Origin of the sequence: Mammaliicoccus stepanovicii, from assembly GCF_002902525.1 — a bacterium.
Classification (GTDB): Bacteria; Bacillota; Bacilli; order Staphylococcales; family Staphylococcaceae; genus Mammaliicoccus; species Mammaliicoccus stepanovicii.
The window spans coordinates 57,672-115,342 of record NZ_PPQZ01000015.1 but is presented as its reverse complement, the minus strand read 5'-3'; the positions used below and the strand labels follow the sequence as shown (position 1 = coordinate 115,342).

The 57,671-nt window shown below is 32.3% G+C and carries 55 protein-coding genes and 1 pseudogene (2 of these 56 cut by a window edge); 3 read left to right on the top strand and 53 right to left on the bottom strand.

Annotated elements, in window-relative coordinates; all coding sequences use genetic code 11:
* The 14 genes from pyrH to ylqF form a co-directional block, all read right to left on the bottom strand.
* Positions 1–90 carry the 5' end (the start) of a UMP kinase gene (pyrH, locus tag CD111_RS03165; RefSeq protein WP_095088336.1) on the bottom strand. 633 nt of this gene lie to the left of the window's left edge, so only the first 90 of its 723 coding nucleotides appear in the window; it begins with the start codon at positions 88–90; its stop codon lies off the left edge, out of view.
* A gap of 81 nt (positions 91–171) precedes the next feature.
* Complete coding sequence (gene tsf, locus CD111_RS03160) at positions 172–1,059, bottom strand: translation elongation factor Ts (protein ID WP_188350537.1); 888 nt, start codon at positions 1,057–1,059, stop codon at positions 172–174.
* A gap of 98 nt (positions 1,060–1,157) precedes the next feature.
* Positions 1,158–1,934, bottom strand: coding sequence for a 30S ribosomal protein S2 (gene rpsB / locus CD111_RS03155; RefSeq protein ID WP_095088341.1), 777 nt, complete (start codon positions 1,932–1,934; stop codon positions 1,158–1,160).
* Positions 1,935–2,093: 159 nt separating this feature from the next.
* Entirely contained in the window at positions 2,094–2,867 is a 774-nt protein-coding gene (gene codY, locus CD111_RS03150) for a GTP-sensing pleiotropic transcriptional regulator CodY (RefSeq protein ID WP_095088343.1), read from the bottom strand.
* Positions 2,868–2,885: 18 nt separating this feature from the next.
* Entirely contained in the window at positions 2,886–4,307 is a 1,422-nt protein-coding gene (hslU, locus tag CD111_RS03145; RefSeq protein WP_169711995.1) for an ATP-dependent protease ATPase subunit HslU, read from the bottom strand.
* Complete coding sequence (gene hslV / locus CD111_RS03140; protein WP_095088347.1) at positions 4,308–4,850, bottom strand: ATP-dependent protease subunit HslV; 543 nt, start codon at positions 4,848–4,850, stop codon at positions 4,308–4,310. It abuts the gene before it with no gap.
* Positions 4,851–4,862: 12 nt separating this feature from the next.
* Complete coding sequence (gene xerC, locus CD111_RS03135; RefSeq protein ID WP_095088349.1) at positions 4,863–5,741, bottom strand: tyrosine recombinase XerC; 879 nt, start codon at positions 5,739–5,741, stop codon at positions 4,863–4,865.
* Positions 5,742–5,804: 63 nt separating this feature from the next.
* Positions 5,805–7,106, bottom strand: a complete 1,302-nt coding sequence (trmFO, locus tag CD111_RS03130; protein WP_095088351.1) for an FADH(2)-oxidizing methylenetetrahydrofolate--tRNA-(uracil(54)-C(5))-methyltransferase TrmFO — start codon at positions 7,104–7,106, stop codon at positions 5,805–5,807.
* 181 nt (positions 7,107–7,287) lie between these two features.
* Positions 7,288–9,360 carry a type I DNA topoisomerase gene (topA, locus tag CD111_RS03125; RefSeq protein ID WP_095088353.1) on the bottom strand — a complete coding sequence of 691 codons (2,073 nt, stop codon included), beginning with the start codon at positions 9,358–9,360 and terminating at the stop codon, positions 7,288–7,290.
* Between the two features lie 98 nt (positions 9,361–9,458).
* On the bottom strand, positions 9,459–10,340 hold the full coding sequence (dprA, locus tag CD111_RS03120; RefSeq protein ID WP_231922781.1) for a DNA-processing protein DprA: 882 nt from the start codon (positions 10,338–10,340) through the stop codon (positions 9,459–9,461).
* A gap of 245 nt (positions 10,341–10,585) precedes the next feature.
* Positions 10,586–11,494 carry a succinate--CoA ligase subunit alpha gene (sucD, locus tag CD111_RS03115; protein WP_095088355.1) on the bottom strand — a complete coding sequence of 303 codons (909 nt, stop codon included), beginning with the start codon at positions 11,492–11,494 and terminating at the stop codon, positions 10,586–10,588.
* A gap of 17 nt (positions 11,495–11,511) precedes the next feature.
* Positions 11,512–12,678, bottom strand: coding sequence for an ADP-forming succinate--CoA ligase subunit beta (gene sucC / locus CD111_RS03110; RefSeq protein ID WP_095088356.1), 1,167 nt, complete (start codon positions 12,676–12,678; stop codon positions 11,512–11,514).
* A gap of 88 nt (positions 12,679–12,766) precedes the next feature.
* Complete coding sequence (locus tag CD111_RS03105) at positions 12,767–13,558, bottom strand: ribonuclease HII (RefSeq protein WP_095088358.1); 792 nt, start codon at positions 13,556–13,558, stop codon at positions 12,767–12,769.
* The gene (ylqF, locus tag CD111_RS03100; RefSeq protein WP_095088360.1) at positions 13,539–14,423 is read right to left on the bottom strand and encodes a ribosome biogenesis GTPase YlqF; all 885 of its coding nucleotides are present in this window, start codon (positions 14,421–14,423) and stop codon (positions 13,539–13,541) included. Before ylqF ends, CD111_RS03105 begins: the two co-directional genes overlap by 20 nt.
* Before the next feature lie 70 nt (positions 14,424–14,493).
* On the opposite strand from ylqF, the gene CD111_RS03095 reads away from it, so the two are divergent.
* Together CD111_RS03095 and CD111_RS03090 are read left to right on the top strand one after the other, a co-directional pair.
* The gene (locus tag CD111_RS03095) at positions 14,494–15,423 is read left to right on the top strand and encodes a glycosyltransferase family 2 protein (RefSeq protein ID WP_095088362.1); all 930 of its coding nucleotides are present in this window, start codon (positions 14,494–14,496) and stop codon (positions 15,421–15,423) included.
* 26 nt (positions 15,424–15,449) lie between these two features.
* Positions 15,450–18,044 (top strand): YfhO family protein, encoded by a 2,595-nt coding sequence (locus tag CD111_RS03090; RefSeq protein WP_095088365.1) that lies wholly within the window; start codon positions 15,450–15,452, stop codon positions 18,042–18,044.
* A gap of 104 nt (positions 18,045–18,148) precedes the next feature.
* On the opposite strand, the gene rplS is transcribed toward CD111_RS03090, so the two are convergent.
* The 24 genes and pseudogenes from rplS to CD111_RS02970 form a co-directional block, all read right to left on the bottom strand.
* On the bottom strand, positions 18,149–18,499 hold the full coding sequence (rplS, locus tag CD111_RS03085; RefSeq protein WP_095088367.1) for a 50S ribosomal protein L19: 351 nt from the start codon (positions 18,497–18,499) through the stop codon (positions 18,149–18,151).
* 131 nt (positions 18,500–18,630) lie between these two features.
* Positions 18,631–19,353: a tRNA (guanosine(37)-N1)-methyltransferase TrmD gene (gene trmD, locus CD111_RS03080; RefSeq protein ID WP_095088370.1), complete on the bottom strand. Its 723-nt coding sequence runs from the start codon at positions 19,351–19,353 to the stop codon at positions 18,631–18,633.
* On the bottom strand, positions 19,353–19,853 hold the full coding sequence (rimM, locus tag CD111_RS03075) for a ribosome maturation factor RimM (protein WP_095088372.1): 501 nt from the start codon (positions 19,851–19,853) through the stop codon (positions 19,353–19,355). The genes trmD and rimM overlap by 1 nt, the downstream gene beginning before the upstream one ends.
* A 63-nt stretch (positions 19,854–19,916) precedes the next feature.
* Positions 19,917–20,144, bottom strand: a complete 228-nt coding sequence (locus tag CD111_RS03070) for a KH domain-containing protein (protein WP_095088374.1) — start codon at positions 20,142–20,144, stop codon at positions 19,917–19,919.
* A 13-nt stretch (positions 20,145–20,157) separates the two neighbouring features.
* Positions 20,158–20,433, bottom strand: coding sequence for a 30S ribosomal protein S16 (gene rpsP, locus CD111_RS03065; protein ID WP_095088376.1), 276 nt, complete (start codon positions 20,431–20,433; stop codon positions 20,158–20,160).
* A 152-nt stretch (positions 20,434–20,585) separates the two neighbouring features.
* A complete protein-coding gene (gene ffh, locus CD111_RS03060) occupies positions 20,586–21,950 on the bottom strand; it encodes a signal recognition particle protein (protein WP_095088378.1) in 1,365 nt (454 codons plus the stop codon).
* 11 nt (positions 21,951–21,961) lie between these two features.
* Positions 21,962–22,297 (bottom strand): putative DNA-binding protein, encoded by a 336-nt coding sequence (locus CD111_RS03055; RefSeq protein ID WP_095088380.1) that lies wholly within the window; start codon positions 22,295–22,297, stop codon positions 21,962–21,964.
* Positions 22,284–23,456 (bottom strand): signal recognition particle-docking protein FtsY, encoded by a 1,173-nt coding sequence (gene ftsY / locus CD111_RS03050; RefSeq protein ID WP_095088382.1) that lies wholly within the window; start codon positions 23,454–23,456, stop codon positions 22,284–22,286. Before ftsY ends, CD111_RS03055 begins: the two co-directional genes overlap by 14 nt.
* Entirely contained in the window at positions 23,453–27,019 is a 3,567-nt protein-coding gene (gene smc / locus CD111_RS03045) for a chromosome segregation protein SMC (protein ID WP_095088384.1), read from the bottom strand. Before smc ends, ftsY begins: the two co-directional genes overlap by 4 nt.
* Before the next feature lie 10 nt (positions 27,020–27,029).
* Positions 27,030–27,749, bottom strand: coding sequence for a ribonuclease III (rnc, locus tag CD111_RS03040; RefSeq protein WP_095088386.1), 720 nt, complete (start codon positions 27,747–27,749; stop codon positions 27,030–27,032).
* Positions 27,750–28,195: 446 nt separating this feature from the next.
* Positions 28,196–28,624, bottom strand: a pseudogene (locus tag CD111_RS03035) (CHAP domain-containing protein); the annotation flags it as partial.
* 297 nt (positions 28,625–28,921) lie between these two features.
* Positions 28,922–29,509: a LysE family transporter gene (locus CD111_RS03030; RefSeq protein ID WP_095088390.1), complete on the bottom strand. Its 588-nt coding sequence runs from the start codon at positions 29,507–29,509 to the stop codon at positions 28,922–28,924.
* A gap of 246 nt (positions 29,510–29,755) precedes the next feature.
* Positions 29,756–31,108 carry a serine hydrolase domain-containing protein gene (locus tag CD111_RS03025; protein WP_095088392.1) on the bottom strand — a complete coding sequence of 451 codons (1,353 nt, stop codon included), beginning with the start codon at positions 31,106–31,108 and terminating at the stop codon, positions 29,756–29,758.
* A 288-nt stretch (positions 31,109–31,396) separates the two neighbouring features.
* Complete coding sequence (locus CD111_RS03020) at positions 31,397–31,630, bottom strand: acyl carrier protein (RefSeq protein ID WP_017000113.1); 234 nt, start codon at positions 31,628–31,630, stop codon at positions 31,397–31,399.
* A 75-nt stretch (positions 31,631–31,705) separates the two neighbouring features.
* A complete protein-coding gene (gene fabG, locus CD111_RS03015; RefSeq protein WP_095088394.1) occupies positions 31,706–32,443 on the bottom strand; it encodes a 3-oxoacyl-[acyl-carrier-protein] reductase in 738 nt (245 codons plus the stop codon).
* Positions 32,443–33,363 carry an ACP S-malonyltransferase gene (gene fabD, locus CD111_RS03010; RefSeq protein ID WP_095088396.1) on the bottom strand — a complete coding sequence of 307 codons (921 nt, stop codon included), beginning with the start codon at positions 33,361–33,363 and terminating at the stop codon, positions 32,443–32,445. The genes fabG and fabD overlap by 1 nt, the downstream gene beginning before the upstream one ends.
* Complete coding sequence (gene plsX / locus CD111_RS03005; protein WP_095088398.1) at positions 33,356–34,342, bottom strand: phosphate acyltransferase PlsX; 987 nt, start codon at positions 34,340–34,342, stop codon at positions 33,356–33,358. The genes fabD and plsX overlap by 8 nt, the downstream gene beginning before the upstream one ends.
* Complete coding sequence (gene fapR / locus CD111_RS03000; protein WP_095090135.1) at positions 34,335–34,904, bottom strand: transcription factor FapR; 570 nt, start codon at positions 34,902–34,904, stop codon at positions 34,335–34,337. Before fapR ends, plsX begins: the two co-directional genes overlap by 8 nt.
* 156 nt (positions 34,905–35,060) lie before the next feature.
* Positions 35,061–35,681, bottom strand: a complete 621-nt coding sequence (locus CD111_RS02995) for a class A sortase (protein WP_095088400.1) — start codon at positions 35,679–35,681, stop codon at positions 35,061–35,063.
* 58 nt (positions 35,682–35,739) lie between these two features.
* Positions 35,740–37,779, bottom strand: coding sequence for an ATP-dependent DNA helicase RecG (gene recG / locus CD111_RS02990; protein ID WP_095088402.1), 2,040 nt, complete (start codon positions 37,777–37,779; stop codon positions 35,740–35,742).
* 236 nt (positions 37,780–38,015) lie between these two features.
* On the bottom strand, positions 38,016–38,885 hold the full coding sequence (gene sdaAA / locus CD111_RS02985) for an L-serine ammonia-lyase, iron-sulfur-dependent, subunit alpha (protein WP_095088404.1): 870 nt from the start codon (positions 38,883–38,885) through the stop codon (positions 38,016–38,018).
* Positions 38,886–38,899: 14 nt separating this feature from the next.
* Entirely contained in the window at positions 38,900–39,565 is a 666-nt protein-coding gene (sdaAB, locus tag CD111_RS02980; protein WP_095088406.1) for an L-serine ammonia-lyase, iron-sulfur-dependent subunit beta, read from the bottom strand.
* Positions 39,566–39,694: 129 nt separating this feature from the next.
* Entirely contained in the window at positions 39,695–41,344 is a 1,650-nt protein-coding gene (gene fakA, locus CD111_RS02975) for a fatty acid kinase catalytic subunit FakA (RefSeq protein ID WP_095088408.1), read from the bottom strand.
* 15 nt (positions 41,345–41,359) lie between these two features.
* Positions 41,360–41,734 carry an Asp23/Gls24 family envelope stress response protein gene (locus tag CD111_RS02970; RefSeq protein WP_095088410.1) on the bottom strand — a complete coding sequence of 125 codons (375 nt, stop codon included), beginning with the start codon at positions 41,732–41,734 and terminating at the stop codon, positions 41,360–41,362.
* Between the two features lie 311 nt (positions 41,735–42,045).
* On the opposite strand from CD111_RS02970, the gene rpmB reads away from it, so the two are divergent.
* Positions 42,046–42,234, top strand: coding sequence for a 50S ribosomal protein L28 (gene rpmB / locus CD111_RS02965; RefSeq protein ID WP_078356111.1), 189 nt, complete (start codon positions 42,046–42,048; stop codon positions 42,232–42,234).
* Between the two features lie 55 nt (positions 42,235–42,289).
* Here rpmB and CD111_RS02960 read toward each other — a convergent pair whose 3' ends face one another.
* The 15 genes from CD111_RS02960 to CD111_RS02890 form a co-directional block, all read right to left on the bottom strand.
* The gene (locus CD111_RS02960; protein WP_229726504.1) at positions 42,290–42,934 is read right to left on the bottom strand and encodes a thiamine diphosphokinase; all 645 of its coding nucleotides are present in this window, start codon (positions 42,932–42,934) and stop codon (positions 42,290–42,292) included.
* Positions 42,934–43,581: a ribulose-phosphate 3-epimerase gene (rpe, locus tag CD111_RS02955; protein ID WP_095088412.1), complete on the bottom strand. Its 648-nt coding sequence runs from the start codon at positions 43,579–43,581 to the stop codon at positions 42,934–42,936. The genes CD111_RS02960 and rpe overlap by 1 nt, the downstream gene beginning before the upstream one ends.
* Positions 43,581–44,456 (bottom strand): ribosome small subunit-dependent GTPase A, encoded by an 876-nt coding sequence (gene rsgA / locus CD111_RS02950; RefSeq protein ID WP_095088414.1) that lies wholly within the window; start codon positions 44,454–44,456, stop codon positions 43,581–43,583. The genes rpe and rsgA overlap by 1 nt, the downstream gene beginning before the upstream one ends.
* 16 nt (positions 44,457–44,472) lie before the next feature.
* Entirely contained in the window at positions 44,473–45,858 is a 1,386-nt protein-coding gene (locus CD111_RS02945) for a sensor histidine kinase (protein ID WP_095088416.1), read from the bottom strand.
* Entirely contained in the window at positions 45,848–46,528 is a 681-nt protein-coding gene (locus CD111_RS02940) for a response regulator transcription factor (RefSeq protein WP_095088418.1), read from the bottom strand. The genes CD111_RS02945 and CD111_RS02940 overlap by 11 nt, the downstream gene beginning before the upstream one ends.
* Positions 46,529–46,740: 212 nt before the next feature.
* Positions 46,741–48,030, bottom strand: coding sequence for a cytochrome P450 (locus CD111_RS02935; RefSeq protein WP_095088420.1), 1,290 nt, complete (start codon positions 48,028–48,030; stop codon positions 46,741–46,743).
* Positions 48,031–48,107: 77 nt separating this feature from the next.
* Positions 48,108–49,304, bottom strand: coding sequence for a hypothetical protein (locus tag CD111_RS02930; protein ID WP_095088421.1), 1,197 nt, complete (start codon positions 49,302–49,304; stop codon positions 48,108–48,110).
* 140 nt (positions 49,305–49,444) lie between these two features.
* Positions 49,445–51,424 carry a Stk1 family PASTA domain-containing Ser/Thr kinase gene (gene pknB / locus CD111_RS02925; protein WP_095088423.1) on the bottom strand — a complete coding sequence of 660 codons (1,980 nt, stop codon included), beginning with the start codon at positions 51,422–51,424 and terminating at the stop codon, positions 49,445–49,447.
* Positions 51,421–52,164, bottom strand: coding sequence for a Stp1/IreP family PP2C-type Ser/Thr phosphatase (locus CD111_RS02920; RefSeq protein ID WP_095088425.1), 744 nt, complete (start codon positions 52,162–52,164; stop codon positions 51,421–51,423). Before CD111_RS02920 ends, pknB begins: the two co-directional genes overlap by 4 nt.
* Positions 52,165–52,169: 5 nt before the next feature.
* A complete protein-coding gene (gene rlmN / locus CD111_RS02915) occupies positions 52,170–53,261 on the bottom strand; it encodes a dual-specificity RNA methyltransferase RlmN (protein ID WP_095090144.1) in 1,092 nt (363 codons plus the stop codon).
* Between the two features lies 1 nt (position 53,262).
* A complete protein-coding gene (rsmB, locus tag CD111_RS02910; protein ID WP_095088427.1) occupies positions 53,263–54,573 on the bottom strand; it encodes a 16S rRNA (cytosine(967)-C(5))-methyltransferase RsmB in 1,311 nt (436 codons plus the stop codon).
* A complete protein-coding gene (gene fmt, locus CD111_RS02905; RefSeq protein WP_095088429.1) occupies positions 54,570–55,502 on the bottom strand; it encodes a methionyl-tRNA formyltransferase in 933 nt (310 codons plus the stop codon). Before fmt ends, rsmB begins: the two co-directional genes overlap by 4 nt.
* Complete coding sequence (gene def, locus CD111_RS02900) at positions 55,495–55,983, bottom strand: peptide deformylase (protein ID WP_095088431.1); 489 nt, start codon at positions 55,981–55,983, stop codon at positions 55,495–55,497. Before def ends, fmt begins: the two co-directional genes overlap by 8 nt.
* Positions 55,984–56,088: 105 nt before the next feature.
* Positions 56,089–57,000, bottom strand: coding sequence for an LPXTG cell wall anchor domain-containing protein (locus tag CD111_RS02895; RefSeq protein ID WP_095088433.1), 912 nt, complete (start codon positions 56,998–57,000; stop codon positions 56,089–56,091).
* 550 nt (positions 57,001–57,550) lie between these two features.
* Positions 57,551–57,671, bottom strand: the final stretch of a protein-coding gene (locus CD111_RS02890) for a hypothetical protein (protein ID WP_095088435.1). The gene runs 224 nt beyond the window's last position; 121 of the gene's 345 nt are visible here — the last part of the coding sequence; its start codon lies beyond the right edge, outside the window; its stop codon occupies positions 57,551–57,553.

The following is a 57,671-nucleotide window of genomic DNA, read 5'->3' as shown; positions in this document are numbered from 1 at the left end:
TACTGGGTTGATACCAAATCCTGAATCTCCTGCTAAAGCTTCACCACTTAGTTTTAGAACGACGCGTTTATATTTAGAATTTTTTGTCATCTTAATCCCTCTCTATGCTTATAATTAGGTCTTTATATAACGAAAGAAGACACGCTTGTGTCTTCTTTCTAAAAAGCAATCTTAGTTGCCTTTCATTTGTCCTTTTACTTCATCAGCAAAGTTATCAGAACGTTTTTCGATACCTTCACCAACTTCGTAACGAACGAAATCTACAAGCACGCCACCTTCTGTTTTTAAGAACTCAGCAACTGTTTGATCTGGGTTTTTAACAAATGCTTGGTCTACTGCACAGATTTCTTCTAAATATTTACGCATTCTACCTTCTACCATTTTTTCAACGATATTTTCAGGTTTACCTTCATTTAATGCTTGTTGTTTAAGAATTTCTTTTTCGTGAGCTAATTCTTCTGCAGAAACTTGGTCACGAGAAACGAATTTAGGGTTTAAAGCTGCAATATGCATAGCTACATCTTTAGCTGCATCTGCATTTGTAGAACCTTCAACAACAGCTAATACACCGATACGTCCGCCCATGTGTAAATACTCACCGAAAGCATCGTTATCTGTTTTAGTTTTTAAAGTAAAACGACGTAAAGTCAGTTTTTCTCCAATTGTTGAAATTGATTCGTTCATTTTTTCTTCTACTGTTTGACCATTTGATAATTTAGAAGCATTTAAAGCTTCAACATCAGCAGGTTTAACTTCTAAGATATGATCAGCCATTTCTTTAACTAAATTTTGGAAACCTTCGTTACGCGCAACGAAATCTGTTTCTGAATTTAATTCAAGGATTACTGCGTCATTTCCTTTAGAAGCTACATATGTTGTACCTTCAGCTGCGATACGGTCAGCTTTTTTAGCTGCTTTAGCAATACCTTTTTCACGTAGAAAGTCTACTGCTTTATCGATATCACCATCTGTTTCTGTTAAAGCTTTTTTACAGTCCATCATACCTGCGCCTGTTTTTTCACGCAATTCTTTGACAAGTTTAGCTGATATAGCCATAATCTAATTCCTCCATTGTTTAAGTGTTAACTTATGTTTTATTTTAGTTATTCTTTCTAAAAAAAGGTGATAAGTTATAGAACCTTATCACCTTTTTGAAATTATGCTTCAGTCGTTTTAGTTGCTTCTTCTTTAGGTGCTTGTTCAGTTTCATTTAAGTTGATGTTTTGTTCTTCAGCAACATCTTCGTTTGAAACGCCTTGTTGACCTTCTAAGATAGCATCTGCCATTTTACCAGTTAATAATTTAACGGCACGAATAGCATCATCGTTTGCAGGGATAACATAGTCGATTTCATCTGGATCACAGTTTGTATCAACAATACCAACGATTGGAATGTTTAATTTATGTGCTTCAGCAATCGCGTTACGCTCTTTACGAGGGTCAACTACGAATAATGCTTGAGGCATTGATTTCATATCACGAATACCGCCTAAGAATTTAATTAAACGGTCGTATTCTTTTTTAAGTTCTACAACTTCTTTTTTAGGTAGTACATCAAATGTACCGTCTTCTTCCATTTTTTCGATTTCAGAAATACGTTTTACACGTTTAGAAATTGTTTTGTAGTTAGTTAATATTCCACCTAACCATCTTTGGTTAATGTAGTAATGTCCAGCACGTTCAGCTTCTTCTTTAACTGACTCTTGTGCTTGTTTCTTAGTACCTACGAATAATACTTTACCGCCTTCTTCAGATACAGATTTAATAAAGTTGTATGCTTCGTCAACTTTTTTAACTGTTTTTTGTAAGTCGATAATATAGATACCGTTTCTTTCTGTGAAAATGTATTTCTTCATTTTTGGGTTCCAACGACGTGTCTGGTGACCGAAGTGAACACCTGCTTCAAGCAATTGTTTCATTGAGATAACTGCCATGATTAATTCCTCCTAATTGGTTTTATTCCGCCATAAACACTTTATATAGAAACAACATTACAATGTTGCACCAACTCCATATATTGCGTGTATATGTGTGAATTTGGCTTTATAGCCGTTTTTAAATATATCATAAATACTAATCTTCATCAAGTGTTTTTATTTATTTAAACCTAGTTCTTCTAAGAAACGTTCTTTCTTAATTCTAATGAATGTACCTTTCATTCCTAGTGATCTTGACTCAATCACACCAGCACTTTCTAGTTTTCTTAATGCATTAACAATTACAGAACGTGTAATACCAACTCTATCTGCAACTTTTGAAGCAACAAGTAACCCTTCTGGTGCACCTAGTTCTTCAAAGATATGTTCAATCGCTTCTCTTTCTGAATAAGAAAGTGAGTTAATTGCCATAGTAATTGCAGCTTTATCACGTGCTTCTTGCTCAATTTCATTGTGCTTTTCACGTAGTATTTCCATACCAATAACAGTTGCTGCATATTCACCTAAAACTAAGTCATTTTCATTGAAATCTTGTGTTACACGACCAACAACTAATGTTCCTAATCTTTCTCCACCGCCTAAAATAGGGAAGATTGTAGTTTGGCTATCGATAAATAAATCTTTACTCTCTGGTGGGAATACAGTTAAAACGTTGTCGATTCCAATATTTTCAGTTGTTTGCTCTACGTGCATTAATTGATCTGTATATTCTTTCGGAATATGTCTATCTTCTAACATCTTAATAATACGTTCATTGCTTAACAACTCATTTAAACTTGATCCTAAAATTTTACCTCTTCTTGAAATAATGAATACATTCGTAACAGTAACATTACTTATTGTTTTTGCCATATCTTTAAAATCTACTGCAATACCTTTGTGCTTTTGTAATAACGTGTTTAATTCTCTTGTTTTTGTTAATAAACTCATTTGACTTGCTCCTTTTATTTATAAAATAAATGCACTTAAATCTTTATTTGTCGCTATTGATTCTAATTTTTGATTAACATATTCTGGTGTGATATCAACCACAGCATGAGGCATATTTGAAGCCTCGAATGAAAGATCTTCTAGCATTTTTTCTAATATTGTATGAAGTCGTCTTGCACCAATATTATCGGTTTCTTGGTTCACTTGAAATGCTATTTCTGCTAATCTCACAATTGCTTCTTCAGTGAAATTAATCGTTACCATTTCTGTTTCAAGCAATGCTTTATATTGTTCTAATAATGATTGCTTTGGTTCTTTCAAGATTTTGACAAAGTCTTCTGTTGTTAAACTATCTAATTCAACACGAATTGGGAATCTACCTTGAAGTTCAGGTATTAAGTCACTAGGTTTAGACATATGGAACGCGCCTGCACCAATAAACAGTATATGTTCTGTATTTATTGAACCATATTTCGTTTGAACGACACTACCTTCAACGATAGGAAGAATATCTCTTTGGACACCTTGTCTCGAAACGTCTTGACCGCCATTATTATTGCTCACTGCAATCTTGTCAATCTCATCTATAAATACCATACCCATTTGTTCTGTTAATTGTATAGCTTCTTCATTTACAGATTCTTGATCAATCAATTCATTCGCAATTTCGTCGATTAAAATTTTTCTAGCTGTTTTAACAGGCAATTTACGTTCTACCTTTTTCTTAGGCATCATTTGGCTTAACATATCTTGCATTTGTGGGTTATTGTCCATACCCATCATGCCTAACGATTGTTGTTCTTGTTCGACTTTTAATTTAACTGTTTCTTCTTCTAACTCACCATTAAATAGTTGTTTCTTGATATCTTCTCTTTTAGTCTTAATTTCTTCTGAAGGTGATTCTTCGACTTCTTCTTGCTGACTAAAGTTAGGAAACTGTCCGCCAAACAATGATTCTAATGGATTATTGTTATTACTATTTTGAGCTTTTTTCTTCATGCTTGGTACAAGTAGCTTAACTAAACGTTCATTTGCTTTTTGTGTTGCTTCTTCTTGTACGCCTTTTTTCTTTTCTTCTTTAACAATTCTTCTTCCTACTTCTACTAAATCACGGATCATGCTTTCTACATCTCTACCAACATATCCTACTTCTGTAAATTTAGTAGCTTCAACTTTAACGAATGGTGCTCCTACCAATTTTGCCATTCTTCTTGCGATTTCAGTTTTACCAACACCGGTAGGACCAATCATTAAAATGTTCTTAGGAATGATTTCATTTCGCAATGATTCATCTAATAAACTTCTACGATATCTATTTCTTAATGCTATCGAAACTTTACGTTTAGCATCTTGTTGACCTATGATGTGATCATTCAAGCGATCTACGATATCATGTGGCGTCATTTTTAATTGATTTTGTGACAACCTTAAACCCTCCATTTATATTTCTTCAACTTTAATTTCATGATTTGTAAACACACAAATATCTGCGGCAGTGTTTAGTGATGCTTCTGCAATTTCTTTCGCAGACAATTGTGGTGCATAAGATTTCAATGCTCTACCGGCACTTAAAGCATAATTGCCACCAGAACCAATTGCAATAATACCATCATCTGGCTCAATCACTTCACCTGTACCACTAACGACTAACAAATCTGTTTCATTCATAACAATTAGCATCGCTTCTAATTGGCGAAGCATCTTGTCTCCTCGCCATTCTTGTGCCAATTCAACAGCAGCTCTCGTTAAATTACCACTATATTCTTGGAGCTTGACTTCAAATTTTTCGAATAACGTGAATGCATCAGCGACACTTCCTGCAAATCCAGCAACGACTTGGTCATGATACAATCGTCTTACTTTTCTTGCAGTTTGTTTCATGATTACCTGTTCGCCTAAAGTAACTTGGCCATCTCCTGCCATAGCTGAGCGACCATTGTGTCTAATCGCAAATATTGTTGTTGCATGTAATGATGAACTCATTTCAATTCTCCTTTATGCACGTGGATGTGCAGATAAGTATACTTTTCTTAATTGGTCTTTCGTAACGTGAGTATATTGACTTGTAGTGGATAAACTTTCATGTCCTAATAAACTTTGCACACTCCTTAAATCTGCACCTTGGTTTAAAAGGTGCGTCGCAAAGGTATGTCGTAATTTATGTGGATGTATATGATAAACACCTTGTGTACGTTTAACAACTTCGTTTAAGACGTGTCTGACGCCTCTTTCTGTAATAGCCTGACCTCGCATATTCATGATTAAATATTCATGTTCAACATTAAATTGGTTTCTAAAGTTTTCAAGGTAGTCTGTTATTGCATTTTGACAATATTCTCCGAAAGGAACGATTCTTTCTTTATTTCCTTTACCTAATACTTTTACGAAAGAATAATTTAAATCAATATCTTTAATTTGAATATGAACTAATTCAGAAACACGAATACCTGTTGCATACAACAACTCTAATATGACTCTGTCACGAATATTTGTTTTTTTACCATCGTCTAATGTTTTGAATAATTTTTCCATTTCTTCTTCATAAAAAAAACTTGGTAAATGATGTTCTTTTTTTGGATGAACAAGTTGGATAAATGGATTTTGGATATTATGATCGATACTCATCCAATATTGATATAAAGATCTCAAGGTTGATATTTTACGCGAAACACTTGTCCGTTTGTGTCCTTTATCATATAAGAACGCTAAATATCTTCTTGCATCTTTATAAACAAAATCGTCTAAAGTTAAATGTTCAGTTTGCAAAAAATTACTAAATTCATTTAAATCGAGTTGATAAGCATTCAATGTATGTTCAGAGAAATGCTTTTCAAATGTTAACATATCTAAAAATTGTTTCTCAATTACATGCATTTTAACTCACTCTCCCAATTTATCTGAATTGTATCACAATTGATTTAATACTTAAAATAATATCTATAACATGACTTTAAAAGAGTCAAGATGCTTAAGTGCTCTATTAGCTAAAGTTTCATATCTAACTTTTTTATCTTTTATTCTTTTTTCTAAATCAGGTAATAAACCAAAGTTTGCATTCATTGGTTGGAAGTTCTTCTTATTAGCATGTGTAATATAATATGCCATACTTCCAATAATCGTTTCTCTAGGAAAAACAATTGGTTCTAAATTAGAAACTAATTTACTCGCATTAATCCCAGCAATTAATCCACTTGCAGCACTTTCTACATAACCTTCAACACCTGTCATTTGTCCTGCGAAAAACAAATCATCACGTGTCTTTAATTGATAAGTATCCTTTAAGGCATTAGGAGAGTTTATAAATGTATTTCTATGCATTACGCCGTAACGTACTATGTCAACATTTTCTAAACCTGGTATGAGTGATATGACTTCTTTTTGAGCGCCCCACTTTAGATGCGTTTGAAAACCAACAATATTGTATAACGTACCTGCAGCATCATCTTGACGTAATTGTACGACCGCATATGGTCTCTCACCTGTTCTTGGATCTTCTAATCCGACTGGCTTCATTGGTCCGAATAGTAATGTTTTCTTTCCTCTTTCTGCCATAACTTCGAATGGCATACATCCTTCGAAATAAATTTCTTTTTCAAATTCTTTTAATGGAACAACTTCTGCATTAATTAGCGCATCATAAAATGTATTAAATTCTTCTTCCGTCATTGGGCAGTTTAAATAAGCTGCATCACCTTTATCATAGCGTGATTTCAAATAAACTTTATCCATATCAATTGAGTCACGTTCAATAATTGGCGCAGCTGCATCATAAAAGTAAAGTTGTTCTTCACCAGTAATGTTGATGATTTGCTTTGTTAAACTTTCTGTTGTCAATGGACCAGTGGCAATAATCGTAGGACCATCAGGTATTTCTGTTATTTCTTCATTCTTAACTGTAACATTTGGATGATTTTTCAAAGTATCTGTAATATATCCTGCAAAATCATGTCGATCTACTGCCAATGCTCCACCAGCAGGAACACTTGCATTGTCTGCTGCTTTAATAATGAGGGAATCTAACTGTCTCATTTCTTCTTTAAGTACACCTACAGCATTAGTTAACTGATTTCCTCTTAATGAATTTGAACAAACGAGTTCAGCAAATTGATCAGTATGATGAGCTGGCGTTTGTTTCACTGGTCTCATTTCAAAGAGGTTTACATTAAATCCTCTTTTCGCAATTTGATATGCCGCTTCAGAACCTGCTAAACCAGCACCGATAACATTTATTGAAGTCAATGCAATATGCCTCCTACCTTAACTTTTTATATTCCATATTGAATTGTATAACAAATCTGAATTTAATCAAATGAAAATGTTTTTCTATTTAACAAAATTTAGTAACGAATTGCTCATTTTTTATTAAACAAAAAAACAAGTGCAAAAAGTTATATATAAATATACTTTTGCACTTGCTGAATTATTTTTGTTCTTGCTCTTTATAATCACAGTTAGGACAAATAACCTGCGCTGATTTTCCTTTTTTACGTTCAACTAGTATTGTTTCACATTTTGGACAAGGACGATCAAGTGGTTTATCCCATGAAGTGTAATCACATTCTGGGTATCTAGAGCAGCCGTAGAAAATTCTATTTTTCTTAGATTTACGTTCAACTACTTCTCCTTCTTTACATTTCGGACACTTAACACCGATTGTCTTGATGATTGCTTTCGTGTTTCGACAATCTGGGAAGTTTGAACATGCCATAAATTTACCATAGCGTCCCATTTTGTATACCATAGGCGAACCACATAGTTCACAATCTTCCCCAGCCGGTTCATCTTTGATTTCGATTTTTTCCATTTCTTCTTCCGCTCTAGCAACATCGATCTTGAAGTTTTCATAGAACATATCTATTACTTTCTTCCATTCAATCTCACCATCAGCTACTTTGTCTAACAACGTTTCCATATTTACAGTAAAATCGACATCAATAATTTCAGGGAAGTATTCTTTTACTGACTCATGTACAATTTCACCTAATTCAGTTGGAACAAAGCGTTTTTGATCTAATTTCACGTAGTTTCTCTTTTGGATAGTATCAATCGTTGGTGCATATGTTGATGGTCTACCAATTCTAAGTTCTTCTAACGTTTTAACTAGTCTAGCTTCAGTATATCGTGGTGGTGGCTGAGTAAAGTGTTGTTTTGGATCGATTTTCTCTGCTGTAACAATATCGCCTTCTTTTAATGGAGGCAATTTTCCTTCTTTTTCTTCGTCTTGGTCATCTTTGGCTTCAACATAAACTTTCATAAAACCTTTAAATTTAATTGTTTGTCCATTCGCTCTAAATTTAAGGTCACCTTGAGTAATGTCAGCCGCCACAGTATCTGCAATGGCTGGTGCCATTTGACTTGCCATAAATCGTTCCCAAATAAGTTTATATAATCTATATTGATCGCGTGATAAATATGATTTCATTTGGTCTGGTGTACGCGATACACTTGTCGGTCTAACCGCTTCATGGGCATCTTGTGCACCTTGTTTACCTTTAGCTTGTTTAGCTTTCGTAAGATATTCTTTACCGTAATGCGTTTCAATAAATGATGCTGCTTCTGATTTAGCACTATCTGAAATACGTGTTGAATCAGTTCTCATATACGTGATTAAACCAACTGTTCCTTGTCGTTTTAAATCAATACCTTCATATAATTGTTGAGCTAACATCATTGTTTTTCTAGCTTTAAAATTCAATTTACGAGAAGCTTCTTGTTGTAATGAAGAAGTTGTAAATGATTTAGCGGGATGTCTTAACTTTTCTTTCTTAGTTACTTTTGTAACTTCAAATTTATCCCCATCAAGTTTTGACGTTATCTTTTGAACGTCACCTTCATTTTTCAACTTAACTGCTTTGCTTTTTTCATGTAAAAATTTCGCAGTAAACGTTTTTGATTGGTGTTTAAACAATCCTTCAATAGTCCAATACTCTTCAGGTTTAAAAGCATTTATTTCATTCTCACGATCAATGACCAATCTTAATGCTACTGATTGAACTCGACCTGCAGAAAGACCTTTTTTAACTTTTTTCCATAAAACTGGAGAAATATTATATCCAACAAGTCTATCCAAAATACGACGTGCCTGTTGGGCATCAACTAATTCATGTTCTATTTCTCTTGGGTTCTTGAAACTTTCTTTCACTGCATCTTTCGTTATTTCGTTAAATACAACTCTTGATTTTTTGTTTTCATCTATATCTAATATATGCGCTAAATGCCAAGCAATAGCTTCACCTTCGCGGTCAGGGTCACTTGCGAGATAAACGTTTTTTGCTTTTTTTGCATAACGTTTTAAATCTTTTACGACTGGTCCTTTTCCTCGAATAGTTATATATCTAGGTTCATAGTTATTTTCAACATCTACACCCATTTGACTACGTGGCAAATCTCTAACATGCCCCATAGATGCTATGACCTTATACTTTTTTCCTAAATATTTTTCTATGGTTTTTGCTTTTGCAGGCGATTCAACAATGACAAGATTTTCTGCCAAAGTAACTCCCCCTTGCTTTCTATTGATTACAAATGTAAATGATAAACTGACAAATTCAGCTTTGTCAATTAAAAGATATTTATTATTTTTTTTTAGAACTAAAATTCTTCAAAATCTTCTATAATATCTCTAGCACTCAAGACTAGTTTTGCGCCTTCTTGAATCCTTCTGTTAGTGCCTTTACTAAGCGAATGAAACATCATTCCCGGACAACAATATACGTTTCGGTTTTGATCGATTGCTTGATCAACCGTAATAAGTGACCCACTTCTTTCTTCTGCCTCAGTTATTAAGACGCCTTGTGCTAATCCACTGATAATACGATTTCTTTCTGGAAAGTACCATTTTTTTACTGATTTATTAGGGTAATATTCACTTATGACCAATTGTTCTTTTCTCATTCGTTCATTTAAAAATTGAGTAGCTTTAGGATGATGAAAATCTAAACCAAAACCAGCAACCCCGATGGTATTACCGTTACATTCTATCGTTTTTAAATGTGCAAAATAATCAGCGCCCATTGCCATTCCTGAAACGATTGTTATGTCAGATTTAACTAATTCACAAATTAATGAATCACAAATTTGTTCTGTATATGATGTTGCATTTCTAGATCCGACTATTGCTAATTTCTTTGGGTGATTCAACAAACTAATATCCCCTATACAGAAGAGAACTAAAGGATAATCAAAAATTTGTTTCAAATGATGTGGATAGGTATGTTGATTATAAAAAACTAATTGAATTTGCTTGTTACTCAATGCTTCGAGTATTTCATTTATATCACTATACTTATACATCTTATACATGTTTAGCATATGAGTGAAATTAAATGCACTTTTATTAATAAAATTTAAAAATTCATCTCTTTCATTAACGAAAGACAAATCCGTATTATATTTCAACATACTATGTAAATGTCTCGTTGTAAATCCAGAATGTATTAGTTTCAAAATAATTTGTTGTAAATTGTCTATCAATAGCATGCTCCTTTCAACTTTCAAAATCGTTACAATTTCATAAATATAAATATTAATCAGGAAGAATGACTGCATAATTTGTGTATAAAAAAGAGAGTTTAAAAAAGAGGAATTTAATATTTTATCGTTACTTTTATCCATAAATTTACATATATTATAATTTGTAGTTATATTTTTGTCCATAAAAAAAACCTTTAAATCTCCACTTATCGTGTCGATTTAAAGGGTTAATACTAGATATTTAATTATTTAACTGTTAGGCATTTTTCATATAAACCATTTTCTTTTTTAATACGGTTTATAAGTGTTTCTGCAATTACAGATGGTGTATCTGCAGTTTCAATACCACATTCGTTAAGTGTCTTGATTTTTTCAGATGCTGTTCCTTTACCACCAGAAATAATCGCACCAGCGTGTCCCATTCGTTTACCAGGAGGCGCTGTTTGACCACCAATGAATCCAACAACTGGTTTAGTCATATTAGCTTTAATCCATTCAGCTGCTTCTTCTTCCGCAGTACCACCGATTTCGCCAATCATAACGACAGCATAAGTATCTTCATCTTCGTTGAATGCTTTTAATACATCAATAAAGTCAGTACCGTTTACTGGATCTCCACCAATACCTACTGCTGTAGTTTGACCGATACCAGCTTGAGTTAATTGATGTACTGCTTCATAAGTTAAAGTACCAGAACGTGATACAACACCTACATGGCCTTTTTTGTGAATATAGCCTGGCATGATACCAATTTTACATTCGTCGGCAGTGATTACACCTGGACAGTTAGGTCCAACTAAACGTGTTTTCTTACCTTCTAAATATCTCTTAACTTTAATCATATCTATAACAGGGATATGCTCAGTTATACAGATAGCTAAATCTAATTCCGCATCAGCACTTTCAATAATTGCATCAGCAGCAAATGGTGCTGGTACATAAATGACTGATACTGTTGCACCAGTTTCAGCTACAGCTTCTTCTATTGTATTGAATACAGGTAAGCCTTCAACTACTTGGCCACCTTTACCAGGTGTTACCCCAGCAACGATTTGAGTACCATATTCAAGCATTTGTTTTGTATGGAAAAGTGCTGTTGCACCAGTGATACCTTGCACTAATACCTTTGTGTTTTTATCGATAAATACACTCACGTAACTCTCCGCCTTTCTTATCGTTCTTGAACTAATTTAACAATTTTTTGAGCGCCATCAGCCATGATAGATGCTGATTCGATTGCTAAACCAGATTCTTTTAAGATTTGTTTACCTTGTTCAACATTAGTTCCTTCAAGTCTAACAACTAAAGGCATATCTAATGATACTTCTTTAACAGCAGCTACAATACCTTCTGCAATTACGTCACATTTCATGATTCCACCGAAGATATTTACAAATATACCTTCTACTTGTGAATCACCTAGAATTATTTTGAATGCTTCAGTAACTTTTTCTTTAGTAGCGCCGCCCCCCACGTCAAGGAAGTTAGCCGGATTTCCGCCAAAGTGATTAATTGTATCCATCGTTGCCATTGCTAAACCAGCACCGTTAACCATACAACCAATATTTCCATCTAAGGCAATATATGATAAATCATATTTAGATGCTTCGATTTCTTTTTCGTCTTCTTCTTCTAAGTCACGCATCTCAACGATATCTTTATGTTTGAATAAAGCGTTATCGTCGAAGTTTACTTTTGCATCAAGTGCTAAAACATCACCTTCACCAGTAGTTACTAATGGGTTAATTTCAACTATTGAGCAATCTTTTTCTACAAACACATTATATAAAGACATCATTAATTTAACTGCTTTATTAACGGATTCTTTAGGAATGTTAATGTTAAATGCAATTCTTCTAGCTTGGTATGGCATTAATCCCGTTACAGGATCAATAACTTCTTTGAAGATTTTTTCTGGAGTCGCCGCAGCAACTTCTTCAATTTCAGTACCGCCTTCTTCTGATGCCATTAATGTAATACGATCTGTTGCTCTATCGATTACAAAACCGATATAGTATTCTTTTTGAATATCGCAACCCTCTTCAACTAAAAGGCGTTTTACTTCTTTACCTTCTGGTCCAGTTTGATGAGTAACGAGAACTTTGCCTAATAATTCTTTCGCATATTCACGAACTTCATCAATAGACTTAGCAATTTTCACGCCTCCAGCCTTACCTCTACCACCGGCATGGATTTGTGCTTTCACAACATAAACATTTGATTCTAATTCTTTTGCTTTTTCTACTGCTTCATCGGGTGAAAAAGCTACTGAACCATTAGGTACAGCTACGCCCATTGAGCGAAAAATCTCTTTACCTTGATACTCATGGATATTCATTCTCCATCCTCCTATTACATACAAATATGTTTGCTACTACTCAATTATAGAAAATGTAAGCGTTATTGTAAACAATGAGCGGTTAATTTTAAAAATTGTTAGACGAATATTTCACTTTTGATTTGATTGGTTCAAAAGTTTTGCGATGAATTGGCGTTATACCAAGTTTTTCTATTCCTTCGAGATGGGCTTTTGTACCATATCCCTTATTGTTATCAAAATCATAACCTGGATATTCATCATGGTAATCATTCATTAATTTATCTCTATATTCTTTCGCTATAACACTTGCTGCAGCAATTGACACACTATTTGCATCACCTTTAATAATAGATGTTTGTGGAATATTGTTATTTAATTCCATAGCATCAATAAGTAAATGATCTGGTTTCACTGATAATTCATCTATCGCTCTTTGCATCGCTAATTTCGTTGCTTGATATATATTTAACTCATCTATTTCTTCTACAGTTGCAACCCCAATACCAACTGCGAGACACCGTTTATAAATTTCTGTCTCATAGAATGACCGTTTCGATTGTGATAATGCTTTTGAATCCGTAATACCGATGTAGTTATGATTTGGCTCAAGAATGACTGCGCTTGCGACTACAGGACCTGCTAAAGGACCACGTCCTACTTCGTCTATACCACAAATTAATGCATTATGATTTGAATTCAAAATTTGATTTTCGAATTTATTCATTTCTTCGTATTGCGTTAATAACTTTTCTTGTTTATAAATGTACTTTCGTCTTTTGTTAATCGCTAATTGTACACCTTTACGTACATCCTCTAAATAAATTGAATTGTTAATGTCATCGTGTGTCAAATATTGATTAATTTCATTCGAAATTTCTTTAATGCTCTTTTGTTTCATAGAGTCCATCCTTCATCTCATCATAAATATCGAAACAATAGTTGCCTATTTTAGCATTTCTTAAATCTCTAATGATGAGTTCAGTTACAGATTCATAATCTATTTCATTTCCTCTTTTAAGCATGCCTCTTCTTTTACCAATTTGATCAAATAAATCCACTACTTCGTCATCACCCGCAAGTTCAATTTGATAAAACTTTTGTAACTTTTCAGGGTCATGATCAATTAAGAAATTGAGACCATAAATTGCAACTTCGTCCAAATGCACAATACTATCTTTAATAGCACCGGTTAGACTAAGTTTCTTACCAATCGCTTGGTCCTCAAATTTTGGCCATAAAATACCAGGTGTATCTAATAATTCTAATTCTTTACCAACTTTAATCCACTGTTGTTTCTTTGTTACGCCTGGTGTATTTCCTGTCTTTGCGATTGATTTCTTTGCTAATTTATTTATTAATGTTGATTTCCCTACATTAGGTATACCAACTATCATAGCTCTAATCGCTCGAGGTCTTAGCCCTTTGCTTTTCTCACGATCAAATTTCTCTTTAGTGGCAGCTTGAGCAGCCTTCATGAGTTCACCTAGATGTTTACCATGTTTGGAATCAATTTGTACTGGGAAAAATCCTTGATTCTTAAAGTACTGCATCCACTTATCAGTTTCACTTTGTTTAGACATGTCTTTTTTGTTAAGTATAATAACTCGAGGCTTTTGTTTTATAATGTCATCAATCATAGGATTTCTTGATGATAAAGGTATTCTTGCATCTACGAGTTCGAATACAACATCTACCATTTTAAGTTGTTCTGTTACTTCTCTTCTTGCTTTGGCCATATGCCCTGGAAACCATTGTATTGTCATATATATTATCCTTTCTTATCTAAACTAATAAAATATGATATATTTACCATATCTAATTAGGAGGTTCGTTATGTTAATTTCAATAGTAGTCCCTCTTTATAATGAAGAAACTAATATCTCTATTTTACATGAAAAAGTGTCGAACGTCTTTTTAAATTTAGCACATCAATTTGAACTTATTTTTATAAATGATGGATCAAGTGACAACTCTTTAAATATATTGAAATCATTATCCGATAAAGATAGTCACGTCAAATACATTTCTTTTTCAAAAAACTTTGGTAAAGAGTCAGCAATGTACTGTGGACTTAAACACGCAAATGGTGATGCAACAGTAATTATGGACTCTGATTTACAACATCCACCTGAACTTATTCCAGATATGATAAATCTGTATCAGGATGGCTATCATCAAGTTGTTGGAATTAGAAATCGCAAGAAAGAATCATTTATAAAGCGTATCCCAGCTTCTGCATTCTATAAGTTATCCAAATATTTAGTTGAAGTTAAATTTAAAAGTGGAGAAGGTGACTTCCGATTAATGTCTCAACAAGTAGTCGATTCAATATTAAAATTAACGGAATATAATCGGTTTTCTAAAGGATTATTTGAGTGGGTTGGATTTTCTAAAACATCCATTCAGTATTATCATCAAGAGCGTAACGAAGGAAAGTCAAAGTATTCAATTTTCAAATTAATAGATTATGGATTTGACGGTATTATTAGTTTTAATAATAAACCACTACGACTTTGTTTTTACTTTGGTGGCATTACAATGTTCGTTTGTCTACTGTACATTCTTATATCTTTTATTAATATTTTGATGAATGGCATTGATGAACCGGGATACTTCACTATTATTTCGTCTATCCTTTTCCTTGGAGGACTTCAATTATTTAGTTTAGGTATAATAGGTGAATATATTGGCAGGATTTATTTTGAATCAAAAGATAGACCTAAATACATTATTGAGCAATCCAATATATTCGAAGATCAATAAAATTGAATGATACGTTGGTGAAATAAATGAAAAATAAAATATTAACATTTTTATATGCAAGCAGACATAAATTACAAATCATATTGCTTTTTTCAGTGTTAGCTGTGTTAGGCCACGGCTACGTATTATATAGATATTTTAAAGATGGTATTTTGTTTACTGGTCCGAATGATGGTATGGAACAGATGGTCCCAATACAAATGTATTTATATGAACATTGGACTCATGGGTCATTTTTCTATGCAACTGATTTAGGCCTTGGTGGAGACATGATGATGGATTTTGCTTATTATTTCTCTACAAATTTATTGTTCATTCTAAATGTAATGTTTATTTATATCGCTTCTTTTATATTGCATTTCAATACTGATCATATGTTATTTTGGGTACAAAATGCTATTGTCATCTCTATTGTAAAATCATTCCTTATCATGTTTTCAACATATCTATTATTTAAACATTACGGTTTAAATCGTATCGCTTCAATCGTTTCAGCATTCTTATTCGCCGTTTCTCCTATTTATTTTAGGTTTACTGTTTATTGGCCGTTCTTTAGTGATGTTTTTATTTTATTACCATTATTAATTTTAAGTATTGAACGTTTCTTAACACGTAAAAAAATCGGCATGTTTATCATTATCGTGACCTTAACATTTATTAATAATTTTTATTTTGCTTATTATCAATTATTAATTGGCCTTCTCTACTTCATGTATAGAATGATTTTCAAATATAAGGATGACATAATAAATAGATTTCAACAATTCAAAGTATTTACGATTGCTAGTATTCTCGGATTAGGCTCTAGTTTGTTTATATTCTTCCAAGCAGCTATAGGATTCATAGGAAATAATAGAGCTACTTATCGAGGAGAAATCCCTTTATTATCAGAGTTTGGCAAGCATGATAATATATTTTATGATAATTATTTAGTTGTTGTATTATTTGTTGCTATCCAAGCATTACTCACATTCAATTTGTACAAACATTATTATTATCGATTATTTAGCATATTTACAATCATTTTCATTATTGCGAGTTTTATACCTTTTGTTGATAGTATATTTAATGGGTTTTCTGCACCACAAAAAAGATGGCACTATTTGCTAACATTCTTCTCGAGTGGACTTATTGCATTCTATGTATACTACTTTAAAAGCATACCTGTAAAGCAATATATAGCAACATGCATGCCAAGTTTTATCATCATATTGATGAGCTATTTGATTACTAAAGATTATGTGATTTGGATATGGATGGTTCCTGTTTTATGTTTAATAGGTTTAGCTGTACTCACAATCAACTCTAAAGGTAAGGTATTAATCATTCTATATGCAATTTCCATTATGTTTTTATCATTTTTAGTTTCGAAAGAGCATAGTAAAAATCAAATTTATCATGAAGACCACGAACGAAGAGCAAATAAATTTTACATTCAAGCGAGTACGTTTGATAGCGCACTACAGCGTAAGCATATCAATGATATCAAAAAAAATATCGATAGTGGTGAACGCATTTCATGGAGAGTATTAAATCAAGATAACACCCCGATGTATCAACAATTTCAAGGTATGAGTTTATATTCAAGTATATTTGATGGTGCGTTAAATGATTACTTATATAATAAAGCAAAAGTCAATTTACAAGACGAATCATTAAGTAAATATAGTAATATGCAAGGTCGTTCTAACTTGTATAGTTTATGGTCGACGAAATATTTTATGAAAAAAAGCTATCAGCAAGAATTACCAGCTAATTTCAAACTTATAAATGACGATGGTAAATATCAAATTTATAAAAATGAACAAATGTTGCCTACCGTAAAGGTGACGGATCAATATTACGACCCAAATCAAATAAGAAATCCTTTAGATCTTGAACATGCTATGATCAAAGGTGTAGTCACGACACAAAACCATAAAGATTACGCTAAAATGACGCATTCCAAAAATTTATTAAAAGATACAAGTATTACAACACATCATTCAAATTATAATAAAGATATATTAACTGTTCCTTCAAATGGAGATGGCCTTACAATTAAACTACCTCCACATATAGCAAAGCAATATCAAGATTTATATTTAATGATGTATGTAGATCGTAAACCACCACAATCTAACTTTACAATTCAAATTAATCAATACGCTAACAATCGATTATTTAAAGATTCTAAATATCGTATGAACCAAGATAACCTATTGTATCGTGTGCCAGTTTCTAATGACGGCAAGATAAATATTGGACTCACTAACGGTGCATACAAGTTGAAATTACAAGGTTTATATGGAGAAAATTATCAAACTTTAAAACAAGCGGACAAAAGAAAGGAACATTCATTTAAAGAAAAGAACGGAATTATCGATATTAAACTAAACAAACATAAAGCAGGTACAACTGTGGTAAATATTCCTTTCAGAAAAGGATTAACAGCATATGTAGATGGCAAAAAAACTAACGTTCAACGTGTGAATCATGTCATGGTGGGCATTGATGTAGATAAACAAAGCAAACATATTAAGATTAAATACAAGCCACCGTATTTTAATGTGATGCTTATCATTTCTATCATCTCAATATTACTATCAATTTTATTCACAAGATTTATTAATAAAAACTAAATAAATGAGCGGGAAAGCAATCTGATTTTATAAAAAAGATTACTTCCCCGCTCATTTAAATAAAAAAAGTTCCTATCTCTAGGAACTTTTTTTGTATAACTTTATTATCTAATTTCTTTAATACGAGCAGCTTTACCACGTAAACTACGTAGGTAGTAAAGTTTAGCACGACGTACTTTACCGCGACGTTTAACTTCGATAGTCTCGATTTTTGGTGTATGTACTGGGAATGTACGTTCCACACCTACACCGTAAGAGATTTTACGAACTGTAAACGTTTCAGAAATACCGCCACCACGACGTTTAATTACAACACCTTCGAACACTTGGATACGTTCGCGAGAACCCTCAACGATACGTACGTGTACACGTACAGTGTCTCCGGCACGGAATGTTGGAATATCCGTACGTAATTGGTCTTTCGTTACTGCTTCGATTAACTTATGATTACTCATTTATATTCTCTCCTTCTGACTATGTTCTTGCCCAAAATTTTATAAAAACGTTTCATTGCTAGCAGCGGATCATAGTGATTTTGTGTTAACACACTTATAATAATATATCATATTGTGTAAATTGATTCAATCTATTTTTTATTGTTGTTCAAGAATTTTTTATCTTCTTCAGTAAGTGGATATTGCTCTAATAAATCAGGTCTTCGTTCTAAAGTTCTGAGCAACGATTGCTCATGTCTCCATTTATTAATGTGTGCATGATTTCCAGACAATAATACATCTGGCACTTTATATCCTTTATATTCAGCAGGTCTCGTATATTGAGGATGTTCCAGTAATCCAGAAGAAAATGAATCATCTTCATGTGAAACTTGGTTTCCTAATACATCTGGTAATAACCTAACAATTGCATCTGTCATCGTCATACTGGCTAACTCTCCTCCAGTAAGAACATAATCCCCAATTGATATTTCATCCGTCACACACTCAGTTCTGATTCGTTCATCATAACCTTCATAATGACCACAAATAAATACAATATGGTCACTTTTAGAAAGCGACTCGGCTTTCTTCTGTGTGAATGGCTCACCTTGTGGACACATTAATATCACACGTGTTTCAGGTGTTTTCTCCAAAGCTTCTAGTGCATTGAAGATAGGTTCTGGCTTAAGGACCATACCTTGACCACCACCATATGGATAATCATCTACTTGAGAATGTTTGTTTTGAGCAAAATCTCTAAAATTCACAGTATTAAATTTAACAATTCCTTTATCTTGGGCTCTTTTCATTATGGAATGATTAAGAACGCCTTCATACATTTCCGGAAATAGCGTTAAATAATCGATTTTCATCAGTCTAATAAACCTTCCATTGGTTCTATATAAATAGATTTATTTTCTATTTGAACTTTTTTGACGACATCCTCGATATAAGGAATCAAGTATTCTTTATCGCCTTGAACGACCCATACATCGTTTGCACCTGTTTCCATTACTTCAGTAACTTTACCAAGTTGTTCATCATTCACATAGACTGTGCAACCAATTATATCAGCATAATAAAATTCATTCTCTTCAAGTTCGATAGATTTATTATCTTCCTCTTGAAATAATTTAGATCCTTTTAAATATTCAATATCATTTATATTATGAATCCCTTCAAAAGTGAGTAAATGGAAATTTTTATGCAATCTATGTGAGGCAATTGTAAATGATTGTTCTTCATTTTTATGTTTAACAATGATTTGCTGACCTACTTGAAATCGTTCATCAGTAAAATCTGAATCTGATAATACTCTAATCTCACCTTTAATACCATGTGTATTTACAAATTTACCTACTTCAACTTTCATTGAGCAATCCCTCCTCAACTGTTTCATAATCAACAATAAAAAAGAGCACCAAAATAGGCACTCTTAATTAACTTCTACAAACACTTTCTTGCCATGCTCGTTCATTGAACCAGACACAATTGTACGAATGGCTTTAATCATTCTGCCCTTCTTACCAATAATTCTTCCAACGTCTTCTTCATGAACGTCTATACTAAACGTAATGCTAGAATCTTGTTCATCTTTAGATATATTGATGTTCTCCGGATAATCTACGAGCGGTACTATTATTGTTTGTATTAATTTTTCCAATTTATTCTACAACTTATTTAGAAAGTTTAGAGTTATGGAATTTCTCCATGATACCTTGAGTTGATAAGATATCACGAACTGTATCAGTAGGTTTTGCTCCATTAGCTAACCATTTTAAAGCTAATTCTTCATCAACTTTAATTTCTGCTTCTGGTTTAGCAACTGGATTGTAAGTACCGATTGGTTCGATAATACGACCATCACGTGGAGAACGTGCATCTGCTACTACTATACGATAAAATGGGTTTCTTTTTGAACCCTTACGCGTTAAACGAATTTTAACTGCCATGTTTAAAAAACTCCTTACTAATTTATAATTTCTTTTCTACAAGTAAATACTATAACAGGGTTTAAAAAGTTTGTAAAGTGTTTTCTCTTTACCAATTTAAATTTATTTAAGATTTACTATACTTGAATCATTCAATGAAAGCTTAAATCACTTTAAAATGGTAAATTCATACCTTGAAATGGATTGCTCGCTCTCTTGCCTTTTTTACCTTTTTTGTTGCCGCCAGTAAATTGTTTCATCATTTTTTTCATATCACCGAATTGTTTCATCAGTCTATTCACTTCTTGTAATGAACGACCAGATCCTTGAGCGATACGGCGTTTTCTCGATACATTTAATATATCAGGATTACTTCTTTCTTCACGAGTCATTGAACGTATGATTGCTTGAACGTTATCAAGTTGTTTTGGATCCATGTTAGCATTTTTCATGCCTTTCATCTTGTTAGCGCCTGGAATCATATTCATTAAATCATCGAGTGATCCTAATCCTTTAACTTGCTCTAGTTGCTCTAGGAAATCATCCAATGTAAATGATGATGTTCTCATTTTCTGTTCTAATTCTTTAGCTTTCGTTTCATCTACACCTTGTTGAGCTTTCTCAATTAAACTTAGTACATCACCCATACCTAATATTCGAGATGCCATTCGTTCTGGATGGAATAGTTCTAGTCCGTCTAATTTTTCACTCATACCAATAAATTTAATCGGTTTATCCGTAACAGATCGAATAGATAATGCTGCACCACCACGAGTATCACCATCTAATTTAGTTAGCGTCACACCCGTAATATCTAAAGTAGTATCAAATGATTCAGCAACATTTACTGCATCTTGACCAGTCATTGAGTCAACAACTAACATGATTTCATCTGGTTTAGATACTTCTTTCACATCAACTAATTCGTTCATTAATGCTTCATCAATATGCAATCGTCCTGCAGTATCAATGATTACGAAATCTAGATGTTCTTCTCTAGCATACTTTAAAGCATTCTCAGTGATTTCTTTAGGACTAACTTGATCTCCTTCAGTATATACAGGCACATCAATTTGCTTTCCAACTGTTTGTAACTGTTGAATTGCTGCTGGACGATAAATATCACATGCTACGAGCAATGGTTTTTTGTTGTATTTTTTTCTCATTAATAATGCTAATTTACCAGCAGTTGTTGTTTTACCGGCACCTTGTAAACCAACCATCATGACAACTGTAGGTGGTTTAGTACTCATGTTAATTTTACTATTTTCTCCACCCATTAATGCCGTTAACTCATCTTGTACAATTTTAATAACTTGTTGACCAGGTGTTAATGATTGCATAACGTCAGAACCTAAAGCACGTTCAGAAACCGTATTAACAAATTTCTTAACAACTTTAAAGTTAACATCCGCTTCTAATAATGCTAAGCGCACTTCACGCATCATCGTTTTAATATCTTGTTCTGTTACTTTCCCTTTACCTTTGATGCGTTGCATCGTGGCTTGAAGTCTTTCGGACAACCCTTCAAATGCCATAATTTCTCCTCCTATTCAAGAGTCTCTAAGCTTTCTAATGCTTGCTTAATATCTTGATTATCTCCAGATAATTTCTTGATTTTATCTATAATTAATTGTCTTTCTTTAAATTTATTAAAGAGTTGTAACTTTGTCTCATACTCTTCCAATAATTCATCTGTTCGCTTTATATTATCATATACAGCTTGACGACTCACATGATATGTCTCTGCTATTTCACTTAAAGCATAATCTTGTAAGTAGTACAATTCCAGATAATTTCTTTGTTTATCAGTTAATAAGCCTTGATAAAAGTCAAACAAGTAATTCATTCTCATAGTTTTGATTAATTCATTATTTTCCTTCATGAGTTTCATCTACTTCAGTTGAATTTTCGATTGAATCATTTGATTCTATCATATCGGCGAATAATCCATAAACATAACTTTCAGCATCAAATGGTTGTAGGTCATCTAATTTTTCACCTAATCCTACAAATTTAACTGGTATTTGTAATTCATTTCTTATGGCTAATACAATACCACCTTTTGCTGTTCCGTCAAGTTTAGTTAAGACGATTCCTGTAACTTGAGTTACTTCTTTAAAGGATTTAGCTTGTGACAGTGCATTTTGACCAGTAGTTGCGTCTAGTGCTAATAATACTTCGTGTGGCGCACCAGGTATATTTCTGTCGATTACTTTTCTAACTTTTTGTAATTCATTCATTAAGTTTGCTTTGTTTTGTAATCTTCCTGCCGTGTCACAAATTAATATATCTGCGCCTCTATTTTTCGCAGCATTTACCGCATCGTACATAACTGCTGCAGGATCTGACCCTTCTTTCTGGCTAATTACTTCTACGCCTACTCGCTCTCCCCAAACTTGCAATTGTTCAATCGCACCAGCACGGAAAGTATCGCCTGCTGCTAACATGACTTTCTTGCCTTCTTGTTTGTATCGATGTGCCAATTTACCGATAGTTGTAGTCTTACCAACACCATTGACACCTACCATCAAAATTACATTTAGGCGGTCATCTTCAATGTTCATATGGTCTATATTTTCATCATCTTGAACATAAATTTCTACTATTTTTTCAACTATAACTTCTCTTAATTCTGCTGTTTCTGTTATATTTTGTCGCTTAGCTTCCATACGCAGTTCATCTACTAATTCCATAACTGTATTGAATCCAACGTCAGCTTGAATTAACATCTCTTCTAATGCTTCAAAAAAGTCTTCGTCAACTTTTCTATAAACTGCTAATAAGTCATTTAATTTATTTTGGAAATTTTCTCTTGATTTTTCTAGACCTTGTTTGAATTTAGCACCGAGTTGCTCAGATTCCCATTCTTCAAACTCATCTAAAGACATTAAACCATCATCAAACTGAACAGCTTCTGGATTTTGTTTTTCATCAGATTCTGGTGGTAAATCTTGAACTGGTTTTTCTTCTTTAATATCAATATCTTTATTTACTTCTTCGGTTGGTGCGAATTTATCTTTTAATCGTTTAAAAAAACTCATGACTGCAATGCCTCCAATTCTTCATTTTTTAATGACTTTAAGTTAACACTAACGAGTTTTGAAATACCTCTTTCTTGCATTGTGACCCCATATAAACTATCTGCATAAGACATAGTCCCTTTTCGATGGGTAATAACAATGAATTGTGTTTCTGCTTTAAGCTTATCTAAATACTCAGCGTATCGAATGACATTATGTTCATCAAGTGCCGCTTCTACCTCATCCAAAATTACAAACGGTGCGGTTCTTACTTTCAATATAGCAAATAATAAACTAATTGCAGATAGCGCACGTTCCCCACCACTTAATAGTGATAAGTACTGTCTATTCTTACCAGGCGGTTGGACTACAATTTCGACACCTGCATTTAATATATCTTTATCTGTTAACTGAAGTTCCGCTTTACCTCCGTTGAACAGTGTTCTGAAGACATTTCCAAAGTGACGGTTAACTTCATCAAAAGTTTCTTTAAATCTAACAGATACTTCGCTATCCATTTCTGAAATCACTTGTTCTAATGTTTCTTTAGCTTCTAATAAGTCATTACGTTGATCGTTTAGGAAAGTATATCTTTCATTTACTTCTTTAAATTGGTCTATTGCATTAATATTTACATGGCCGAGTTCATCAATAGACATTTTTGTGAGTTTCACTGTTTTTCTTGCTTCTGATATATCTTCAGGCATTTCATATAGTGATTGTGCCTTTTCGAACGTTAATTGATAAGTCTCATTTAAATGTGTCAATTGATGTTCAATCATGATATCAATTTTTGAATGTTTACTAACCATGTCTTGCAATCCAGTTTCTATTCCAGAAATACTTTGATGTAATGACGCGGTTTCTTCTTCTAACACTTTAATATTTTGCTGAATATCTTGATACTCAGTTTGCTCTTGTTGCATTTTTAATTCTATGTTTCCTTTTAATGATGTGAATTTTTGAATTTGTTGTTCCACTTCTTCAAATTGACTTACACCACTATATTCATCAGAATTAACTAATTCAATTTGGTCTATTATTTTATTCAAAGTATTTTCTTGCTCGTTTAAATCTTCGTTCAGACGACGTTTATCTCTTTCTTTTAAACGATGTCTTTCTTTTTCGACTGCTAGATTTGAACGTTTTTCATTTAATTCATTTTGAATTGTTTTTTCACTATCTTTATTATTAGATAATGAAGCATTTAAATGGTTTAACTCTTCGTCAATTTTTGTTAATTTTTCTTGTATATTTGTTAACGTACTTTTCTTTTCAAGCAAAGTTTCTTGGCCTTTGACAAAGTTATAACCATCATTTTTTTCGAATTCAAATGTCTCATTTTCATCTTTCAGACGTTTTTCTTTAGCTAGAATAGAATCTAATTGAAGCGTCACTTCATGCTCTTTAGCTCTCAGCTCTGTTCCTTTAACTTCTGTTTCAGTAAGTTGTTTCTCTAATCGTTCAACTTCTGATTTCAAAGTTTTAACTTGAGATTCTATTGCATGTGTTTGTTGCATAAACTCATTATATTTATCTTCGGTTGTTTTTAATTCGTCTTTTTGTGATAACAAACTTGCTTTCTTCTCTTTACCTCCACCAGTCATTGCGCCTCCTGGTGTAATCACATCTCCTTCTAGAGTAACAATTCTATGTTTAAATTGTATTTTTCTTGCTAGGTGATTCGCCATCTCAAGATTTTCAGCTATAATCGTGCCACCTAATAAGTGCTCTACTATGTTACGATATTTGTCATCAAAATTCACACCTTCTGATGCTACAGTTACAAATCCCTTTTCATTACTAATCTCTGCAATGAGATTTTGTGGTATAAATCGGCGTTTTACGACATTCATAGGTAGAAATGTTGCTCTACCTAGTTTTTTGTCTTTTAAGTATTTAATTGCTAGTCTTGCATCTTTTTCTTCTTGAACAATGATATGTTGCAATGATGCGCCTAATGCAATTTCGATTGCGGTTGTTAATTTAGAAGGCGTATCAATAATTTCAGCAACAGCGCCCTCAATTCCATGCAATGATTTTTCTTTCAAAATATGTTTCACACCTGAATAGAAACCAATATATTCATCTTGCATGTTTTTCAGAGCATTGATTCGTGTCTTCATTTGTTCTGTATAACGATATGCTTGATAAAGCTTAGTTTCTGATTCTTTATAGTCATTTTCTTTTTGCTTTAATGATGTGTGTGTATCTTTATATTTATTAGTCGTTTCTTTAAGTTCAGTTTCAACTTTATTTAATTTATCTGTAATGTCATCTTTTTCTTCCCAAATTCTTTGTAGTTCTTCATAAACTTCTTTTTGACGACCATCTAATCTTGATTGTTTTTGTTCATGCGCTGATAATTTATCCTCTAAGAAACGAATATCATTATTTATATCTGATTGCTCTGTCATCAATTGATAATATTCATCTTTAAGTTTTTCTATTCTCTCTTCAAATGAGCCTTCGTTATTAGATAAATGTGCTTCTAATTGATTAATTTCTTGAATCATCGCTTGGTATTTCTCTTTATATGAAGATAAATCTAGATCAATGTCTTTAATTTGTTCAGATATTTTACTAATTCTAGTTTCTGTTGCCTGTCTTTCTTCTTCAAGTCGTTCATTTGTAGCGTCACTATTTTTTTGGCGTTCTTTTAACACTTCAAGCTGACCTGTATATCTTTCTAATGATTCAGTCGATTCAACTAACGATTGATTCGACTCTTGAATTTTAATAGAAATATGATCTCTCGTTTTTTTCTTTTCATTTAATGAGCTAGTCATATTTTCCAAATCATTTACTTTATCATCTTTCTGATTTTGGAAATGCTGAATGTCTGATTCTAATTGTTTAAAGTCTTTATTTAAACTTTCAATATCATAAACTGTGACTGTTATATCACTTTTCTTCATCTCTTCTTTAAGCGAAATATACTCTTCTGCGATAGATGCCTCTTCTCTCAATGGCTCTACACGAGCTTCTAAATCAAAAACGATATCTTCGACGCGATTTAAATTTTGTTCTGTTTCATCTAATTTTTGAGTTGCTTCTTTTTTACGTTTTTTGTACTTTAATACGCCTGCTGCTTCTTCAATTAAGAATCTTCTGTCACTAGGCTTTGCATTTAATACTTCATCAACTTTACCTTGAGAAATAATACTGAATGCTTCTTTACCTAAACCAGAGTCTAAGAATAAATCTAAAATTGATTTCAAGCGTGTACGTTCTTTATTTAAATAATATTCGCTGTCACCGTTTCTATATAATCGACGTTCAACTATAACCGTTTCCTCGTCAATGTTTAGCTTCTTCGAATGATTATCTAGCGTTAATTTCACTTCTGCAAACTGACATTTCTTTCGATCTTTAGAACCGTTAAAAATAATATCTTCCATCTTTGACCCACGAAGACTTTTAGCAGATTGTTCTCCTAAAACCCACTTGATTGCATCTGTTATATTACTTTTACCACTACCATTTGGGCCAACGATTGCAGTCACACCGTTGTCAAAATCGACATGTGTATGTTCAGCAAATGATTTAAATCCATATGCATCTATTGATTTCAAATAAACCATAAATTACCCCTTATTGACTATTATTCAGCGCTTTTTTAGCTGCATTTTGTTCTGATTCTTTCTTTGTTCTACCTTCTCCAGTTTCTAAAGGTTTTCCATCTAATAATACTTCAGAAGTAAACAACTTATGGTGAGCCGGACCAGATTCATCTAATAAGTTATATGTTATCGTACCTTTATTGCGTCTATGCATCAATTCTTGTAATTCTGTTTTATAGTCTCTATTTGCAGTATAACTTTCATCAATTACTTGGGGATACACGATCGCACTTAGAAAGGTTTCAACTGTGTCTAGTCCTTTATCTAAATATAAAGCACCTACAAATGATTCAAAAGCATCCGCAATTAAGGATGGTCTTTCACGACCTCCAGTTTTTTCTTCGCCTTTACCTAATAATAATAAATCATTCATATTTAGACTCATTGCAAATGTTACAAGTGATGGTTCACATACAATTGATGCGCGCAGTTTAGTTAACTTACCTTCAGGTAATAATGGGAATTTCTTAAATAAAAACTGTGACACCGTCAATTCTAACACCGCATCTCCTAAAAATTCTAAACGTTCATTGTGGCTTAATTTATCAAGTTTAAAATCATTTATAAAACTTGAATGTGAAAATGCTTGAACATAAATATCATAGTTATCAAATTCAATATCAAGATTATTCATAAACTTATCAAATTTACTTTTAAATTGTGCTATGATTTGTGATTTATTTTTGGACATAACTTACCTCCTTAACTTTATCATTCTTATCTATTTTACGTTAAAAAACATAAAAAAAAAAGAATATTGTTATTTACTTATACATATCCAACAATTCTATAAATAAATATCTAAAAATAAATAAGTCTGGAACATAAATACTTATTCTCAAATAAAGAATGCCACTCCATATTTATTTGGATTAGCTTATTTTATTTTGCTAGATTCTCTAGTCTTGCCTCTTAGCGTACTTCTATTTTGCTAGATTCTCTAGTCTTGCTTCTTAGCGCACTTCTATTTTGCTAGATTACTCCGTCTTGCCTCTTAGCGCGCTTCTATTTTGCTAGATTCTCTAGTCTTGCCTCTTAGCGCACTTTTGTTCCATTATTATCTATATCATCTTACTTAATTATTACTGAAAAACCCGGGACAAATATGTCCCGGGCTCATTTAAATTAACGTTTTATTTATCTATTTGGTCTTATAAACCACATTTCAGTTTCATAATCATGTGTAATGCGTTGCGCTACTTCTGACTTATCAGCACCTCCGCCATACCAATTTTGATCTAAACTTTGGAATTTCATTAAATTACCATCTGCATTACCATTCATCACAATTGCAGTATGACCAGCACCAGAGCCAAAGTCTTCATTAAACACCACAATATCGCCAGGTTTTGCTACAAATGATGGTGTGTTTTTATAAACTGTAGCTTCACCGCTAAAATCATTTGCAGTTGGAATATCTTTAGCATAATCACCATGTAAACCATGACCGTATAGATAATTCCAGTAGTAGTTTACTAAGTCAAAGCATTGCCATCCATAATATCCATCGAAGTCCCATCCTTTGCCTTCTAAAGACTTAATGTAATTCATTGTTGAAGTAGATGATTCTAACACTTCTTTTTTAGCTGTGCTACCATTTTTGTCATAATTTCTATGATCCACTTCAACGTTCTGAATCTTAGGTGACTTATCTTTGTTAGTTGGTTCTTTTGCTTCAATTGTTGCACTCAAGTTCATCGTTGTTAAACCCATTACAGCTACAGTTACTAATACCTTTTTCTTTATTTTCATAAATCCCCCTAAGTATTATGTATATTTCACTCTTAATAAGAATAATTATAATATTTTAACATAATTAAATACATTTGTGTAACTTATAAAGGAGATTGCACACATGTTGAATTAGTGAAAAAGTATACTGAATGCGACATACACTAACAATATTGCCATAATAATATTAAATAATTTTTCATGTTTTATAAGAATTTTCTTGAATATTGTACCTAAAACAGCCCAACTAAATGTACCTAAAAATCCAATTACAGCTAACACCAATAAAGAACTTATTTCTGATACTCTACTCATTTCTACTGAGATAATAAATGTAGAAACAACAGTCAAAGCATAAATAATCGCTTTAGGATTTATAAATTGCAATATTATCCCATAACCTAAACCACTAAGTTTTTCATCAAACTCTTGTTTCGAATCGTTATAAGAGCTTTTCACAATTTTGTAAGCCAAATAAATTAAATAAATAAATGCAAAAACTTTCATAAAAAGCTCAATCAAAGGAAATGCATTACTTAAAAGTTCATTAAATAAATAAGAAATTATAAGTAAACTTAAAAATCCAATACCAACACCAATCGAAAAGCGACTGGCTCTCTTAAAATTTAATTCTTTCGAAAAATACAAGGCCATAATATTATTAGGGCCCGGCGTAAAACTCGCGACAAATCCATAAATAATCATGGAAAGAAACGCCATCATAAGACCCCCTTTTTAACTTTCATCCATTATACTTTTTTATAAGAAATTATAAAATATTTTTTCAATTTAGTTTATAATCAATAAGTAAGTCGAAAAGACACATCAAACTTTATTCAAACGCTCAATAAAAATCAAAAACAAATAACCTAGTTCATACATGATATGTACTAGGCGCTCAATCTGTAACATTAATTAATAGTAAGTTCATGAACAATTCCCCAAAATTAAGAATTCACTTCATGTTTAAAGTTTTTTAGCTATTCGCATTCCCAACATTATACTATAGTCTATAGATGAATTTAGTTTTATAAAAACGATTGGTATCACCTCTGTACCAAGTGGTATGATGAATACATCTTCTTCTTTCATTTCTAAAGGTACAGTTATTGGTTCACTAAACCCTGCCATGCTATCTATAAATTGACCAGTAAGCATTAATTGATTTTCATGTTCATATACTTCAATTTTTAGACCTTCTCGTTTATAGGTTCCTATATATTTTTCTGCATTGCTAAGATTTATAGAATGATAAGTACTTAATAGTGGTTGCAGTTCACCTACATTTAAGTATTCTATTAATTCTCCTACAAATTCATGATAAAATGATTGGTATTTTCCACCATTAACTAAAATCGTTATAATTAAATTAGATGTTGGTAATATATCAACATAACTATATTGACCAAACATTGAACCTTCATGACCAAATCCTTTTTCTTTGTCATAATTATAAAGTGAAAAGCCTCTTCCCCAAGCATAAGACTTAAACGTCCATTTATCATGACAATTCATCTGTGGAGTTGTCATTAATTTTTTTGATGAAGAATTTAACAATTCATCATTTTGTTCTAATGCTAGAAACGGTAAAAAGGACCTTGTGACATTTTCTGCTGACGAACACAACGTTCCCCCATACGGACCACTGGATCGTGATAATGTATTCCACTTTTCATTCGATTGCAAATCACCACTATTATCGTAATAATGACCAGTAGCAAATGTATGATTCAATATATTTTCTGGAAGTGTTTCAGTATGATTCATGTTCATCGGTTTAATTATAAAACGATATAGTGCATCATCCCAAGTAAATCCAGTAATATTTTCAATTATACTACCTAACAAATTATATCCCACACTACTATATGAAACGACCTCATCTGGTGATGCATCAAATGCGATATCTTGAAGATGTGCAACATATTTTTGCAAACAGTCATCACCTCTTCCTGTATTTAAATAATAATCTCCTGTTAAACCACTTGTATGGCTTAACAATTGATCTATTGTTATTTGATTTAAATATTGAATGTCTTTATCATAAATCTGTAATATATCATTCACCTTAGTATTGAGTTCAATTTTGCCTTGTTCCACCAATTTCAAAATCATTATCGCGGTATATACTTTTGTTATGGATCCTATTTGAAATAAGCTATTTTGATTAACAAGTTCATTTCGCTGTAAATGTAGTTTTCCAGATTGAAAATTATATATTTCACCATTTAGATAGATAGAAACTGAAGTACCAGGTATGTCATACTTCTTCATTAATGATTCCATACGACTCAACCAATATACTTTATCAATTTTCATGAATTGCCCTCCTTATTGTCATTTTTAATAAACAATGTGATAGGTAAAAATAATACAACTTTGAAATCATTTTTAGTATAATACTTTATCTTGTAAAAGTATTGCAATATGACTATATGTAAATATTATTTTATGCATTCATTTAAATTATATAATATTTGATATGGTTTTATTTTAAATTGACCAATCAGAAATATTGAAGTAGATTTAGTCTACGTAAATTTTTAATGTTATGTAAAAGCAAAAAAATCCCATAGACCTATGTCTATGGGCGATTGTAACTTAGAATTATTTTTCTAATGATTCAATATATTTAACAGCGTCACCAACAGTGTTGATTTTTTCTGCTTCCTCATCAGGGATTTCCATATCAAATTCATCTTCTAATTCCATAACTAATTCAGCGATATCTAATGAATCAGCACCTAAATCATCTTTAAATGAAGCTTCAGGTGTTACTTTTTCAGCGTCTACTCCTAGACGATCTACAATTATGTCTTTAACTTTATCGAAACTTGCCATTCCATTCACCTCCTTTAAATGATTTATATTTATGATAACAAATTTTAATGTAAATATTAATGTTATTTACATTATTTATTGCATGAACATTCCACCATTTACGTGTAATGTTTGACCTGTAATATAATTTGCTTTATCACTAGCTAAGAATACAACAGCATTTGCAATATCTGTATCTTCCCCGAATCGATCTAATGGGATTTGTGATTTCATTTGTTCTTTAAGTTCATCTGATAATTCATCTGTCATGTCAGACACGATAAACCCAGGTGCTACTGCATTACAAGTAATGCCACGAGATGCTAATTCTCTTGCAAATGATCTTGTCATGCCTTCAATACCTGCTTTAGACGCAACGTAATTTGCTTGTCCAGGATTTCCTACTGCACCTACTACACTTGATAGGTTAATAATACGACCTGACTTTTGCTTCAACATTGTTCTCGTTACTGCTTGAACACAGTTGAAAGTACCTTTAAGGTTTGTGTTAATAACATCATCAAATTCATCTTGTTTCATTCTCATTAGTAAATTATCTCTTGTAATTCCAGCATTGTTTACAAGGACATCAATTGAACCAAATTGACTTACTGTTTCTTTAACCATTGCTTTTGCTTCATCTATGTTACTTACATTCGCTTGATATACAAATGCGTCTACACCTAATTGTTTAATTTCTGATGCAACTTGCTCTGCTTTTTCTTTATTACCTGCATAATTGACTACTACATTATAACCATCATTTGCTAGTTCTAATGCGATTTTTCTACCAATACCTCTTGAAGCTCCAGTTACGATTGCTGTTTTTGTCATTATTCATTCCATCCTTTAATATCATCAATAGTTTGAATTGAAGTTATTTTAACGTCTCGACTAATTTTTTTGACAAGTCCTGATAATACTTTGTTTGGACCGATTTCGATAAAATGGTCTACTCCATTATCAATTAAATATTCTATAGATTGACTAAATTCTACAGGTGAGAATAATTGTTCAACCATATTATGTTTAATTACTTTGTGATCAGATTCTGGTTTAGCGTAAACATTTTGAACAATTGGATGTTCTGCATCTTTCCATTCAAACTGATCTATATATGCTTTGAAATCTTCAGAAATTGTTTCCATCATTGAAGAATGAAAAGGTCCTGATACTTTTAATGGCATTACACGTTTAGCACCTAGTGATTTACCTTCACTTGCAAGCTTCTCTATTAGCTCTGTATGACCTGACACAACAATTTGTCCAGGGCAATTAATGTTAGCAGGTTCTATTATTTTATCTTCAGTAGATAATTGTTCACAGATTGATTTAACTTCATCAACATTTAAACCTAATACTGCTGCCATTGATCCAACTCCATTAGGAAATGCTTCAGACATTAATTCTCCACGTTTATGTACAATTTGTACAGCATCTTCAAATTTCAACACACCTTCAGATACTAACGCTGAGTATTCACCTAAACTGTGTCCTAATGCATAGTCATAGTTTAAGTCCTGTAATGCATTCATGATTGCTGTACTATGTGTTAAAAGTGCGGGTTGCGTATATTCTGTTAATCCTAAGTTTCCTTCTGGATCTTTAAACATAATCTCTAGTAAATCAAATGACAATACTTCATTTGATCTATCTAGAATAGATGTTGATTGTATCTCTGTTTGATATAAATCTTCTGCCATTCCTACTTTCTGTGATCCTTGGCCAGGAAACATAATTGCTACTTTACCCATTTATATCACCTACTGCTTTCGTCATTTTGTCTATTATTTTTGTATCTGCAGCTAGTTTAGCTTGTTTAATTGCATTATAAAATGCGCGTTCATTTGAAGATCCGTGTGCTTTCACGACAATTCCATTTAATCCCAAAAGGACTGATCCACCATATTCTGCATAATCTAATTTATCTTTGATACTTCCAAAATCTTTTTTCAATGTCAAAGCTGCTAATTTATTAATTGGTGATGCTGTCATAACATCTTTCATCATTTTGAAAATTCCAGTTGCAGTACCTTCAATTGTCTTAAGAACCATATTACCGTTATAGCCATCAGACACGACAACATCACTTGCATCTAATAATAAAGTTTTTGGTTCTACATTTCCAATAAAGTTCTCAAAATTTTCTTCTTTTAATAATTGGTATGTCTTCTTAGTTTGTGCATTACCTTTAGATTCTTCAGTACCTATGTTTAATAAAGCGAGTGATGGTTTGTCTATACCTCTAATTTGCTTGGCATAGATTTCCCCCATTTTTGCATATTGGACTAGATGTTCTGGCTTAGCATCTGAATTTGCACCAATATCTAAAAACACAAACCCTTTACCAGTAACAGTGGGAAAAGTAGCAACTAATGCTGGTCTTTCAATCCCTTTAATTCGTCCAACGATAAATAGACCACTACTCATTAATGCCCCAGTGTTCCCGGCTGAAACACATGCTTCAGCTAACCCATCTTTAACAGACTTTGCCGCAAGTACCATTGAAGCATTCTTCTTTCGCTTGATGGATCTAACTGGTTCATCATCCATAGTGATGACTTCATCTGTATGTGTGAATTTAACGCGTTCATGTTTAAAATCACATTTATTCTCATCACCAAATAATAAAATTTCTAAGTCTTTAAAATCATGAATCGCTTGCTTAACCGCTTCGATTACGATATTTGGCGCATTATCCCCGCCCATCATATCAATCGCAATTTTAACCATTTTTTTCACCCTCGCTTGCATAATACATTTCAAATTGTCCTTTAAATATCGTCTCACCTTGAACGCTACTTGTTACGTCAACTTTTGCAATATGCTTAGATTTATGTGTAACTGTTGCTTTTGCAATAACTCTTTCATTCAACTTTACAGATTTAATAAACTGAACATTGCTCTTTGTTGTTAACGCTAATTCGTCATTTATAAGTGCAACACATAATGAGTTTGCTTGCGCAAATATATAATGCCCTCTAGCTATTCCATTGCGTGTAAAGACATGTTCTTCCCTTATATCTAATAAAGATATTGCTGTTTTATCTAATTCTATATCAATGATTTCACCAATAACATCTTCTATTGGTAATGATTTAATTTCGTCATGTTGCTTCGTTGCGACATCTTTAATACGACGTCTTAATTCAGGTATGCCGAGCTCCATTCTATCTAATCTAATAGTTTGGATGCTCACATTAAAATATTCACTTAAAGTTTCGTCAGTAACAAACGGCTCTTCTTTTAAACGATTTGTTAGTTCTTTCTGGCGATCTGTTTTTGATAATTTCATTTCATCCAAATCCATTCTATTATGTACTTATAGCTATAGTTAGCACCTGCTATCATGACCTACCTTATCTATACTACCATGTGTCTATCAAATTACTCAACAAATAACGCAATAAAAAAACGAGTGAAATGAATTTTTTCACTCGTTTAGCTATATTTAAGCTGATTTCTCTTCTACAGCAGTATATATCATACGTTCTTCAAATAATAAAGTTTCTGGATTATATGTGTCACATGTGATTAAAGTAAGTTGATTTGGCTTACCTTTATGTTCATTTAATACTTCAACTTGTGTTGGTTTAACATTTTTAATGGTCTTTATTTTGTAAGTCTTCGTTCCATTTAACGTAATGAGTTCTACTTTATCCCCAATCTTCGCTCTATCTAAATAATTAAAGCGTATGCCTGCTCCTTCTACTCTATGACCAGCAATTGCAACGTTCTGTTCGGATAATTTTTCACCTTCATCAACGAGTGAAAGTCCGTTTTTTAAATTTTGTTCTGTAGCTGGACCATTAAAAATCGGTTCATTAATATCAGCAGCTGGTACTTTTAAATAGCCGACCATGTTATCTCCAAGTTTAATTTGTTTTGTATCTGTTTTCGTTATAAATGATTCGACTGGATTAATATCTACTTTATCTTCTTTATTCTCAAAAGATGTGATTACTTTGTCATTAACTCTGTCTGTAACGTATGTTCTAATATCATTCCAGAAGAATATTGTTATCGCTGTGATAATTAATAACAAGCCTATTATTCTTAAAACCCATCTCATGTTTTTAACAACCTCTCAAAATATGTTAATTTTAATTTATAAAATTTTCATATTGAAGTCAATCAAAATTTTGTTCTTCCATTGATTCTTGTACAAGCAACCTTAATTTATCGTATTTTGGTTCAAAGAATTCACCTGACTGAACGAGTTCTGCCGCTTCATCTCGTGCAACTTCTAACATTCTATAGTCTTCAACAATATTAGCAACTCTGAAATCAGGTAGACCACTTTGTTTAACACCAAAGAAATCACCTGGGCCACGCATTTCTAAATCTCTTTCAGATAAATAAAATCCGTCAGTCGACTCAGTCATGATGTGCATACGCTCCACGCCACTTTCCGTTTTAGGAGATGCTACTAATGTACAATAACTTTGATGATGGCTACGTCCTACTCGGCCTCTCAATTGATGTAATGTTGATAAGCCAAATCTATCCGCATCATAAATTATCATAAATGTTGCATTTGGTACGTTAACCCCTACTTCTACTACAGTCGTTGAAACCAAGATAGCAATTTCATTTTGACTAAATCTATCCATGATATGATCTTTTTCTTCTGAACTCATCTTACCGTGAAGCAATCCTACTTTTTCAGCACCGAATTTAATTTGAAGTTGTTCATATATCGCCACTACATTTTGAACATCTAATGCTTCACTTTCTTCAATCAAGGGACAAATAACATATGCTTGTTGTCCTTTTACTATTTCACTATTTAATTGATTTAATACTTGTTCAATTTCATCGTGTTTCGCCCATGATGTAATAATTTCTTTACGACCTTTAGGCATCTGTTTTATAGACGTAACATCCATTTCTCCAAATGCTGAAATAGATAACGTTCTTGGTATCGGCGTTGCCGTCATAAACAGAACATTTGTATCTGCACCTTTTTCACGTAATTTCTTACGTTGATTAACACCGAATCTATGTTGTTCATCAATAATAACTAATCCAATATCATTAAATTCAACGTCATCTTGTATAAGTGCATGTGTACCTACGATAATGTCTATTTCTCCAGCATTTAATTGTTCAAGCAACAATTTACGTTTCTTGCCTTTAACTGAACTTGTTAACAGTGCGACATTCAATTGTCCTTTAAACAACTCATCCAAACTTATAGCGTGTTGTTCAGCTAATATTTCTGTAGGGACCATTAAAGCACTCTGTTTACCTGAATTAAACATTGCAAATATGGCAATTGCAGCTACAACTGTTTTCCCTGACCCAACATCACCTTGTAGTAGACGATGCATCTTAATTGGCGCTTTCAAATCTCTAAAAATTTCATTCACACTATTTTTTTGAGCGTCAGTCAATTCAAAAGGTAACGTATCAATAAAATTTTTCACATCATTGATATTATAGTTTAAGCCTTCGATTTGATTTGATTCCTTTTCCAATTTACTCAACCACTTCATTTTCAATTGAAATAAAAACAATTCATTAAATGAGAATGTACGACGTGCAAACTTCAATTGTTCGAACTCTATCGGTTTATGCAAAATAGGAATGACTTCTTTTAAAGACATCAATTTATATTTATTTATGAGTGTATCTGATAACCACTCATCTATATTTACTAACTTTAAAGCTTGTTCAATATATTTATTGAGTTGCTTTTGTTTGAGTCCTTCTTTCAATCGGTATATTGGCGTAAGTGTATTACCACCTCCACTACGTTCAGCCATTACTTTTTGACCGGTAATAACTTGTTTTTTTTGTTCCCATTTACCTTTGACAGTTACAGTTTCTCCCATAACTAATCGTTTCTTTAAATAGGGTTGATTAAAGAAAGTTACTTTTACAGCAACACCATCTATCATCATATGACAAGTCAATTTCGACTTATTTCTGCCAAAAAATGCGACTGTAGGGCTAGAATAAACTTCACCTGTAACAGTTACAACATCTCCATCCGTTGCTTCATTTAAATTAATGACAGATTCATCTTCGTAACGTGTTGGTAAATATAGAACCAAATCTTCTAAAGTATGTATATTTAATTCATTTAATAATTGTAAACTTTTAGGACCTACACCTTTAAGTTCTTGTAATGTATGATCTGTATAGATTAAATGTTGCTTTCCCATTATTTATCACCTAGATTAATTAATATCTTAATTATAGAACAAATATTCGTGTTTAACCAATAGATTGCTATTTTTCAAACAACCTTGATTATACAGCATCATCCAATTGCCTTCATAATCCACAAGTTGGACGACAATTTCATTCGAAACGATATAATCTTAAAATTCAACAAAACTAGGCTACTCAATTCCTATAAATTTCAGGAAATGAGTAGCCTAGAAAATAATGTTCTTATTTAGTTACCAAATATTTCTTGTTTCAATCTTTCTCCAGTTGGTGTTCCAGCTAGACCACCTCTACCTGTTTCGCGAAGTGCTGAAGGCATTGTTTGTCCTATTTTGTACATAGCTTCAATTACTTCATCTGTCGGTATTCTAGATTTGACACCTGCTAAAGCCATATCTGCAGATATAATGGCATTTGATGCACCTGCTGCATTTCGTTTTACACATGGTACTTCAACTAGGCCAGCTACAGGATCACAGACTAGACCAAGCATATTCTTTAAACTTATCGCAAATGCTTCTGCAGATTGTTGAGGTGTTCCTCCAGCCATTTCAACAGTTGCTGCTGCACTCATCGCCGCAGCTGAACCTACTTCTGCCTGACAACCTCCAGCAGCACCAGATATAGATGCGTTATTTGCGACAACAAAACCAAATGCACCTGTTGTGAATAAGAAATTAATCATATCTTCTCGAGATGGGTTTAATTTTTTCTTTAATGCAAATAATACACCAGGTGCTACACCGGCAGAACCGGCAGTTGGTGTCGCACATATTTTACCCATTGCAGCATTCACTTCATTTGTAGCTACTGCTTTACTTACAGCATCAATCATTAAGTCGCCAGATAATGATTTACCACTTTCTAAATAGTCTTGTAATAACACTGCATCCATACCTGTCAAACCTGTTGTTGATGTAACGCCATTAATGCCTCGTTCAACTGCTTTTTCCATAGTATCAAGGTTTCGTTCCATATTTCTATATACGTCTTCTCTAGAGAGTTTTGTAACATGCATTTCTTGTTCTATCATAACTTCGTATATTTTTTTATTATCTCTTTCACATATTTCAATTAGTTCTTTAACGCTCTGAAACATATTAAACCCTCCTTTTATGATTCACCCATTAGAGATACCGTCTGCACACCATCTATCACTCTAATTTGTTCAAGTATTTCATCCGATATATCATCATCAAGTTCGCAAGTCATTAAAGCTAAATCGCCTTTTTCTTTACGTGCAACTTGCATACTCCCAACATTAATTCGATTATCACCGAAAACATTTGTGACTTTCCCAATTGTTCCAAATGTATCTTTATGGAATACTAACAATGCTGGATAATTCCCACTAATCGCAATACGGAATCCATTAATCGCGACGATTTCTACTTTACCTCCACCGATTGAAATGCCTTCAACCGAAATTTCCATTTCTTTATTTCGCATACTAATAATTGCAGTGTTAGGATGTGATCTTTCCTCAAACATTTCAATAAAGTTTACATCTATACCATTTTCTTCAGCCGTTTGAAGACTTGTCTTAATTCTATCATCATCCGTATCATACCCTAAAATACCACCAACAAGAGCGACGTCTGTACCATGCCCTTTATATGTTTCCATAAATGAACCGTATAAATATATATCAATGTGATCTGGCTTTCCATTAAAAAGCTCTCTCGCAATTAATCCTATTCTTACTGCACCCGCAGTATGAGATGATGATGGCCCAACCATAACTGGACCTATAATGTCGAAGACACTTCTATATTTCATCAATTATCACTCGTTTCTATTTTGATTTCACCATACTATTATAACAACTCAAATCACTTTTGTAAGCGTTTTAAAACATAAAAGACAACAACGTTTATTATTTAACATTGTTGTCTTTTATGTCTATTTTTATTCTACTGAGAATAAGAAAGAATAAATTGGTTGATCACCTTGATGAACTTCCACTTCAACATCTTCATATTTTTCTTCAACATATGATTCCAGTTGCGCAACTTCTTCATCAGTGGCACTTTCACCTTTTATGATTGTTAAAATTTCACTTTCTTCATCAATCATATCATCAATTAGTTTTTTACTAACTGCTACATGATTAGAATCACTTACTTTAATCTTGCCTTCGTTGATTCCCATGAATTCATCTTTCTTAATTGTGATACCATCTATATTTGTGTCTCTAACAGCATACGTTACTGATCCAGATTTAACAAAGCTCATTGCTTCTTCCATCTGTTTTTTATTCTCTTCAATTGTTTGTTCAACATTGTAGTTTAACATTGCAGATAAACCTTGAGACACTGTTTTAGAATTTACAACCGCTACAGGAATATCAACTAAATGCTCAACTTGTTCTGCAGCCATGATGATGTTTTTGTTATTAGGTAAGATGATTGCTTTTTTGCAACCAGATTGTTTAACAACTTTAACAATATCTTCAGTTGATGGATTCATCGTTTGTCCACCACTGATTACATGTGTTGCACCAAGTGATTTAAATAATTTTGTAATACCTTCACCCATAGAAATTGTAATCACAGCTGTTTCAATTTCTTCTTGTTGTTCTTGTTTGATTTTTTTGTTTGCGCTTTTTCTTAAAACTTCTCTATGTTGTTCACGCATATTTTCGATTTTTAGTTTAATCAGTTCACCATATTGACTACCATAAGTTAACACTTCTCCTGGTGTTTCAGAGTGAACATGTACTTTAACGATTTCATCATCTGAAATAACAAGTAATGAGTCTCCGAATTGACTCATATCTTCTCGGAATTCCTCTTCATCAAATGGTTTCTTATCTTTACCGAAGCGAACCATGATTTCTGTACAATAACCATATACGATATCTTCCGTACTCATTACACCACCAAAATCATGGTCATCATTAATAAATTCGTCTGTATCTACTTTTTCTTTGTTAGGTTCAATCTTTTCACCTTTTAGAGCAGCGTAGAAGCCTTCGTATACAAACATTAAACCTTGTCCACCACTATCTACTACGCCTACTTCTTTAAGTACAGGTAATTGATTTGGTGTGTTTTCTAATGCTGCTTGCCCTTTTTCAATGATTGCTTCCATAACTGTAATAATGTCATCAGTTGTTTCAGCAGATTTAACAGCTGCTTCACCTGAAGCTTTAGCAACAGTTAATATCGTACCTTCAACAGGTTTCATTACGGCTTTATAAGCTGTATTGACACCAGCTTGTATAGCTTTAGCGAATTGTTTAGCATCTATTGAACTTTCATTCTCAATTGATTTTGAAAATCCTCTAAATAGTTGTGATAATATAACACCAGAATTACCTCTAGCACCCATTAATAATCCTTTAGAGAATACTTTCCCTACTTCACCTATGTGATCACTGTTTTGTGATTTAACTTCTGTTGCTCCTGAAGACATAGATAAATTCATATTTGTACCTGTGTCTCCATCTGGAACTGGAAATACGTTTAAAGAATCTACAAAATCTGCATTGTTTGATAAACTGTCTGATCCTTGAATGATCATATCTGCAAACAATTTGCCGTCAACCTTTTTCATACTGTAATTGCCTCCCTATGCTTCCTCATCGTCGTTAATTACGCGAACGCCTTGTATATATATATTTACTGCATTGACTTTTAAGTTTAATGATTGTTCTAAAGTATATTTAACAGCTGATTGGACATTGTTTGCTATTTCCGAAATTTTCGTACCATAACTTACAATAATATACATATCTACATCAAGTACACCTTCATTTTGAGAAACAATTACACCTTTAGTGTAGTTATCACGTCTTAAGATTTCTGCTATCCCATCTCTTACTTGGTGCTTACTTGCCATACCAACAATTCCATAACATTCTACAGCAGCACCGCCGGCTAATGTAGCTATTACATCATTTGAAATATCTATACTGCCATACTCATTTGTAATTTCTAATGTCATAATTGTGTCCCTCCTACATATTTATATTAATATGTGTTTTTACTTATACATATATGTTCTGTTTAATTATACTTAAAATCATATTCAAATCGCAAGAATTCATCATTATATAAACGTTTTTATATAGAACGTTTTCACAAGATATCATTATAACAAATAAATTGAACTTTAAAACACTTTTAACGAAATTTGTCATTATTTTTTCGTTTTTTTCTTAAAAATCATTGAATAGCCATCTTCAGCGTGTTATATTATTAAAGTGTGTAAACGTAAATAAATGTGTATTTATATTTCATTAAAGGAGGATATTTATGGCTAAAGAATGTTTCGTAACAGGTCGTAAAGCTAGAACAGGTAATAACCGTTCTCACGCATTAAATGCTAACAAACGTCGTTGGAACGCTAACTTACAAAAAGTTAGAATTTTAGTTGACGGTAAACCTAAACGTGTATGGGTTTCTGCTCGTGCGCTTAAATCAGGTAAAGTTACACGCGTTTAATGAATATAAGTCACATATTAGTAAAGAGAACCTTTGTGTGGAAGGTTCTCTTTTTTTATTTGTCTTTACATTGCATGACTAATATATTCCCTAATTCAACTGTAACGGTAGGGTGTTTTTCTTCTTCCTTAAATTCGTTACTAATCGTTAAAGTTGAGCCTTGTTTCAAAGTAGTATAAGGCAAATCGTATTTGAAGTTATCAAGTTTGATTCGTATATTCGAATTTAATGGAATAAAAGAAATGTATTTCATACCTGTTACTTGAGTCATAGTATGAGTTCCTGGTTTTAATACTTGAATATTATTTTGTTGATCGATTATTGAAATGTTCAAATCATTTTCAATAAACTCAGGTTTAGTAAGAATTTGAACCGCTCCCATGAAATGATCTAACCTTCCACCGGTGGCACCATAAATTTCAATATCAGAATAGCCCATTTCTACAGCTAGATTAACTGCAAGTGCTAAATCGGTATCATCTTTTTCTTTTTTTACTGGATTGACTTTTACCTTTCGTTTAATTTTCTCAAATTCAGTTTCATTCACTGAATCAAAGTCTCCCACAGCTGATATAGGTACAATATTATGTTCGATAAGTTCAAATGTCCCTCTATCTACACCTATCCAATCTGTATCTTGATCCTCCAAGATTTGTGTGTCTATATTTCTCAAACTACATAAAAGTTTTACTTTCACCATTACTCACCCTTTAATTTTAGAACTGGTTCCTTATAGTCATCATGTTTAAAGTAATATGAACCAGCAACTAGTATATCTGCACCTTGTTCTCTACATAAAGCGCCTGTTTCTTCATTTACGCCACCATCTACTTCAATTTCAAAGTTCAAGTTATGTTCTTGGCGATAACTATTGAGCCATGAAATTTTGTTTAATGTTGTTTCAATGAATGACTGACCTCCAAATCCTGGATTAACTGTCATAACAAGTACAAAATCCACGTCTGCTAGGATTGATGATAATAATTCAACTGGTGTGCCTGGATTTATTACAACACCAGCAAGTTTATTGTGCGCTTTAATTTGTTGAATAGCTCGGTGAATGTGAGGCGTCGCTTCAATATGAACTGATACCATATCACTGCCAGCTTCACAGAATAAATCTATCATTTGTTCTGGATCGTTTATCATTAAATGTGTATCAATTATCATATCTGTATTTTTTCGTAAGGATTCTAATATTGGGAGTCCTATTGAAATATTCGGCACAAATTGACCATCCATTACATCAAAATGCAATATATCTGCGCCAGATTCTTTAACTTTGTTTACTTCTTCTTTCAAGATTGAAAAATCACATGCTAATAATGAAGGTGCTATTTTAGTCATCAGTATCTTACCTTTCTATTTTGAATTTCTTCAAATAATGTTAAATAATGTTTATATCTTAATTGATAAAATGAACTGTCTTTAATTAACTCTTTCACTGCACATTTAGGTTCATTTATATGCGTACAATTTCTAAATTTACAATTTGGTTTTACCTTTTCAAATTCTGGAAATAAATCTGCGAGTTCATCTTTTTCAATATGCGAAAAATCTAATGCACTAAATCCAGGCGTATCAGCGAGATATCCATGTTCCATTTCAAATAATTCTACATGTCGCGTCGTATGTTTACCTCTATTTAAAGCTTTTGAAATTTTATTTGTTTCAATATTTAAATCTTCAAACAATCTATTCATCATAGTTGATTTTCCAACACCAGATTGACCACTTAATACGATTATACCATTTATTAAAGGCTTGATTGCTTCAGATAAATCGTCATGATTTCCGACAAATCGAGTTTCATAACCGATTGCTTCATATTGTTTTAACAAATGCTCAACTTCTTTAATCTCTATTTCAGTTGATAGATCTTTTTTAGTTATACATATGATTGGTGTAATGTTATAAGAATGAACGATAACCAAAAATCGATCCAATAATTGTTGACTTAATTTAGGTTCTACTGCGCTCATGACAACAATTACTTTCTCAATGTTTGACACTGGCGGTCTTAACAACATATTGTCTCGCTCATGAATATGTTGTATATAACCTCCTGTTTCATTTTCAACTTGAAAATCTACGATATCTCCAACAACTGGTGATTGTTTGTTTTTTCTAAACAACCCTCTCGCTTTCGTAATATAAGTACCATCATCTGTTTGTACAGAGTAATCACCACTAATAGACTTTATAATTCGTCCTGTCTTCAATATAACACCTACCTTTTTATTTATTTAATTTAAATACCATTATCACTTCAGTACCTTTTCCTAATTCACTTTCGAAGAATATTTCTGCATCATGATGCGCAATAATCGATTCTACAATTGATAAACCTAAGCCATTACTATCAGCATGAACATTGTGCGATTGATCTCCTTTATAAAATCTATCTTTAATGTGATCAATTTGTTCGCGTGTCATGCCATCACCTTCATCTAATATTTTAACATTTGCTGTGCCATTTTCAGAATGAATCTTGACTTGAATCATGCTAAATTCTGGTGAATATTTAATTGCATTATTTAATATATTATAAAATGCTTGATACAATAACTTGCTATTCCCTAATATATTGATTTCTTCCATATCAAAAATAATAGATATGCCTTTTTCATCAATTAAATAATTTAGATTTCTTACGACTTCTTTTAAAGTTTTATTTAAGTTTACCTCTTCTTCGAATGATAAGTGTTCACTATTATCTAATTCAGAAAGGAGTAGTAACTGTTTCGTCAAGTTACTTAATCTATATGCTCTTAAATAAATATCTTCAATGATTATTTTTCTTCGTTCTTCTTCTTTCTCATACTCTAACTCTCTCAATAAACTTAGTATTGATTGTAATGGTGATTTAATCTCATGAGATACGTTTTGAACAAATGATTGCCTCATCGTATCTAATTGTTTCAATTCGTCTCTCATTTTTATGAATCGATGTTGTAATACCCCTATTTCATCATCTCTGGATACTTTTATATCTACATCAAAATTCCCTTTAGCTAAATCTTCTGTTGTTCTCATTAAGCGTTTAATTGGATAAGCTAATGAACGACTGGATAGCATAACGAATGTTAATGAAATAACGATTAATAACACAAGCAATATCGCAAGAAATACTCTGAATTCTCCTAACATCGACCCTACACTTGGTCTTAAAAATAATGCATAACTTTTGCCATTATGGTTTATTTTTAAACCAACTGTATTTCGTGTTTCGTTATCAAAAAAACCTGTAATGAATATATTAAATGGTCGCTCCTTTATTCCATGATAAGGTTTGTTTTGTAAAACTTTATTCACCGCATCATCATTTAAATTAAATTTTCTAAAATGGTCACCATAATACGTCGGTTTCATATTGTCATCATATAAGATAGCTTGATAATGTAAATCTGTTATATGTTTTAAATAATTGTTTAACGGTTCATCATTATCTTGTTCAATATAAGTTTTAACATCCTTTAACGTTTCCATTACTTTATGGTCATTCTTTTGCTTTAAATCTATATGATAATAAATATTTGTTAATATAAACCCTAAAATCGAACTCACGAGCATAACGACTATCGTATATATCGTAATACGTTGGGCAAGTGACTTAAACTTCATTTTGATGCACCGCCTTGTACCCAACTCCCCTTACTGTTTTAATCAATACATCACTTTCGAGTTTTTCAAGTCGCTTTCTCAATCGTTTGATGTGTACATCTAACGTTCTTTCATCACCTTCAAAATCAAGTCCCCACACTACTTCTATAATTCTTTCACGTTGTAATACTTTATCTTTATTTCTTACTAAATAGTCTAATAAAGTGAACTCTTTTTTAGGCAACAACATAGACTTTTGATTAATTTTCAATTCCATATCAACTGAATTAATGATTGTATTGCCTAATTGTAATTCTGTTGAAATATTGATTTGAAAACGACGCAATACAGCTTTAATTCTAAAAATTAATTCTTTCATTTCAAACGGTTTCGTTACATAATCATCCGTACCGGATAGAAATGCGTTTTCTTTATCACTCAATTCATCTCTAGCCGTTAACATTATGACCGGAATATCAAAACTATCTTTCAGCATCTTACATAATTCAAACCCATTTATTCCTGGCATCATAATATCTACAACTGCAATATCTATATGATGGTGATCAACTACTTCTAGTGCTTCTTCCCCATCATTACTCGTTATGACATGTATACCTTCACGATCTATCTCTCTTTTTAAATCATTTAGAATGAATCGGTCATCATCTACTACTAAACATGTAACCACGTTATCACCTCTTACTATTATCATACCAAATTCGATTAAAAAAATGTTCATACAACTATATTTATAAATTTTTATTTACTGTATAAATTTTATCAATGACTCGATTTCCTTAGTTTAATGATAAATAAAAAGACACCATACAACTATTGTTGTACGATGCCTCCAATTTATTGATAAAAATTGGCTTCTAAATCATTGTTCAAGTTGTCTGATTAAACAGATTCAACGTTACGATTTACTAATGCGTTAACATTTTCAATAATCATACCACTTGCAACACGACCAGGTAATTTATTTAAATTAACTGATTGGTCTTGATCTTTTTTAACATCATAAGAAATATCTTTAGCAAAGAATTTCATTGATTCTTCCATAATAATAATTGTCATCCACTCACCAGCACAACGGTGGTTTGTATTATAATCCCCGCCGCCTTGTGGAATTAAATCAAATGGACTTCCATCCCAATCACTAAATCTGTTTGGATAGAATCTTTCTGGATTTTCCCAAAGTCCTTCTTTGTGTAAAGTTCCGTAGATATCAAGAACTAAGAAAGTTCCCTTTTCGATTGTATAATCTTCAAATTCAATATCTACTGCTGCTCTACCTGGTAAGAATGGTACAAAAGGATAGAATCTTCTAACTTCTTGTACAAATTTATATGCATAATCATTTTCATTATTGAATACTTTTTCAGCTTCGCCTGGGTAGTCATGTAATGCTTTTACACCAAAGCTTACGAAACGATTAATTGCAACTAATGGACGTACGACGTTCATTAAATCGATTGCACATAATCTTGAGTCCATAGGGTTACCTTCAAAGTCTTCCCAATGACTAAATTCGTATAATGCTGTACCTTGTGGAGGTGTCAATTTACCTTCACGTACTGCAATAATTTGATTTTCAAGGAAAGTTTCGACACGATCTCTTGCTTGTTTAGCTTCTTTATATCCTTTGAAAGCAGTACCTATATTTTTAAATGAATCAATCATCGTATCCATATCTTCTGCACAACGTTCAATTTCTTCAGGAGAAGCAATAACGCCAGCCCATCTGAAACCAACTTTAGTTAGTAAGATAATTGATTCTTTATATACGTTTACTTCATCCATTCTTTCCATACGTTCAATGTTAGTAAACCAGAAACTACGTGTTAATTCACGTAAGTAATCTAAATTCTCTTCAGTCATTAATGACATGAATAGTGCTTTACGGTCAATATGTTTCTTACCGCCTGTTGTATGTATAGCACCTTTACCGAATAATGTATTAACAACACGTTTAGGTAAAGTTCCTTGTCGTTCTATTAAATCGTTATTATAGAAGACCTCTGCCGCCTCTTTACCACTAAACACGACTGTTCTACGTCCACCTAGAGCTCTTAATTCAAAGATATTTGAATTATGTTTCTCTAGTCTATTTGGTACATATTTGTAACCCTCTTTCAATACTTTGAATGTGCTATCCAATCCACGCTCTTTTGGTATTTGCTTGCCCATAAAAATTCATTGCCTCCTAGAAATCTTGTTAATGTTATACACTTCTTCATTATTCCATTTTCTAAGTAAATAATCAATTAACAACTATTATCTATAGTAAATTTTATATCTAAATCAATAATTGCATGTCTTTTTGACCATTCAATCAATTCAGTCGGATAAATTGCATCACGGTACTTTATGTTTTTCATATTTTCAACTGGAAATGTTAATATAAATCTTTGATCAATTATTTCATCAACCAATTCATTAAATGTAGTATTTCCTTTAGTTGGACGCCCTACTGTTTTCACAATTTTAGATGGTGATACCTTATCCACCAACCATTCAGCCGCTTGCTCTGTATCCTTATCTATCATTACGGTAACACAATCAAAACGGCTCATGCCAATAATTTCTATTATCTTGTCATCAAAAAATTTCCAATTTCCAACTGGTTGATCCAATAAATTTTGATAAAATGATTGATCATTCATCTCTTCAGATTGCTTAAAGTAACGTTCTAGTTTCTTTTTATAAAGCATCTTATGTTTTTCACGTTCAATTTCTATTTCCATATCAGACACATCTATCTTCTCACGCGAACCAATTTCATAAAAATATGGCAATAAAAATTCAGCGATATTCACTTTATTAAAACTTGCATTTCTTAAATCAAAAATCATTTCTCGATTGGATGATTGTATCTTCGACAACTCATATAATGCTTCTACTGCTTGGCTAAATGTTATATTCCCCTTAAATTCTACAATTGGTACATCATCTTTCGTATAAACAGAAACACTTGATTCATTAGTTTGTTTAAACAATCTTAAGTCAAAATGATATTCTTGATTACTTCTTTCAATATCCACTGAATTTTGAAAAGTTAAGATATGATTCCAGTCTTCACGATGATACGGTGTATCACCTAATATACGATGATATCTCTTTCTGCAATAATCAATTACATCACCAGATAATTTTTTTATTTCATCACCAACTACAAAGCGAATATCATCTATTACTTCTGTCACGACAAGTGAGTTTTTCGTGGCTCTTACTCTGAAGCCTACTTGTTTTTCTTCTTCTTTGAGTGCTTTTAAACTTACATTTATGAATCCCATATCATAAAAATAATTATTCATCACTTCCACAAATACTTTATCAGTTAGTTGCGGTGACAAAACAATGTTTTTATATTCATCATAAATGGTTTGTTTGGATTCATCTTGATTCATAACATGTTCAACTTGTTTATGAATATATTCGTATAATGCAACATATGGAAGCATATTTTCACCTCGTATCCATTTTCTAAATTTTACTAATATACTAGAGGTAAATCAAATTTTATTTTAATTAAGAAACTAAAAAAACCCTTAACCTACAAACTGTAAGTTAAGGATTAAATCATATAAACCCGTTTATCATATTAAAAATCGTCGTAATCTATCGTGTCACTTTGGATTTCTTTACCATCTACTTCAACACTATATTCTGCTGTTTCACCTTTAGGTATCGTAAAGTTGATGCTCTTAGTTGTGTCTTTCTTAATTGTAAATGAGTCTGCAACATTTTTTAAATCATGAGATTTATCCTTTATAAAGATTTCTACTTTTTGACCTTTTTTATCATCAGACCCTGTAAATGGTATATACACAGACTGAGTATAAGTTTTGTCTTGTAAACTATCTTTATCGTCTTTATTTTTACTGTTTTTATTATCTGTATTTGTTTTTTTCTTTTCTCCATTGGAGACATTGAAATAAATCGTTGAATCTACTGGTAATTGAACATCTTTATAAGACTGTTTCAAGATTGTTCCTTTTTCTTCATTGCTCTCAATATCTTTAGTCTCTACAGTAAAGCCTAAGCTTTCCAACTCTGATTTAGCTGTATCGATATTTTCACCAGTATAGTCTTTAACATATTCTTGTTTAACACCAATTGATTTCGTTAAGATTAATGTTGTATCTTTCGGTACAACTTTACTTCCCGGATCAATATTTTGGTTGATAATCGTTCCCTCTTCAGCTGAATCATACTGTTCTTTAATACGGATTGAATCAAATTTTTCTTTTGCTAATTGTTTTTTAATTTCGTTAGCATTTTTCCCGATATAATCTTCAATCGTAAATTGTTTAACACCTTTGGAAATTACGAGGTCCACTTTCGTCATTTGTTTAACTTTTGAACCTACTTTAGGTATCACTTTCATAACTTCACCGTCTTTAAAGTTATTACTGTATTCTTCTGTAATGTCACCTTTACGAAGACTTTTTTCATTTAGCATGGCAATGGCTTTGCCTCTAGATTTTCCTAGAAGGTTCGGCACATCTTCATATTTTGGAGCAGTTAAAGCAAATCCTATAGCACCAAAAAGCATACACAATAACAATATTGGAACAAAAATAACAAGCCATTTATTCTTTTTACGCTTAGGTTTTTGTTGATTTTGTGCAGGTATAGCATGCGTATCATTCATACTATTTGATTGAACTTCTTTAGTATCACTATTCATTGTTTGACTAGTAACTACAGGAATTGTCTTAGTTTCTGTTGTTGAATCATATCTAGGTGATTCATCTTGTCTATCATCATCCAATGCAGTAATAAGGTCATAATACATTTCGTCAGTATCTCGATAACGTAATGATTTTTCTTTTCTTGTTGCTTTCATTACAACATTTTCGATACTTTGAGGTATTGATGGCCTCTCACTTCTGATTGAAGGTATTTCTTCTTGTATATGTTTAATCGCAACACTCACTGGCGTTTCACCATTAAATGGAGGATGACCTGTTAACAATTCATATAACACAATACCTATAGAATAAATATCTGATGATTCATCGGTAGGTTGACCTTTCGCTTGTTCAGGTGATAAATATTGAACCGATCCCATAACATGATTTGTTTCAGTTAGTGCTGTTTCACTAAGAGCTCGTGCTATGCCGAAGTCTAATATTTTTAATGTATCATGTTTTGTCATCAATATGTTTTGAGGTTTAATATCTCGATGAATAATTCTATGATGGTGCGCATGGGCAATACCTTTTAAAATTTGCAACGTCATGTCGACTGCTTCTTTAGCTGATAGTTTACCTTCTTTAGATAGGTATTCTTTTAAAGTTGGCCCATTAATGTATTCCATCACTAAATAGTAACAATTATCATCTTCTTCAACATCTAATACGTTCACAATATTGTTATGACTTAAAATTGTAGTATTTTGTACTTCTCTTTCAAATCGTTCAACGGTTTTTTCTTTTTCATTAGGCGGTATATTGATTACTTTTATAGCAACTTCTCGATTTAAGATATTATCTTTAGCAAGATAAACATTACTCATACCACCGCCACCTAAATACTTCACTAATTCATAGCGACCGGCGATTATACGACCTATCATATTTTCCCACCTTCAAATGGACATAATATGAATGAAATATTATCTTTACCTTCAATTTCAATCGTACTATCAATTAAAGAAAAACCGATATCCTCAATCGTTCCATCATTTGTCATGATGAGTTTTTGAACGTCATCTTCATGTAAATAATCCGTTAAACCATCTGAGTTTAATAATAAATAATCATAATATTTAGTTTGGTAATAGAAAACATCCGCTTTAACACGTTTATCCGTACCCATAACTTTAGTTATAATGTTCTTCTGAGGATGTGTAAATGCTTCTTCTTTTGTTATTTCACCAATTGAAACTAGGTGATTAACAAAAGTATGATCATTTGTTAATTGCATCATTTCACGATTGTTTACTAAGTAAGCACGTGAATCACCGATATTTGCCACAACGATATCTTTTTCATAAATTAATACACAAACACAAGTCGTGCCCATGCCTTTATAAAGATCGTTTGACATAGACTCATTGTATAATTGTCTATTGATATCTGCTAAGTTAGCTTTCAACCAGTCCTCAGCTTGTTCATATTCAATATAATTTTCTTGTTCGAATCTATCTCGTAGTGAATCATTCACAAATTGACTTGCAACTTCTCCTGCAGCATGACCACCCATACCATCACATATAACAAGTAAAATTTGCCCTGTTTGATTAGTATAGATGCCACCTGCATCTTCATTTTGTTCACGAAATTGTCCGACATCTGTAAAAAAACGTGCTTCCATGCTTGTTACCTCGTTTCTTCTTTTCGCTCTTTTGCTCTCAATTGACCACATGCTGCATCAATATCTGCACCTTGGTTACGTCTAATTGTAGCATTTATACCATGTCTTTTTAATTCTTTTTCAAATTTAAATATATCTTCTTTTGGTGTTTTAACATAGTCTCGTTCAGGTACGTGGTTAACAGGAATTAAGTTAACATGGCAATTTAAATGTTTAATTAATTTTGCTAATTCTTTAGCATGGTGAACTTGATCATTCACGCCGCCAAACAACCCGTATTCAAATGTAATTCTTCGGTTTGTTTTGTTTACATAGTACTCGATTGCTTCCATCAATTTATCTAAGTCATACGCTCTATTAATTGGCATTAATCTTGAACGTGTCTCATTGTCCGCTGCATGTAAACTTAATGCAAAGTTTATTTGTAATGATTCATCAGCAAAATCATAGATTTTTGGAATGATACCTGATGTAGAAACAGTAATGTGTCTCGCACCAATATTCAAACCTTTGTCATGATTGATAATTTTTAAGAAGTCCATCATTTCATCGTAGTTTTCAAATGGTTCACCAATACCCATTATAACGACTTGACTCACACGTTCATCCGTTTCATCTAATGCTTTTTGAACTGTAAGGACTTGAGATACAATTTCTCCAGCTTCTAAATTACGCTTTAAGCCACCTAGTGTGGAAGCACAAAATGTACATCCAATTCTACAACCTACTTGTGTTGTAACACATACTGAATTACCGTATTCGTGTCTCATTAGCACAGTTTCTATCGTATATCCATCTTGTAATTCAAATAAGAACTTAATTGTTCCATCTTTACTCTCTTGTTTAACTGCTACTTCTAACGTCGTGATTTCGAATGATTGTGCTAGTTTTTCTCTCAATTCAATTGATAAGTTCGTCATTTCACTAAATGCATTTATTCTTTTAACATATAACCAATCAAATATTTGTTTCGCTCTAAACCTTGGTTCTGCTTGATCTGTTAACCAATCTTCAAGTTCTCCTAACTGTAGAGAATATATAGAAGGTCGTTCGAAGTTAGGCATGAATTTATTTTTCTTTTTTTGTATTGCTGGCATATTATCTTTCCTTTCTTTTAATTTTTGTAATAAAGAAGCCATCAGAATTATAATCTTGAGGTAATAATTGTAATGTCTTTGTTTCTTCGTTTGTTCTTGGGTCAATAAATGGTGCAAATTCAAAATCATCGTTTGCTTTTAAGAATGAATATACAACATTTTCATTTTCCATTTGCTCTATCGTACATGTGGAATAAACTAATTCTCCGCCAGGTGCTAAAGATTTACTCGCATTTTCTAAAATTTCAACTTGTAAGTGCCAAAGTGCTTCTACATCTTTAGTTGTCTTATCATATTTGATTTCTGGTTTTCTTCTCATAACACCAAAACCACTACATGGTGCATCTACTAAAATATAATCATATGTTTTGTCAAATGGTTTTGTTGCATCATGTACACTCGTCGACACATTATTTAATCTTAATTTTTTGACATTAAAGTCTATTAAATCTATCTTATGTGGATGGATATCAAATGCATCTACTTGGCCAGTTTGGTCTAACATTTCTGCTATGTGACACGTCTTACCACCTGGTGCACTACATGTATCTAATACTGTACTGCCCTTTTTGACATTTAATATTTCTCCAACAAACATAGAACTTTTATCTTGAATTGATATTAAGCCGTCCTTAAAAAGTCGATCATTAACAATTGGTTCACCTTTAATGTGTAAACAACGTTCGATGTCTTTGTCCATTTTGACAGTATAACCATTGCTTTCTAATCTTTCAACCGCTTCTTGTACTGTTATACGCGTCGTATTAACTCTCACAGTAGTATCAGGAGGCGTTAAACTTAATAAACACATTTCTTTTGTTTTTTCATATCCGAAATGCGTAATCCAATGTTTCGTCAACCATAATGGTACACTTCCTTCAATAGATAACCTTTTATCATCATGTTTAATCTCATCTAAAGATCTTAGTGGTGAAGAAATAAAGTTTCTAAGAATAGCATTAATGGCTTTACTATTGTGAAGGTCACCACGCGCTTTAGCAATATTAACCGCTTCATTAATAATCGCATGGTTTGGTACTTTGTCTAAATATACAAACTGATAGGCACTCATGATTAATAAACGTTTCATCCAACCTTTTAATTTCGTTTGTATAAATGGCTCGATTAAATACTCTAACGTTATCTTCCTTTGTAACGTGCCATAAACTAATTCCGTTAATAAACCTATGTCTTTTTGTGTGACTGCTTCATTTTTTATTGCTTCATTTAATTGTAGATTACTGTACGCCTCACCATTTAACACATCGTCTAAAATTGTTAAAGCTACATATCTTACGTTATTTTTCATCATATTAATTTTGTCCCATCAATTTTGGATTGTAATCCGCTTAAATAATCTTGCACATTCATTCGTTTTTTACCTGCTATTTGTATGTCTGTTATAGCGATTCCATCAACTGATCCTGTCGCTATCACAAATGCATCTTTCGTAGTATAAACAATTTCACCAGGTTCACCTTTAACGTCTGACACAATATAACTGCGCCATAACTTCATATTCTTATCATTCATTGTTGTGTATGCAACTGGCCAAGGTGATAGCCCACGTATATGGTTATGAATCGACTGAGCATCTTTCGTCCAGTCCACTCTTTCATCTTCTCTTTTAATATTAGAAGCAAAACTAACCTTCGTTTCATCTTGTGGCATACTTTCATTTGTACCATTAAAAATAGCAGGAAGTGTATCTTTCAATAATTCCGTACCTAGTACTGCTAATCGATCGAAAACATCTCCTACTGTATCATTTTCTTCAATTTCTAATTCCGCTTGGCTAATAATATTCCCAGCATCTAATTTTTCTGCCATATACATAATTGTTACACCTGTTTTTGTCTCACCATTCATAATGGCATAATGAATCGGTGCGCCACCTCTATATTTAGGAAGTAAAGATGCATGAACATTTACTGCCTTGTATTTAGGTGTTTCAAGTAATGACTTAGGTAATATTTGTCCAAAAGCTGCTGTAACAATTAAATCAGGCTCAAGTTTAATGATTTCATCAAGTTCAGGCGAAGAAATTAATTTTTCAGGTTGGTAAACAGGAATATCATGCGCTAATGCAACCTTCTTAACAGGAGGTGGTGTTAATATTTTCTTTCTACCAACAGGACGATCAGGTTGTGTTACAACTGCTATAACATCATACGCTTTAATCAGCATCTCTAATATACCGGTTGAAAAGTCAGGTGTACCCATAAATACAATCTTATTCATCCTCATACATCTCCTCTAATTCTTCTTCACTTATTTCTCTTATCATCTTATCAGTAAAGATTTCACCATATAAATGATCTACCTCATGTAAAATAATACGCGCAATATCATCATATGCCGTCAATTCAACTTCATTACCATTAATATCGTAGCTCTTTACTACAATCATCTTACTACGCTCAACTTCACCATAAACACCAGGTACACTTAAACATCCTTCAACATCTGCAACAACCTTCTCAGATTGTGATTCTATCGTTGGATTTATCAGCTGCAATATACCATCTTGTTCCATATCAACAAGTGCAACTTTTAAGTCGATCCCGATTTGAGGTGCAGCAATCCCCACACCATTATTCTCAAACATTGTGTCTTCTAAATCTGCAATCAAAGCCTTCAAAGATTCATCAAATTTCACAACATCTTTAACTTCTCTATTTAAAATTGGATTTGGTACAGTAACAAGTGGTTTTACAGCCATTTATTTCGCTCCTTTATAAAAACTCATCGTATTATTATAACTTAAAACACAACAAAAAGCGACAGAGAATGTTCATCCCTGTCGCTTAGTTAAAGTTATAATCAATTAACTTTTAATCCTTTTTCTTACACTTGTGAAACCAATTAAGGCAATACCAACTAATCCAAATAATAAACTGTAGTTAAATGTCCCATCCACTTCCCCAGTTTGTGGTAATTGTTTATTGTTCTTTACATCTTTACTATCAATATTTTTACTAATTCGGTCACTTGGTTTTACATTTCCAGATTGTGCTTTATCTTTATTTAGATCTTTAATCGGAGTTTGATTTTTTGAAACTTGTTTTGGTATTTCCTTCGTTGTTTTATCTGTTGTTGTATCTTTTGTTGTTTTATCTGTTGTTGTTTTACCTTGTTTTGCTTCTTCTTTCTTTGGTTCTTCTTTCACTATTTTATCCTTCTTTGGTTCCCCATTATTCGGCTTTTCTTTCTTTGGTTCTTCTTTTACTATTTTATCTTTCTTTGGTTCCCCATTATTCGGCTTTTCTTTCTTTGGTTCTTCTTTCTTTACATCATCGTCAGTTGTTTGATTTTTTGGTTTAAAGACTTGCCCATTTACTGGTCTTGGATGCTTACCTATAAATAAATCTGCATACTTACCATTTTTAGTATACCAGTCCATATAATCTAATTGATCGTCTATATGACTGTATTTAGGATTTAGTTTTTTATTAGGTAACCAATAATCTGCCGGAGGAGCTATCCACATATCTATTACATAACCAGTTCCTAATGAAATAGAGCCGTCATTATTAATTACTTGTTGAGGACCATTCTGAATTTGTTTAAAAACATATTCTTTCTCTACTTTAATGTTTGAATCACTACCTGAATTGTTCTTTAGTTCTTTATCAACATTAGTTTCTATATTTCCGTTAGGGGATGCTTCTATATTACCTGAAATACTTCCTAGTAAACCAACACCAATTAATGTTGAATAAATCAATTTTTTATACATATTACCCACTCTCCCATAAATAGATTTTATAGTATTTAGTTTCACAAATTTTATATTCATCTATTTTTGTATTTAATATATAATTTATTATGAAATGTTCTTATACTTATTATATGTTATTCTTACAAAATTATCCATATGAAATCGAGATATTTATCAGAATTTTCCACTTATTTTCTAACAAAAAGTAATGGACTATTGCCATTACTTTTTGAGGAACTCTTTCATTCTCACTAGGTTGTTCATAAGATAAGAAATGCTTTAGAGAAATATGATTGGACAATATATTAAACTAAGTAAAAAAAGAAGTTTGTGCAGTTATTTGGTGTGTAATTCATTTTTATCGTAATCATCAAGACATAATAAAAATCGTATTCTTATCATATTTATCTATATAAAAGACCAAAGAAAAAAGCAACACAGGAACAAGTTACCCGTGTTGCTATACTAGATTGTTTTAACCATCGCTACGCCCGAGGAATAGTGCTGAACTGAAAATTCAATTTGTCTCATGTATGAATGTACATATTAAATCTTACTTCTTAAAATATTAATTAACTTTACAACTATCAACAGCAGTATTACTATATTGCAAGATACCTCTTAAATTCCTTTTTTCCAAAGTAATCCATTCTCTAGCAGCATCTCCAGCTTTTCCTTCAAATGATTCT

Coding starts and splice junctions, on each gene's coding strand:
- CD111_RS02935 (WP_095088420.1), bottom strand. CDS start 48,030: ATGGGCAAGCAAATACCAAAAGAGCGTGGATTGGATAGCACATTCAAA.
- trmD (WP_095088370.1), bottom strand. CDS start 19,353: ATGAAAATCGATTATTTAACGCTATTTCCGGAAATGTATGAAGGCGTT.
- sdaAA (WP_095088404.1), bottom strand. CDS start 38,885: ATGTTTCAGAGCGTTAAAGAACTAATTGAAATATGTGAAAGAGATAAT.
- ylqF (WP_095088360.1), bottom strand. CDS start 14,423: ATGACAATACAATGGTTTCCAGGGCATATGGCCAAAGCAAGAAGAGAA.
- CD111_RS03095 (WP_095088362.1), top strand. CDS start 14,494: ATGTTAATTTCAATAGTAGTCCCTCTTTATAATGAAGAAACTAATATC.
- rlmN (WP_095090144.1), bottom strand. CDS start 53,261: ATGCCAGCAATACAAAAAAAGAAAAATAAATTCATGCCTAACTTCGAA.
- xerC (WP_095088349.1), bottom strand. CDS start 5,741: ATGCATGTAATTGAGAAACAATTTTTAGATATGTTAACATTTGAAAAG.
- CD111_RS02895 (WP_095088433.1), bottom strand. CDS start 57,000: ATGTATAAAAAATTGATTTATTCAACATTAATTGGTGTTGGTTTACTA.
- rpmB (WP_078356111.1), top strand. CDS start 42,046: ATGGCTAAAGAATGTTTCGTAACAGGTCGTAAAGCTAGAACAGGTAAT.
- CD111_RS03025 (WP_095088392.1), bottom strand. CDS start 31,108: ATGAAAATTGATAAAGTATATTGGTTGAGTCGTATGGAATCATTAATG.
- hslV (WP_095088347.1), bottom strand. CDS start 4,850: ATGAGTTCATCATTACATGCAACAACAATATTTGCGATTAGACACAAT.
- rpsB (WP_095088341.1), bottom strand. CDS start 1,934: ATGGCAGTTATCTCAATGAAACAATTGCTTGAAGCAGGTGTTCACTTC.
- fabG (WP_095088394.1), bottom strand. CDS start 32,443: ATGACAAAAACAGCAATCGTAACTGGAGCTTCAAGAGGTATTGGTAGA.
- CD111_RS03055 (WP_095088380.1), bottom strand. CDS start 22,297: ATGAAGGAAAATAATGAATTAATCAAAACTATGAGAATGAATTACTTG.
- plsX (WP_095088398.1), bottom strand. CDS start 34,342: ATGGTTAAAATTGCGATTGATATGATGGGCGGGGATAATGCGCCAAAT.
- fabD (WP_095088396.1), bottom strand. CDS start 33,363: ATGGGTAAAGTAGCAATTATGTTTCCTGGCCAAGGATCACAGAAAGTA.
- CD111_RS02930 (WP_095088421.1), bottom strand. CDS start 49,304: ATGCTTCCATATGTTGCATTATACGAATATATTCATAAACAAGTTGAA.
- rimM (WP_095088372.1), bottom strand. CDS start 19,853: ATGAAAGTTGAAGTAGGTAAATTTGTAAATACACATGGTATTAAAGGT.
- sdaAB (WP_095088406.1), bottom strand. CDS start 39,565: ATGAAATATAGAAGTGTCTTCGACATTATAGGTCCAGTTATGGTTGGG.
- recG (WP_095088402.1), bottom strand. CDS start 37,779: ATGGGAAAGCAACATTTAATCTATACAGATCATACATTACAAGAACTT.
- smc (WP_095088384.1), bottom strand. CDS start 27,019: ATGGTTTATTTGAAATCAATAGATGCATATGGATTTAAATCATTTGCT.
- pknB (WP_095088423.1), bottom strand. CDS start 51,424: ATGATAGGTCGTATAATCGCCGGTCGCTATGAATTAGTGAAGTATTTA.
- CD111_RS03105 (WP_095088358.1), bottom strand. CDS start 13,558: ATGAAACAAAAGAGCATTAAAGAAATTTCGAATGAAATTAATCAATAT.
- fapR (WP_095090135.1), bottom strand. CDS start 34,904: ATGAAATTATCAAAAACAGATCGCCAGAAAGAACTAACAAATCGTTTA.
- ffh (WP_095088378.1), bottom strand. CDS start 21,950: ATGGCATTTGAAGGGTTGTCCGAAAGACTTCAAGCCACGATGCAACGC.
- rnc (WP_095088386.1), bottom strand. CDS start 27,749: ATGTCCAAAAATAAATCACAAATCATAGCACAATTTAAAAGTAAATTT.
- CD111_RS02970 (WP_095088410.1), bottom strand. CDS start 41,734: ATGACATTAGAAATTACAAATGAGTATGGCAGTATAGATATTTCAAAT.
- fmt (WP_095088429.1), bottom strand. CDS start 55,502: ATGAATAAGATTGTATTTATGGGTACACCTGACTTTTCAACCGGTATA.
- def (WP_095088431.1), bottom strand. CDS start 55,983: ATGGCTGTAAAACCACTTGTTACTGTACCAAATCCAATTTTAAATAGA.
- codY (WP_095088343.1), bottom strand. CDS start 2,867: ATGAGTTTATTAACAAAAACAAGAGAATTAAACACGTTATTACAAAAG.
- CD111_RS03030 (WP_095088390.1), bottom strand. CDS start 29,509: ATGGCGTTTCTTTCCATGATTATTTATGGATTTGTCGCGAGTTTTACG.
- rplS (WP_095088367.1), bottom strand. CDS start 18,499: ATGAGTAATCATAAGTTAATCGAAGCAGTAACGAAAGACCAATTACGT.
- ftsY (WP_095088382.1), bottom strand. CDS start 23,456: ATGAGTTTTTTTAAACGATTAAAAGATAAATTCGCACCAACCGAAGAA.
- hslU (WP_169711995.1), bottom strand. CDS start 4,307: ATGGAGGGTTTAAGGTTGTCACAAAATCAATTAAAAATGACGCCACAT.
- CD111_RS03020 (WP_017000113.1), bottom strand. CDS start 31,630: ATGGCAAGTTTCGATAAAGTTAAAGACATAATTGTAGATCGTCTAGGA.
- rpsP (WP_095088376.1), bottom strand. CDS start 20,433: ATGGCAGTTAAAATTCGTTTAACGCGTAAGGGTTCAAAAAGAAACCCA.
- CD111_RS03090 (WP_095088365.1), top strand. CDS start 15,450: ATGAAAAATAAAATATTAACATTTTTATATGCAAGCAGACATAAATTA.
- rpe (WP_095088412.1), bottom strand. CDS start 43,581: ATGACTAAAATAGCACCTTCATTATTAGCATGTGATTTTTCAATCTTG.
- CD111_RS02995 (WP_095088400.1), bottom strand. CDS start 35,681: ATGAGATGGGTTTTAAGAATAATAGGCTTGTTATTAATTATCACAGCG.
- CD111_RS02945 (WP_095088416.1), bottom strand. CDS start 45,858: ATGAAGTTTAAGTCACTTGCCCAACGTATTACGATATATACGATAGTC.
- CD111_RS02960 (WP_229726504.1), bottom strand. CDS start 42,934: ATGGTGAAAGTAAAACTTTTATGTAGTTTGAGAAATATAGACACACAA.
- sucC (WP_095088356.1), bottom strand. CDS start 12,678: ATGAATATCCATGAGTATCAAGGTAAAGAGATTTTTCGCTCAATGGGC.
- CD111_RS02920 (WP_095088425.1), bottom strand. CDS start 52,164: ATGGAAGCACGTTTTTTTACAGATGTCGGACAATTTCGTGAACAAAAT.
- fakA (WP_095088408.1), bottom strand. CDS start 41,344: ATGAAAAAGGTTGACGGCAAATTGTTTGCAGATATGATCATTCAAGGA.
- rsmB (WP_095088427.1), bottom strand. CDS start 54,573: ATGATGAAAAATAACGTAAGATATGTAGCTTTAACAATTTTAGACGAT.